The organism is Paenibacillus sp. NPDC058367 (assembly GCF_042723305.1).
Taxonomy (GTDB): Bacteria; Bacillota; Bacilli; order Paenibacillales; family Paenibacillaceae; genus Paenibacillus_AQ.
Window position 1 is genome coordinate 1 of the sequence record NZ_JBHXIZ010000012.1, and the last position, 57,671, is coordinate 57,671.

The window sequence follows — 57,671 nt, forward strand, 5'->3', positions numbered from 1 at the left end:
CTCTTTTTTTAACTTCTTTTTCGAGCTCGGCATGTGTGTTTCTCGGCCAGAAATAGAATATATCATGTATAGAGATTCATTGCAACACTTTTTTTCAAACAAATTAGTATTAAGCTATATATCCTCATAACGATACCAGAATCTTTACCTTCTGATCAACAGTAGCCAAGGAGAACCGCCGCTAGACAGCTCCCCTGTGCTCATTGTTGTATAAATACTATTCGTTTGTACGGTTACGCATATGCGGGAATAGCAGTACGTCACGAATAGATGCAGAATTGGTAAGCAACATGATCAAACGGTCTACACCGATTCCCAGTCCACCTGTAGGAGGCATACCATATTCCAAAGCACGGATAAAGTCATCGTCCATTTCATGAGCTTCGTCATTACCTTGCTCTTTCTCCTGGATTTGTGCTTCAAAGCGTTGACGCTGGTCGATCGGATCATTCAATTCACTAAATGCATTCGCATGTTCACGACCCACAATAAACAATTCAAAACGATCGGTGAAGCGTGGATCCTCATCGTTTTTCTTCGCCAGTGGTGAGATTTCAACCGGATGTCCCATTACAAAGGTAGGCTGAATCAGAGTTTCCTCTACAAATTGCTCGAAGAAAGCATTAAGGATATGACCGAAAGACATGTGCTTCTCTACAGGTACACGGTGCTCTTTTGCCAGAGCCTGTGCTTCCTCATCTGTCATATGAACACTGAAATCAACACCGGTTACTTCTTTAACGGCATCAACCATAGTTACACGACGCCATCCTGGTGACAGATCTACCGGCTTGCCTTGATAGTCGACCTGTTGAGTTCCTAATACCTCTTGGGCAATATGAGCGATCATATTCTCCGTAAGGTTCATGATGTCCTTGTAATCAGCATAAGCTTCATACAGCTCAATCATAGTAAACTCAGGATTGTGACGAGTCGAAATTCCTTCATTACGGTATACACGACCGATTTCGTATACTTTTTCCAGTCCACCAACAATAAGACGTTTCAAATGAAGCTCAATAGCAATACGCATATAAAGCTGCATTTCAAGCGTGTTGTGGTAAGTAATGAACGGACGCGCTGCAGCTCCACCGGCAATCGCATGAAGTGTAGGTGTCTCAACTTCAAGATAGCCAAGTGAATCCAAATAACGACGCATAGATTGAATGATTCTTGAACGAGCAATAAAGGTCTGTTGAACTTCCGGATTAATAATCAAATCAACATAGCGCTGACGGTAACGCAGCTCTACATCTTTAAGACCATGATATTTCTCAGGAAGCGGCAACAAGGACTTGGACAAGACTTCGAGATTATGCACTTTGATGGAGGTCTCGCCTGTTTTGGTTTTGAATACTGTTCCGCGAACGCCGATGATGTCTCCTAGATCGAGAACATTGAACGCTGCGTATTGCGTTTCAGGAATGCTGTCTTGACGAACATAAAGCTGAATTCTTCCACTGAGATCTTGGATGTGCGCAAAACTGGCTTTACCCATAACACGTTTTGCCATAATGCGACCCGCTATGCTGACTTCAACAGATAGCTCGTCCAATTCTTCTTTAGAAAGTCCATCATACTTCGATACTAGGTCGCCAGCGTTAGCTGTACGCTCATACTTTTTGCCGAAAGGATCGATACCAAGTCCTCTTAGCTCGTCCAATTTGGCACGGCGGATTTGCAAAAGCTCACTAAGTTCGTTCTCTGCATTCTCCACATTATTCATTTCCTCGGTCATGCTATTCATCCCCTTGCAGATATAAATCCCTTATATTTTGAAAAAAAGCTTCCCTAAGGAAGCTTTCCCAAACAATGTTCCCTTATCTGCCTGCATACAAGAAAACTACTTATACATTCGGCAGCACATCTATTTACAGACTATAAGATCTGTACACTACTTCATTCTGATATCGAGAATTTTATATTGAATAACGCCTGCAGGTGTATTAACGTCAACAATCGTGCCTATTTTCTTGCCGATGATGGCTTTGCCTACTGGACTTTCGTTGGAGATCTTATTATTCAGTGGATCGGACTCCGCTGTACCTACGATCGTGTATTCCATAGTGTCACCATATTCCAAATCTTCAACACTTACAGTAACACCGATACTTACCACATCAGTAACGATCTCGTCGCTATTAATGATGCGCGCGTTGCGAAGCATCTTCTCCAAGGTGATAACGCGTCCTTCGATAAAAGCCTGCTCATTCTTCGCGTCTTCATACTCCGAGTTCTCACTGATATCTCCGTAGCCAATCGCTACCTTAATCCGTTCAGCAACCTCGCGGCGTTTCACAGATTTGAGGAATTCCAGCTCATCTTCCAGACGCTTTAGCCCGTCCGGCGTAAGGATGACTTCTTTATCGCTCATCTCAACCGATTCTCCTGTCGTATACATTTATTGAAAACACCATACTATATGCTAATCTAGGAGGATAAGAACCCTCCCTGCTGCATTGCTCTTACTGTAACGGCGATTTTATACTGTGAAATTATATTGGAACCGCTACAAAATGTCAATGACACCACATATAAAGTGGGATGTGTTCAAAAAGCGTAAGGAAAACAACGTTTATACTGCGGAAGCAGACATTTCATTACCCTTATTCTCTTCTTCATGCTTTAGTTGAACGACAAAATCATTCAAAATCTTCACCATTCCATCACGTTCTGTCTCTAACATGAGCACATCCTTTACTCGTGCAGCAGACTTCAGTCCTTTTAAATACCAAGCCATATGCTTACGCATATCCCGAACGGCTACTGCTTCTCCCTTAAGTGCAACCAGCCGATCCATATGAAGAATGGCAACCTTAATCTTCTCATCCAATCCAGGTTCAGGCATCAGTTCCCCGGTGCTTAAATACTGAATCGTACGGTACAGCATCCATGGGTTACCTAGCGCACCACGCCCGATCATCACGCCATCACAACCGGTCTGATCAAGCATAGCTCGAGCATCTTCAGGTGTATTGACATCACCATTGCCGATAACCGGAATGGAGACCGCTTCTTTTGCCATCTTGATATAATTCCAATCTGCACGCCCCGTGTAGAGTTGCTCTCGTGTTCGTCCATGTACACTGACAGCCTTGCCACCGGCACGTTCTACTGCACGTGCATTATCTTCGACAAAAATATGCTCGCTATCCCAGCCAATCCGCATTTTCACGGTTACGGGTTTATCGACAACATCGACAACTGCAGAGACCATTTCATAGATTTTATCGGGATTCAAAAGCCAGCGGGCTCCCGCATCACATTTAGTTACTTTAGGCACTGGGCATCCCATATTGATATCGATAATATCAGCATTGGTTTCTTTATCAACCACTTTAGCTGCCTGCACCAGTGATTCTCTATCCCCGCCAAAAATCTGCAAACTAAGCGGTTTCTCCCGTTCATCCACGAACAACATTTCGCGAGTACGAGTATTTCCGTGAATAATAGCCTTGTCGCTCACCATTTCCGCACAGACTAAACCTGTTCCAAACTCTTTAGCGATTAGACGAAAGGCCGGATTGCACACCCCAGCCATAGGTGCCAGAACAACTTGATTTTTCATCTCAATGTCGCCAATCTTCAGCATTCGTATCACTTCCATTATTCCTATTTGAATTGCTTAAAAATTATGAGTCAGGGTTCACCAACTCTTCGGTTGTAACCCCTAGTACATTCGCAATTTTATCTAAAATTTGATCTTCCAAACGTCTATTGCCCCTCTCGACTGCGCCAAGCACAGCCAAGGAAATTCCAGTGAGATCCGCAAGTTCCTGTTGAGTATAGCCTTTTAGCTTGCGGAATGCCCTGACCCTCCGTCCCATACGCTTGTTGTCCACAACCGAATTCCTTCCTTCCCGTCTATGTCTTGAAGCGCTGCTGTAATCAACTTGCGGAGTCCGGAAGACTGTTCATTCTGTGGAACGATATCACTGAGCGGAAGCATTACAAATGCACGCTCAAACATGCGCGGATGCGGTAACGTTAAATGCGGAGTATCAAGTGCCTGGCCCTCTACCCACAATAAATCTAGATCTACCGTTCTCGGTCCATAGCGAATATCCCGGATACGACCCAGCTGCGTTTCGATCCCCAGCATTACTTCCAGCAAGGTCTCTGGCGCAAGCGTCGTGCGCAAAGCTGCTGCCATATTAAGAAACTGCGGCTGATCTAAATAACCTACTGGCTCTGTCTCGTAGACTTTGGAGCAGCGAACTACCGATATTTCATCATGATTATTCAGTCTGTTCAAAGCCTCTGACAGCGTGCCTTCACGGTCGCCCAAATTAGCCCCTAAAGCAATATAAGCCTCTGATTCTTCAGAGGTGGAATGTATATTCATGGACTTTGTTCTCACTTTCTAGTTCTGCGCAGCTCCACAGTCACTCCCTGAAAATGAATGTCGAATGGCGGATGCGGTTTAGTTACCTTTACCGTTACTGCATTGATAACAGTATAAGTGTCCAGTACGGAGGATGCAATATATTCTGCCAGAGCCTCAATTAACTTAAAGGACTTTATTTCGACAATGTTTTTGACCAGTTCATGCACTTCAGCATAGTTTACGGTTTGGTTCAAATCATCGTTCTGGCCCGCTCCCTGTAGATCAAGTTCCAGCTCCAAATCAATATAAAAACGTTGGCCCAGCTTACGCTCTTCTTCAAAAACACCATGATATCCGTAATATTCCATTCGATGCAGTGTCATTTTATCCATCTTTAAACCCGCCCTTTTTATAAAATATCTTTATTCACGCACCAATGGAGGTGCAGCATACAACATCGCATCACACATCTTGACCGTTCGTTTTATTAGGGACACATCATGCACTCGTACGATCTGGCAGCCCTGAGCAATACCAAAGGCTACTGTAGCTGCGGTACCTTCCACAACATCATCAGCGGGCAAATCAAGTACGGTCCGGATGAATTTTTTGCGTGAAGTCGCCAGTAACAGTGGATAGCCAAACTCAGTCAACCCGTCCAAAAGCATCATCGCCTGCAAATTTTCATTAAAATCCTTCGCAAAGCCGATCCCTGGATCCAAGATGATATTGGCTGACTTCACTCCTGCGGCTAAAGCAAGATCAATACTTTCCTTAAGGTCTGCCGACATATCCGCACCTAGATTCGTATAATCACGGTCCTGCCGGTTATGCATCAAAATAATGGGACAGTCTGCAGCTGCTGCCACTACCGCCATTTCCGGATCAGCCTTACAGCCCCATATATCATTAATGATATGGGCACCAGCAGCAATAGCTTGGCGTGCCACTTCAGCTTTGTACGTATCTATAGATAACGGAATATGCGGTGCCGCTCGATGAATACTCTCGATGACAGGCAATACACGAGCTAATTCCTCTTCAAGCCCCACTGGCTTATGACCAGGACGGGTAGATTCTCCACCAATATCTATAATATCAGCACCGTCTGCGGCCATTTGTAGCGCATGTTCTACTGCTTTGTCCGGATCATCCCAAAGTCCTCCATCTGAAAAAGAATCCGGGGTTACATTCAGGATGCCCATAATCAGCGTTCGATTTCCCAATTCCAAATCAGTATTTCCACAGCGGTATGTCCGCTTGAATATGGCTGGTCTCATTTCGTTATTCCCGTCCTTTCTCTATAGAATGAAATCAAATCCGAAGTCATTCTGCCGCAAAGACCATCGCCTACGGTAAATTTTTTATCTTTTTCCCAAAGCGTTGTGACCGGGACAATTTCTTGTACGGAATTAGTAAGAAATACTTCGTCGGCTATTTTTAACTGCTCCCAATGATATGCGCCCTCTTCTACCCTAATCCCAGCACTACGAGCCAGCTCCATTACCATTTCCCGGGTAATTCCCGGTAGAATCCCAGCTGAGATATCTGGAGTGTAGAGAATATTGTTTTTTATAAAAAAGATGTTGCTGACAATGCCCTCTGCTATGATCTCTTGTGCAGTCAACATCAGTCCTTCAGCACCATTCGCCGCAGAGGCATAGCCACTAAGCTCACGCTTGGCCAAAATATTATTCATATAATGCAGAGACTTGAATCGCACTGCTCCCTCCGGAGTGTTACGCCGTAAGGACAACAGTTGCAGGTCTTTGCCTTCGCTATATATCTTTTCGGATACTTTCGGCAGCGCTTTGATGTACAGCAAATGATTGGGTTCGCAATAGTCGCCCGCAGGTAATCCGAGAATATCCTCACCAGCCGTCACGGTATAGCGTATATAAGCTTCTTTTAATTCATTTTTGTCCATAACACGCTGGATCCACTCCTGCAGCTGTTCAACATCCTGCGCAAATGGAATACCAAGCTCCTTGCAGCCCTCTGCCATACGCTTCAAATGACGCTCCAGCAGAAAAGGCACTCCCCCATACGTCCGAAAGGTCTCGAACAATCCTATGCCGTATAAAAAACCGTGATCCAGGGCGGAAACCACGGCTTGTCTTGCATCTATGACACCATTGTTAAATCCTATATATTTCATGCCGTTTCTCCGGCTCTCCGTTTCAAGAAATTACGCAGCATCGTATGACCATGATCCGTAATAATCGATTCCGGATGGAATTGCACACCTTCGATAGGGTATTCTTTATGGCGCAGTGCCATAATCTCCCCTTCTTCGGTCTCCGCTGTAATCTCCAGACAATCCGGCAGACTCTCGCGCTCTACAATCAAAGAATGATATCTTGTTGCCGTAAAAGGAGACTCCAGACCTTCAAAAACCGACGTGCCCTTATGATGAATCGGGGATGTCTTTCCATGCATCAAACGCTCTGCACGAATAACATTTCCACCAAATGCTTGGCCTATCGCCTGATGACCAAGGCATACGCCGAAGATCGGAATAATACCTTTGAAATGATGTAACAATTCCAAACTGATCCCCGCTTCATTAGGTGTACATGGTCCTGGAGAAATTAAAATATGATCGGGAGCCATTTTTTCAATCTCTTCAATGGTAATTTCATCGTTGCGGTGTACTTTAACCTCTTCCCCAAGTTCACCCAAATACTGTACGAGGTTATACGTAAAGGAATCATAATTATCGATGACCAAGATCACAGTGTTTCTCCCCCTTCGGCGCCGCTGGTAGTTTGGGATTCCTGCTGTAACTCACTACAGAGTACTGCCTTCACTACCGCTTTGGCTTTATTATGGCATTCACGGTATTCACGGTAGGGATCAGAGTCGATCACGATGCCCGCACCTGTCTGAATATATCCGACTCCATCCTTTACAGCCAGTGTTCTAATAATAATATTTAATTCCATATTTCCGTTATAGTCAATAAAGCCCATGGATCCTGTATACGGCCCACGCCGAACCGGCTCCAGCTCTTCAATGATTTCCATTGTTCTTACTTTGGGCGCGCCTGTAATCGTTCCCCCTGGGAACAATGCTGCGATTACAGCATAAGCATCCTTATCCGGTGCGACCTGGCCCTCTACCTGCGAAACGAGATGCATCACATGAGAGTAGCGCTCCACCGTCATCAGCTCAGGCACGCTGACGGATCCATATGCAGCGACACGCCCGATGTCGTTGCGCTCCAGATCGACAAGCATAATATGCTCGGCGATCTCTTTTTCGCTCCCGCGAAGCTCCGCCTCCATGGCGGCATCCTCCGCGGGAGTCAGGCCTCGGCGCCGGGTGCCGGCGATTGGCCGTGCGCTCACTTTGTCCCCGTGCAGCTTGACGAGCAGCTCCGGTGAAGCGCTGGATAGCGCGAAGCCGGGCGACCGCAAGAGCCCCATGTACGGGGACGGATTGAGCTTGCGCAGCCATTCGTAAACATCCTCCGGCGAGGACTTCAGCTGCGCCTCCTGGCGCAGCGAGAGGTTCACTTGAAATACATCGCCTTGGCGGATGTATTCCTGAACGTCCAGCACGGCCTGCTGGAACTTCTCAGGCGAGAAGGCCGAGGTCATACCCGGCCACTCCCCTGAGGAATCTGTGAGGGCCTCAATGCTACCTTTGACCTCTTCGTTCAATCCCGAAGCAGCGGATACCAACTGCCACTGCTCTACCATTCGCCCAGCCTGTTCTATAGCACCGAGATAAAGGTTCTGCAAATCCTCCATCCCACATTCTGCTGGAACCGGGACATGAACAGCACAATAAAGCACATGCTCTTCGTGATCATAAATCCATACCTCATCCATCCTCATAAAGAGATAATCAGGAAAACCGGGATCATCTTGTGCGAGAGACGGTAAACGCTCCAATGAGCGAACCACATCGTACCCTATAAATCCAATACATCCACCGGTAAATGGAGGAATGCCCTGAACGTTTAGACTTGGCGAGGTGAAACCTGACATCCATTGCTGTAGCAGCTCTAGCGGCTGACCTAGCAGCGTTGTTGTCTCATGTGAACCCTCATCGGCTGTATGACCCAATGATTCGGGAGAAAGGCTAAACACCTCAGCGCCTTCTCCCTTGCCTTTTAATATTGATACAGGATTTAAACCTAAGTACGTATAGCGGCCACCCTTGCCACTCTCCAACACTACGGAGTATTCGGAAGCTAGTTCCCAGGCCTTCTTCCAGGATACGGGCAATTCCCCCGAGCACTTGGGTGATTTTATAATCAAGGGGAACATGCTCCAGTCTTCAGCTGCCCATTGTTCCCACTCATTCCATGTCGTTATGATTTCCAAAGCCATCCTCCTAAAAGTTTTATGAAGCAATTACATCATAGACATCACTTCGCAATAAAACTCGCTTCGTAAGCATTTGCTTAGTTTTATCTAGCAATCACTTATTATTAATCATCAGTAGTATATTGCCTGTCAGTATACTGTACTTAAGGCATTATTGAAAAGCCCCCAGCTATAGGAAATTAATATGGCTTTTGAGTCTTCGGTAAAAACCTTAACATTTTTCAAAAATATAAAATTAACACGTCTAGGGTGTAGTATATCCACAGAACCTTTTGCCCATATAATCAACGAAAAGAGTCTCCATCACCACCAGAAAAGTGGTATGAAGACTCTTATAAATTACGTTATTGCAAACAATTACGCTTCGAAATTATAAAGTGGTGTACTCAGGTAACGTTCACCATTACTTGGGATGATGACAACTACCTTCTTGCCAGGACCGAGGTCTTTAGCAACCTTAAGTGCTGCAAATACTGCTGCACCGGAAGAAATGCCAGACAAGACGCCTTCTTCTTTAGCTACACGGCGTGCAGTTTCGAATGCTTCATCGTTCTCAACATGGATGATCTCATCATAAATGTCCTGGTTCAGGATTTCAGGAATGAAGTTTGCTCCGATACCCTGAATTTTGTGAGGGCCTGGTTTGCCTCCTGCCAAGATTGGAGAAGCAGCAGGTTCCACAGCATAGATCTTCACGTCAGGATATTTGCTCTTCAGCACTTCACCTGCACCCGTGATCGTTCCACCTGTTCCGATACCTGCAATAAAAGCATCCAGTGGGCCTCCGATGGACTCAATAGCTTCAACGATTTCAGGTCCAGTGGTCTCACGGTGGATCTTCACGTTCGCTTTATTCTTGAATTGCTCCGATGGGAAATAGCTTGGGTTCTCTTTCAGAATTTCTTCCGCTTTCTTAACCGCACCATTCATGCCTTCCGATCCTGGAGTCAGAACCAATTCTGCTCCGTATGCACGAAGTAGATTACGGCGTTCCAAGCTCATGGTTTCCGGCATTACGATAACTGCCTTATAGCCTTTAGCCGCAGCCACAAGTGCCAAGCCAATACCAGTGTTACCACTGGTTGCTTCTACAATTGTACCTCCAGGTTTCAGTAGACCTTCACGTTCAGCTTCTTCAACGATGCTGATTGCGATACGGTCTTTTACGCTTGATCCCGGATTCTGATATTCCAATTTCAAATAAATATCTGCGGAGCCTTCCTGTGCCAGACGATTCAAACGAACGAGCGGAGTACCTCCGATCAATTCTGTTACGTTGTTAACGACTTTAGCCATGAGCAAAAACCTCCTTAGAATGATAAATGCGATATAAGAACGTAAATTGTGACTTTACTCTTCTGTATGTGTGTCCCTATTATGCAATAATAACTGCTATAAAGGGGTATAGATATTGGACCACCGTTAGTTATTTCCGACTAAAACGGTAGGTTTTACGTTAATATCATATTATCAATCTTGCAGGCTGTTGTCAATATTTATTGCCACATCATATTTCGTGCGCAAATCACTCTCCACTTGCTGTAGAGGGGGTGCTTGCTCCAACGCTAGCTCTTGACGTATCAGCGCCCGAATTTCCTTTTGATCAGGAATATTTTGTGTGTGAATACTCTCTAGTCGAATGATAGCGAAGTCGTCCTCCGCCTGAATCGGCCCCGCTATATCACCCTCATCCAAACTAGCAGCGGTCTTAAGCAGTCCCTCAGGCCAAAAAGGATCGTCTTCCTCTACTTTGCCCAAACGGCCTCCTTGCAGCCGACTCTCTGCATCAATGGAAACTTCCCTAGCTAAATCAGCAAAATTCTCGCCCTGCTCCAAGCGATCCATTACTTGCTCGCCTTCGTCATAAGATGAAACCTTAATCATGGAGAGTTCCAATTCCCTTTTGGGAGTGAAACGCTCCGTGTTTTGGTCTAAATAAGTATCGATATCAGCTTCCTTAATCGTAATACCATCAGTGGCTATTGCTTGTAAGGTCAGACGATAAGCCGTTTCTGCGAACACTTCCTGACGAGATAACCCCAGCTGAGACTGCATTTGTGCATAATACTGTTCTTCCGATCCGTATCCAACCATAGTTCGTGCAAGTTCTTGCTCAACCTCATCGTCGGTCACGGTAATCCCCAGAGCCTTTGCTTCCTTCTCCACAACAATATGATTGATCATTCCAACCAGCACTTCGTGGCCATGCTTTTTTTTGAGCTCATCCATCCACTGCTTATCTGTTATCGGTAATCCGCCTGCAGTCGCTGCATCCGGTGTTTCGTTTTCTGTTGTATCCCCTTTTAGAAGAGCCATGGCGCGTAAGCTCCAGAACAATAGGCCCCCGAGCATTAAAGTTGCAACAGCCAGAATAATAACCGTATTGCGAAGTGCACGTTCCTGTCTCGTCATCATCCCATGCCCTACGATTTCGCTTGTTCTAAAATGACCTGTAATTCGTCCTTATTAAAAACATAAGCCTCGTTGCAAAAATGACATACAACTTCAGCCTGCTCATCTTCTGCAATTAATCTCTCCAGTTCATCTTGCCCTAAGCTAACCAATGTCTGCTCTACCCGCTCACGCGAACATTGACAAGCAAAGTTAATATCCAGTTCATCCATAACTATGGCATCCGGCAAAAGAAAACGCAGCATTTCTTCTGGCTCTAGACCCTGATCAAGAAGTGTTGTCACGGAAGGCATAGCCCCTAGAGCTTTTTCGATCTCCGTAATCTCCGCATCCGTCAGTCCTGGAAGAAGCTGCACGATAAACCCTCCGGCTACAATCACTGACTCATCGGTATCCACTAATACACCTAAGCCAACTGCAGCTGGGGTTTGTTCAGAAACAGCGAAATAATAAGTGAAATCTTCCGCAAGTTCTCCGGAGATGATAGGAATACTACCTCGATAAGGTTCCTTCAAACCTAAATCCTTTATAATATCAATGAACCCTTCAGTTCCTACGGCTCCAGCAACATCCAATTTGCCCATACTATTGCTAGGTAAGTGAATGTGAGGATGGTGTACATAACCGCACACTTCTCCCAACGCATTGGACTCCGCAACGATTTGCCCGATCGGTCCATCCCCTTTGACCATGATACATAGCTTCTCTCTTCCTTTGAGCATAGCGCCCATCATGGCTGCAGCGGTAACTGTACGTCCAAGTGCGGCTGTAGCCGTTGGATACGTATCATGTCTGCGCCGCAATTCCTCGACCAATTCTGTTGTGCGGACAGCAAACGCTCTCACTTTACCATTCATAGCCGTTCCACGGATAAGTCGATCCTTCTTTTTTTCCATTGGGTGCATAGCCCTCCTATCTCTTCGCCCTTTAGGCTTCTTTATCTTTATTGGTTACGGTCATAAATAATTCGTAATCCTTCTAGTGTTAACATAGGATTTACTTCGTCGATACAATCCGTCTCCCCCGCAATTAGCGAGGCGAGGCCTCCAGTAGAAATAACCTTCAGTTCCGGAGCGTTCATCTCGATTTTGATACGCTTTACAATCCCCTCGACTTGGCCTGCATACCCAAAAATAATACCAGCCTGCATAGCGTGAACTGTATTACGTCCGATAACCTTTTTAGGCTTCTCCAACTCAATTCGTGGCAGTTTCGACGCCCGCTGGTATAAGGCCTCTGTAGAAATAACAAGACCCGGAACAATCGCTCCTCCAAGATAATTAGCCCCTGCATCGATACAGTCGAAGGTCGTAGCCGTACCAAAATCAACAACAACAAGCGGACATTTATATTGTTCAATCGCAGCCACAGCATTAACAATCCGGTCTGCGCCAATCTCACGCGGATTCTCATAGCGAAGATTAAGTCCCGTTTTTATCCCTGGTCCTACGAGTAACGGATCTTTGCCTATATACTTTATACACATATCCACGATAGTCTTAACCAGAGGTGGAACTACCGAGGATATAATTACACCTTCCACATCTTTGACAGAGATCCCTGACATCTGAAAAAGATTGTGTATCAGCACTCCATATTCGTCCACGGTGGATTGGCGCGCAGTACTTAGCCGAAAATGATGTAACAATTCGCGCTTTCTGTATACACCGAGAACAATATTGGTATTACCGACATCGACAGCAAGCATCATGATGAGGACCCTTCCTTCTTGGCATTAAGGTCTAGACTAATATCCAGACTGGAAAAGGAGTACGTAAGGCGTCCTACAGAAATCACATCCACACCTGTTTCTGCGATCCCACGAACCGTTTCTAACGATACATTGCCGGAGGCCTCTGTCTTGACATGTGGAGCTTTAGCTTTAATCCTAGCCACCGCTTGCTTCATCATCTCGTTAGACATATTATCAAGCATAATAATATCAGCACCTGCTGCCAGCGCCTCTTCGACTTGCTCTAAGTTCTCAGTCTCTACTTCAATGCTCATCGTATGTGGAATGTTCTTCCGCGCACGACCTACTGCCTGCCTAATACCACCTGCACCTTTGATATGATTGTCCTTGATCATAACCGCATCATATAGACCAAAACGATGATTAAAGCCTCCACCAACACGAACTGCATATTTTTCCAGCATACGATGTCCTGGTGTAGTCTTACGTGTATCTACTAGACGAGTCGGTAATCCATCGAGCACCTGTACGAAAGATGACGTACGTGATGCTACACCGGAAAGACGCTGCATCAAGTTGAGTGCAAGCCGTTCACCCGTAAGAATTGCATGTGTGCTTCCCTCTACCTCAATAATTACAGTCCCTTTTGTCACTGCTTGACCTTCTTCTACAAGGGCTGTAAAGCTAAGCGTAGGATCAACAATTTCAAAAACCAACTCTGCAATCGGGATACCACAAATTACGCCATCTTCTTTAGCATGAATAATCCCTTTAGATTCATGGCCAACAGGTATTGTCATTTGTGTTGTTACATCACCGGAACCAACATCTTCCCGCAGCCAAGCCTTAATGGATTGTACTAGTTCTTCATTGTAACCATTAAACATCATCGCTTAATTCCTCCACTATTCCCAGATCGCGAATTTGAAGCAGGTGCTTGCGCCACTGATCATCACTTCGCTGCGGGTAATCCTCACGGTAATGTGCCCCGCGACTCTCTTCCCGTGCTAGAGCAGACTCTGTCACGAGCAAACAGCAGGTCAGCATATTAGCGAACTCGTATTCCTCGCGTTTAGTCAATACGGATCCAAAGATGGGTAGCTGCCGTTTCAATTCTTCTATTCCCTTAGACAAGGTCTCTTCATTACGTCGTAATCCAGCATATCGAACCATTACCTTTTGTAGCTTCAAACGGCGTTCCACAATAGCTTGAGTTGGCGAATCAACACGCCCTTCGTTGCTACTAACTGATGTAACATCACGTCCAAGTGGAGATAATTGGCGAATCCGCTCAATAATACGATGTCCAAAAACAACTGCTTCCGATAATGAATTGCTTGCTAATCGATTAGCCCCATGTACGCCTGTGGAAGAAACCTCCCCGCAAGCAAACAATCGAGGAATCGTACTCTCCCCATTCAGATCGGTCTTAATGCCCCCCATCATATAATGCGCAGCTGGAGCCACTGGAATCCAATCACTTGTAATATCCAGTCCATAGCCCATACAGGTCTCATGTATTGTAGGGAAACGATGCTTCACCATTTCTGGGGATTCATGCGTAATATCCAAATAGACAAACGTTGACTTTGTAAGCTCCATTTCACTTACAATAGCCCGAGCTACAATATCTCGTGGGGCTAGCTCAAGCAACTCATGATATCGCTCCATGAACCGCTCTCCATTAATATTGCGCAATACTGCTCCTTCCCCACGAACTGCTTCGGAGATTAGGAATCTAGGAGCTCCAGGATAACTCAATGCTGTAGGATGAAATTGAATAAATTCCATATCTCGTATATGAGCCCCGGCACGATAAGCAATGGCTACCCCGTCGCCTGTAGCTACTTCAGGGTTGGTAGTGTATCTAAATAATTGTCCTGCACCGCCAGAGCACAAAATAGTCGCATCCCCTTGCAGGAATAACCGTCCGCCGCCGGGACGCTGCAACAATGCGCCTACACATTCTCCACCTTCAGTGATGAGATCAATGACATAATGATCATCCCACACCTCAATGTTCTCATGTTCAGCTACCTGTTCAGCCAAGGCACGAACAATCTCATAACCTGTAGCATCTCCATTAGCATGCAAAATACGACGGTGACTATGCGCTCCTTCCTGCGTCAAAGCCAGTACCCCATCTTCCTTATCAAAAAGAGTACCTAAACGAATTAGCTCATGAACTCTATCTGGTCCTTCATTAACAAGTGCATCGACAGCTGTGGATGAGCACAGACCTGCTCCCGCCATTAATGTATCCTGCCGGTGGTAAGCAGGGGAATCGTCCTCAGCGATTACAGCTGCGATCCCCCCCTGTGCATAGCGAGTATTACTCTCCATTACTGATTTCTTTGTGATCATAATGACACGCCGATCTTCACTAGCTTTAATAGCTGTGAACAATCCGGCAATCCCTGAACCGATAACAATACAATCTGTCTTTACTTTAGGAATATCCCGAAGATCAAAATCAACCAAATATTGTGGAATCATGACCGCGTTTCACCTGTTTCAACGAAAGAGTAGCGCATACTACCGGACTTGTAGCATGCGCTCTAGGGAAGTTCTGGCTTTGTCGGCGACAGCAGGCGGTACATAGATTTGTGGCTTCATCGTCTCCAGGCATTTCACCAGTTTTTTTAGATTGTTAACTTTCATATTAGGACAAACAAGAAATTTTGTAGCAAAATGGAATTCTTTATCCGGACTATCTTTACGAAGCTGATATCCTGTACCATCCTCAGTTCCAACGATAAATTGCTTACGGTCAGATTTCCGGCAATACTCGAGAATGGATGTAGTACTACCTACATAATCACCCATGGCCACTACTTCCGGACGACATTCTGGATGAACTACAAATTCTGCTTCTGGGTATTTCGCTCTCATTTCTACTACATCTTTAACAGTCAACATATCATGAGTGTTGCAATAGCCTTCCCAGATAATCAGTTTTTTGCCGGTCTGATCTTGTACGTATTGACCAAGATTCTTATCGGGTACCCAGATAATTTCTTCAGCATCGAGGGATTCGATTACTTTCACGGCATTGGCAGAGGTACAACAGATATCAGTTTCCGCTTTAATCTCTGCAGACGAGTTGATATAAGTCACCACTTTAGCATTTGGATGTTGCGCTTTAAGCTTACGCAAACCGTCTACATTGACCATATCAGCCATTGGGCAGCCTGCACGTTCATCAGGAATAAGGACGGTTTTGTTTGGAGCCAAAATTTTAGCACTTTCCCCCATGAAATGAACACCGCAGAATACAATAACCTCTGCATCAGTCTCTGCAGCCTTCTGAGCGAGTAAAAAAGAGTCTCCCCGGAAATCGGCAACCTCCTGAATTTCATCACGTTGATAATAATGAGCTAAAATGATTGCGTTTCTTTCCTTCTTAAGCTGTTCAAGACGTATACGAAGTTCTCGATTCTGTTCCTGCTTACGCTCAAGTGCCAGAGCTTCCACCGATTGTTCTCCCCCTTAAATCTTCGCGGCTTTACGCCGGTGCGATGTTATCAAATGGCATGAGCCATCATCCGAAAAAATGAATAAGCTGATGTTAATAGTAAGTAATATTAATCACTAATGTACACAACGTTCCAGCCCCTGTCAATGTGACTAGACAGGCTTCCAAGCATGAAATTACCTAAAAATTAAAATAAAAAATCCGGAGAGCAATTACGCTCTCCGGATTAATTTACATCTTATGAATAGTGATCCTGCTTAGGTAAGGCTAGTTCCGCCGCCTTTATTGTCATCATCAGATCCGTCATTACCCTCAGATTCAGGTTTGTTCGGGATTTCCTTTGATAGGTTCGGAGGCGTGGAATCAGTATCTTCAGACTTGCCTTGAATGCGGACACGCACATCACCGATATTATCAATGACAGGTTCGCCAACTTCAAGCGCAACGCCTTCGCCACCCTCAGCCTTACCATCTTCAGAAAGGAATCCTTGTTCAATCAGCTCTTTAATCTGATCAAGCTCAAGTGTTTCCTTCTCAAGTAACGTATTGGCAATCAGGTGCATTTCTTTAGAGTATTTGAGCAACAGTTCTTTACAACGTTCGTAGCTCGAAGTAATAAAGTTCTGCATTTCTTGATCAATCTCATAAGCGATGGAATCACTATAATTCTGTTCATGCCCAATATCACGACCCAAGAATACTTGGCCTTGAGACGAGCCGAACTGCATAGGTCCAAGCTTATCGCTCATACCGTACTCCATGATCATGGCACGCACGATGCGCGTAGCCTGTTGGAAGTCACTGTATGCGCCCGTACCGATCTCACCAATAAACAATTCTTCGGCAACACGTCCACCAAGTAATCCAGTAACCTTATCCAAAAGCTCCTGCTTGGTAACGATCATCCGATCTTCCTTCGGAAGCATAATAACATATCCGCCGGCACGTCCGCGTGGGATAATTGTAACTTTATGCACCATATCAGCATGCTCAAGGAAATAACCAGCTATAGTATGGCCTGCTTCATGGTAAGCAACAATGCGTTTCTCACGGTCACTGATAACCCGACTACGTTTCTCAGTACCCACGATAACACGGTCAATGGCTTCATCCACTTCAATCATGGAAATATCTTTGCGGTTACGACGTGCAGCTAGCAATGCTGCTTCATTTAGCAGATTCTCTAGATCAGCACCCGTGAATCCAGTTGTGCGTTTAGCGACAACATCCAGTCTTACATCTTTCGTAAGCGGCTTGTTACGAGCGTGAACCTTAAGTACAGCTTCACGGCCTTTTACGTCAGGGCGGTCAACCGTAATTTGACGGTCAAAACGTCCTGGACGAAGTAATGCAGGATCAAGTATATCAGCGCGGTTAGTTGCCGCAACAATAATAATGCCTTCGTTACCACCGAATCCATCCATCTCAACCAGCAATTGGTTAAGTGTTTGCTCGCGCTCGTCATGTCCGCCGCCGAGTCCGGCGCCGCGTTGACGACCCACAGCATCAATTTCATCAATGAAGATAATACATGGCGCGTTCTTCTTAGCGTTCTCGAACAAATCACGTACCCGAGAAGCACCGACACCCACGAACATTTCTACAAAATCGGAACCGGAAATACTAAAGAAAGGAACACCGGCTTCACCTGCTACTGCACGTGCAAGCAATGTTTTACCTGTTCCCGGAGGGCCTACAAGCAGTACGCCTTTAGGGATACGTGCACCGACAGCTGCAAATTTGCGCGGATCTTTCAGGAACTCAACGACTTCGACAAGCTCTTGCTTCTCTTCGTCCGCCCCTGCAACATCCTCGAAGCTGATTTTCTTCTTCTCTTCATTATATAACCGAGCCTTGCTCTTGCCGAAATTCATGACTTTACCGCCGCCACCTTGCGCCTGGTTAAACAGGAAGAAGAACAAGATGAACATAATGACTAGCGGGATAATAGAAGAAAGGAATGTCAGCCAAATGCTGGTACCTTCCATTTTCTTCTGAGTTAATTCAATCCCATTAACATCACTGGCTTGAATCAGTTCATTAATAGCAGCATCTGTTGGAGGAATATATGTGGAGAAGCTTTTCGATTTAGTATCGGCAGGCAACTCTCTATATTCGCCTGTAACTAAAAAGGCATTACCCTCAAACTGAACCGTCAAATCCTTCACATTGTTGCTCTTGATCTCCTGCCGTAACTCGTCGTATCTAGGGAAATCGGCGGCTTCATTTCCATTGCTCACAAACTGGACAATACCCACCACGACTAAAAATAAAATCAAATAAAAACCAGAATTCCGGATGAACCGATTCATCCCCTACCTCCTCTCGCAACACTCAAGTTATTGTACCATAGCCTCTTGGGACACCTCAAATAAAGGAAGCCAAGGGTGCCCGATCCGTATGATCAAGGCAATCAATAGTTCAATTGGAATAAATCTCAGGCTTCAGTACTCCAACATATGGGAGGTTCCGATACCGCTCGGCATAATCCAATCCGTAGCCTACTACAAATTCGTCTGGCAACACGAAGCCTGTATAGCTGGCTTCTAGATTAACCGTACGACCTGAGGGCTTATCAAACAAGGTAACCACATTGATAGAAGCAGCATTGCGGTTGCGGAGTAGCTCAATCAAATAGCTGAGCGTAAGGCCACTGTCAATAATATCTTCAACGATCAAGATATCGCGGCCTTCTACCGATACATCTAAATCCTTAATAATTTTGACAACACCAGAGGACTTGGTGGATGCTCCATAGCTAGATACTGCCATGAAATCCATCTCAACAGGTACTGTAATGGCTTTAACCAGATCTGCCATAAATATAAACGCGCCTTTTAGTACACAAATGACTAAAGGGGTACGTCCTGCGTATTCTTCGCTCAGTGTTCGACCGAGCTCCTTAATTTTCTGCTGAAGTTCCTCTTCGGTGATCAAGACTTCTTGAATATCATTTTGCAACTTGCGAAACCTCCTAAGTTATACTATGAAAGACTTACATCGACCATTACGTTTCTTCACGGTCATCCAGCTCTGCTAGAGACAATAGAAGTACCGAGGTCGTTTGCCGCCCTACTGCGGCATGCATCGAGCGTCTTACGCCCGGAATCCAGACAATATTGCCCAAACCATCACAAACGAGGGGGATCATTGAGCGTTCAGCAGCAGGTATTTTATCATCAATATAAATATCTTTTACCTTTTTGCTTCCGTTTAATCCCATGACTCTTATGGTATCTCCAGGCAATCGGGAACGAATCGTTAGTGGAAAGACCAGTTCATCACGGTCAAACCAAGCCGACATCTTCCCATAATCCTCCCCCTGTACAAAAAAGTTTTCTCTCTCCAGCACCGCCATCGACATCACCTTACCTATTTCCTCCAGCTTAAGCTCGGAATCCGGTAAAAACAGACGATATGTATAGCTTGCCTGTTGCTGCGCGGGCTTGGACGAGAACAAGATGATATCATATTGCCGCACACAAGTCAGGCCTCCACCTAAATCCAAACTCCAGGTGGTGGGATAGCTCTGCAGCGTTCCCCGACGTACAGATTCAATCTTGGAGAAATCAAGGGCAGATAGATCCGCCGACAGATAATTTAATATTAGTTTAATCAAACGCCGTTGTAAAGCGGAGGGTATGGCCGCAAATGAAGCTCTGTTAAAGGTATATTTCCCTTCCCCTTCCGAAACCAGCTCCTCAAAGCATTTTACCGCAGATGCATCCATATATTCATCCTCAGCTCCTGCAATTTCCGCAAGCTGCACAAGTGACTGTCTCACTCTGCCGTTATACCTTTCCAGAAAAGGAAGAACTTCCAATCGAACAGCATTCCGCTTGTATTTCGTCAGCAGATTAGTTGCATCCTCGGCATAGGTGAAACCTTCATTCTGACATAACCCAAGAAGAGCCGTTTTGTTAATACGTAGGAATGGACGAATGAGTTCCACCTTTTTTTCTGTTCTTTTCCACTTGATACCGGACAGCCCCGATAAACCGCTTCCTCGCAATAGACGCATAATCACCGTTTCTGCCTGATCATCCGCATGATGAGCCAGAGCAACGGAGCGCGCCCCATAACGGTGTGCGGTATCAATCAGGAATTCGTATCGCTTCTCGCGTGCTGTCCCCTCAGGGCCGAGTCCACTCTCTTTAGCCAAAGAGGGAATATCGAATTCTGCCAACTCAAAGGGCAGTCCCAATTGTTCAGCCATACCGCGTACTAGCTCTGCCTCTTCCTTAGACTCCGCTCTAAATCCGTGATTCACATGAGCGCATATTAAGGTAAGTGGCATAACGTTTAAAGCTATTTCATGCAAAACATGCAAAAGAGCCACAGAATCCGGGCCGCCGGAAACTGCGACTACAATGGTGTCATGGGGCGCCCACAGCTCGTGCTCGGCTGCTGACTCCAATACTGACTCCACCAGTCCATTCATTTGCTCCATATGCGGCCCCCCTTCTCTCTAACTATATGTATAAGTTCAAAACCGAAATACCCAATAAATTGTAAAGGCAAGCACAAACAAGGATAACCCAAAAGCATTTTTGAGCCAGCGAGGTGTGTCCATACTATCAGGACGCTTTCTACGCGAATTGTAAATATGGTTTCGCCAGAGCTCTGTAGCATCTGCGGAACCGGTGAAACCTCCTTTTAACGCCAAACAAATCCAAGAGGATAGTTTCTTGTCGGGTAGATTTCTAGCCAGCTTAAACAGCTCATCTACACTTCTTGTCTGCGGCAGCTGTAGCGCAGCTTTCTTGAGCCCCTCTTCATTCAAAAGACGAAGGCACAGTACAGCAAAAGCGAATAAATCATAACCCTCATCACTCGTGCGGCTGCCTGCATTCCAAAAGCCACGGTCATGCCATTCGGTAAACTGCTTCACACTGCGACCAATAGGACTTGTGCCCCCAAAGTCGATCAGCTCCACTTCGCCGTACTTTGATACCATGACGTTCTCCGGCTTCAAATCCCCGAACACAAAACCGCATTCATGCAGTGTGCGCAGCTTATCAAGCAGACCAAGCCCTACCAGGCCTAACCAGTCGGGACCGTTTTTCGATAAAAAGTGATGCAGAGGTTTGCCTTCAACATACCTCATTACATAGAAGGGGACATTATCCCCATTCGCAAAATCATCCGCTTCCAAAAAATAAGAAGACAATGGATTCTCACGACGAGCACGATGCTCATTCCGCTTTCGCCGTGATTGCAGCGAGGTTAGTACATTGATCTCCGATTGAAGTTCAAGTGTATCGTATCCGATTTTTAGCGCGTACCTTTCCCGTCTGCCTTCTCTTTGCACAAGATATACGGTTCCGTTCGCGCCCCTTCCCAGCATCCGCTCAACGACATAACGGTTACCCCGCCATTTGCCGTTAATTAAGGTACCAGTAGGATAGGACGGATTAGACGACATACCCACCAATCATCCCTTCTCTTTCGTCGTGGTCATCACTTAGTCGGCGTCCACGATGTTCATCCAGTGTATCATAACGATAATGTTCAAGCACCTTGAAAATAGCTGGACCCGTCGGTGTCGCGCCTCTCATGTGTAATTTAGAGAATAACGTACGAATACCTGACATGTCATGGGTCCAATCTAGATCAAGCTTGGCATCTTCGCTGCTGTTATTTCCAGGATAATGGAATACAGCAATCTCACTCTTACCTTCCCGTGCTTCCAAACTGAGCGCCAAATCGTGGATAGCATCTTCCACAGCACCCAGTTTAGGTTTCATACTAGCACTGGCATCGATAAGAAGTGCAATGCGCAGCGGTGTTGTTTCTGTCAGTTCATCTACAACTGTAACAACCTGTGAACGTTGAACAGGAGGTAACTGATCCAATGAGCCATCGCCTAGTATCTTTTTTACCTCTTTATTAACCGCCTGCTGGATCGTCTGAACCACGGTCTTGCGTGTCATCATCTGAATCGTCTGCGCCAGTTGTGGCGTTCCGACTATTCGGCTAAGGCCTCCCCCGGCCTTGGCAATGTCGGCAATCTCCCGGCTTCCGAGCTCGCCGATCGTACCATAATCAACTACACCAACCACATTTACGGTGATTCCCTCCTGCAGGGCATGCGCCGCTGCCAACACCGGACTTTCTCCTACATTCGAACAACCGTCAGTAATGAGCATAATTTGCTTCATAACCCTCAACTCCCCCTTTGTTTGAACCTCTGTTTCTAGCATATCCAGAAATGAGAGATTTCAAACGGTCGCTTTTGTTGGGGAAATTTGTGATCTGAACTAAGGGGATAGTGAATAGGGGAACTGCGAGAAATGTTTGGGCTTTCGATCGCTGTTATTATTTGATTTCTCTATTAAAACCGCCCTCTGCGGTTGAAATCAAATAATAAAGGCGAACGCTCCGCTTCTACAGCTCCAAACTTTCTCTCCGTTCCGTACCTTCACTAGTAAACAGTTTAGATCTAAAAAATTACGCGCCAAAGTCAGCGAAACTTTGAAACGTAAATAGTAGAGACCGGCGAGTTTCACATCACAGACTCGCCCCGACTTCCAAGCACGCACGACACTTCGCGTACTTAAACCTCCTATAGCAGCACGGCGCATTGCGCGCACTGCAAATATATAGGCAACACGACACTTCGTGCGTGCTTAAACACACAAGCAATACGGCCCTTCGCGCGTACCAAACATAAAACCTAAGCCTAAACCGAGAAAATTCCTAGCTCACCGTACGCGGACGCTCCATTCGGCCAACACCAGGCATATGCAGGCTGGACCATTCCGGATGGAAATGATCTACACGACTTACGACAATCGTCATGTCATCATGGATCTCATTGCCCTGATAACGAATTACCTTATCTAACAAGCTATCCGCCAAATCTTGAGGATCATCCCCCTCAAGCTCTTGGATCAACCGTTTCATCCATATCTCCTTATTAACGGCATATCCTGGCGCATCATAAATACCATCCGTCATCATAATCAAAATATCACCGGCCCGAAGCTGCATGCTAATCAGATCCACATCGATATCTTTAATGATTCCTATAGGCAGATTGCTAGAGGTTATTGGAATGACCTCACTACCCCTCCGGATAAAGCTCGGTGCAGAAGCAATCTTCATAAAAGTTGTCTGTGCGGAATACTGATCGATCAAAGCCATGTCAACGGTAGCGTAGAACTCGTCAGGAGAACGTAATAAGAGAATAGAGTTTACCGACTTTACAGCCAGCTTCTCATCCATACCGGATTGCAGTAGCTTTTCTAACATACCGAGGGCGGCACTACTCTCCATTCTCGCCCGCTCACCATTTCCCATTCCGTCGCTAATGGATACTGCAAAGGTGCCGTTTCCAAGCTCTACGGTACTGAAGCTATCGCCAGATAACATATCTCCTCCTTTAGAAACAACGGCCACTCCTGTGTTTATCTCAAAGGCTTTGGCTGAACCGAAGGTAACCATCGACAATCCTTCCCGAGGATGGACTGCCGTCTCGCTCATGACAGCAATATTCTCATCTAGTATGTCGGAAAGGAGCGGAGCGATCATTTTACGGCATTCATCAAAACCACGAGTATAGGCATGCACCACCTCTATTTCTACACGCCCAGGATCTAAACTTAGGATTTCGATACTATGAATAGACAGCCCTAATTTCTCCAATGTCTCACGGATTTGAGCTTCCTGACGATACATAGCCTGTCCCTCACGTTTTATTTCACGCGCCAGGTCCTCCATAACCTGTGACACGCCCGATAACTGCTCGGCAACAAATTGACGACTATCGTATATTTGTCTTTTCCATCGCATATCATGTTGGTAAAGATCATATTGTCCTTTCATGACTTCAAGTACTTCACCAGTTTTACCGCAAATCCGGCTCCATTCCGGAGGCAGCTGAGCTGCCGTAATATCAGGGCATTCCTCAACAGTAGTCATCATATCTGTCATGTATCTATACGTCTGATAGAATTTTGCATCCCAGCAGTGGGAACGCCGAATGCATCCTGCACAGGCCCCCTCTGTCACCGTACTCATGAAATCCTCCATCTCACGGTCTGACTTCCCTACTTCTCCGGCACGTGGAATCTGCCCAAAGCTGCTCGACAGCTGCTGGAATACCTGTGAGAATTGCGTCACCCGTTCTGCCGTTAAATCCCTGACCCTTCGCGCATATTCGTGTTGAGATCGGCTATGATCTGACGTGCCAGGAACATATTTAGCAATGGCAGATATCATCGCCTTAGGCGTTATAAGAAATAGCACTACCGCTACGCAGGTTTCCCATGTTGAGGCCATCATATCACCCGGACCCGTAAAATAGACGGAAAGGATCGTGGATCCTAGCAACATCCCGATAGATACTGCACCTTTTCGACCACCCTGCATCATTCCCGCTAGCATTCCAGAAAAAGCAAGCAGGCTCATCTGATAGATAGCACTAATATCCGCCAAACTGAGAATCAATCCGGTCACCACCCCAACAGCAGCCCCAAGAGGAGCCCCCCCTGCCATGGCGAAGAGTAGAATCAAATATCGTGACAATATATGCTCCAAAGACAAACCATTAAGGGTCCAGCCCACAAGGCCCGTCATTACTGAGGCAAGTAAGATAATAAGGCACAGAATCTCCTCGTTCCTAAGCGCTCTACTCTTTTGCTTATAGGTTAGTAAAGGCAGCGCTTGAATGAACACCAGTGTAAGCACAAAACCTAGTAAAGCATCTAGTGTTGTCATCATAAGCGGATACCAAGAAAGAGAAGGTCCAATAACAATCTGGAACAAACCAACCATAAACGAAGACACGAACACCATTAGTGGTGCATAGGATAAATCTATTCGTTCATAACTTTCCAAGCCTTTATAAACTAAAAAGAAAATAATCAGCTCAGCAGCAGTAACCAAAGCTCCAGGGAATGGAGTAAAGAGACTTCCAGCTATAATGGCTGCAGCTACAGGTAGAATAGAGTCGCGACGCATAAACACAATGACGGCAAAGTATGCGACAGCAAAAGGGGATAGTTCGTCCAGAATCATGGCTCTACCCAGCAGAAACCCCATGAAACTAAGCAATAGCATCCATTTCTTCGCTGCTATTAGCTGAATATACCGCTGTTTCTGACCCCAAGCTGTAATACGCGTGCGCAATGCTTGTCTCTGCTTCTTATCTTCACTTCCCACTCTTGTCCACTCTGGCAAATTTACCACGTTGCTTTTACTCATTCCCCTACACCACCCGTTTAAGAATTTATGGTACTCATTATATAACCGAGGAATTGAGAAAGTTTGTCAGAAATGGAGGGACACACACAAGAAATTTCCGACAAAAAAGCCTTCATTCATGATCTGTAAAAAAGCGGTTCTATCCCTTGCGGGACGGTAGGTTGATTGGTTTCAAGATTGTTTACAACGTAATTTCACGCGCTGACGCGGCGGTCTTTCGTCAGCGATTGCCCTAGAGTTATGTGAGAATGACATGGATGCTGTCGGCAATTTTATATGACATGACAAAAAAACCGCAAGGGCGAAATGCCCCTGCGGTTATTTATGATGTACAGGTATTGGATTACACGCGTTTAGCTCCACGGCCTCCGCGCTTTCCTTCTGTGTTCTTCTTAATCGAAGATATCCGTTCTTCGCTGTCTTTCAGGAATCGCGACATTTTATCCTCGAATGAAGGTTTACCGGCTGCAGGCTTAAATGGACGCCCACCCCGTTCACGATTGAATCCACCGCCGCCTCCACCACTGCCGCCGCCACCGCCGAAACGGTCTCCGCCGCTAGGACGTTCTGGTCTTGGAGCTCTAGGCGGACGTACTTCCGATGCTGGCTTGTCAACAGCCTGCTTAATGGAAAGTCCGATCTTGCCGTCCTTATCGACGTTGATCACCTTGACTGTTACTACATCACTAATCTTCAGATGATCGTTAACATCCTTGACATAATTATCGGCGATTTCCGAGATGTGAACGAGACCTGTGACACCTCCTGACAGATCCACAAATGCTCCGAAATGCGTGATGCCTGTCACTTTGCCTTCTAACTTGGTGCCCACTTCAATTGCCATAGAATAAAATGATCCTCCCTTAAAAATATACAGACGAATATTAAGGTCATCCTGTCTGCGGTGATTTGATTATACAGTAAAGAGCAAAGCAAGGCAACAGAGTAAAAGCCTCTTTTCGCCGCTATTATTGCTCTGATTGCTCTGTTCGAATAGGAGTTTCCCCTTGAGGATAGATATTGTACCATTTACGTGCTAATTGGCCAATATACTCGTCATCATTAAGTCTGGATAATTCATATTTTAATTGAGTTAAAGATGCCATGACATCCTCACTAGTCTCCTGTTTCTTTGCAAGTTCCTCACCCTTGTCCGCAATGACCGCACTTTGAGCGAAGTAAGTATAACCCGCCCAACCAAAAAATACTGCCACAAAGACAATCCACATAAATCTTCTTCTCTTCGCGCCTGCGGCCGAATTTTTGCTATGATTACTTTTCTCTTCCGCAGTAAATCTGTTCATGCAACGTACCCCCTAATTCAAGGTCAGCGTTTCCGCCATTTGGTAATCCATTCAGTGATCCTCACAATCCAGGCGCTATGTGTCAGCCGCGATAACTGTGGAGAGATCCACCTAACAGGTAATACCCAAATTGGTTTGGTCAGACGCAGCAGAAGCTTAAAGATGAACCGCAGAATACGACCTAGTAGCTTTAGCAGCCCTAAAATAAATCGCCAAAGCCAGAGAAGAGGTGTACCTATCAGGATCTCCACAAGTCTCCACAGCAACCTGCACATATACTGAACCGATTGAATTAACCTTAACACAAAACGCCGCACCGTAACACTGAAGATTAAAAAATAGATCCATACTCCTAGAAACAAACCTAGAAAGACATAAAACCGCAATTGTCCTTGATTTCCGGCATACAGCATACGAAAAACGAGCAAGGCGGCCCAAAGCCAATACAGTAGATCTAGCATGGCATTCAGCCATTTGGGAAAATTGAACTTCAGCGACAGCACCCGGTAGCTGTCATAGGCCAGTCCCATTGCCAGCCCGGCCATGATCATGTAGAACAGCGTCACCCACTGGACTGCAGGATTCATTTAAATAGCTTACCGAGCAGACCTTTATTTTTGCCCTGCGATCCGGGATCGAGATAAATCAGGGAATGTACATTGCCCTCTAAGGACAACATTCCGTTCTCCAGACTTAAATTTTTGATATGTAAATGATTCCCGCGAATGGTGAGATGGCCGAGTTCTGTACGAAGCAAAAATTCCTCGCTGTCGAAGCTCTCCACATTTTGCACGCCCGTCAACTCCAGCTGCTTCCGACTGCGCATGTGCAGATCATGCTGTTTGTTTACCTTTCCTGGCTCGATCATAGCATGTACCCCTCCTTCTTACCTCTAATCTATGGCAGAGGCAGAAGTTATAGAACATCCCGTCCCACTAAAAATAATAGAAACAAAAAGAAAAAGAAGGCACAACTCTACAAAATGTAAAGTTATGCCTTCTTCTATTACTCTTACCAGTCCAGTCCGCTGCTTTTGGCAACAGGCTCTTCCCGAACTAGAGTATACATACCAGCGGCCTCGTCCTTGCGAGTCGTTTCGACCAGCTTTTCTACTTTGACCGTTACAAGCTTTTGTCCAAATTGTACAGTAATCTCGTCACCGATCTTAACTGCACTACTAGGTTTAGATTCCCGCCCGTTAATCAGTACCCGGCCTTGTTCGGACACATCCTTGGCCACTGTACGGCGCTTAATTAAACGGGACACTTTCAGGAATTTGTCAAGACGCATTAGTTAACGGCTTCTTTAAGCTTGTTACCAGCTTTGAAAGCCGGTACAGTCGATTCTGGAATTTCAATCGTTGTGCCCGTTTGCGGGTTGCGACCAGTGCGTCCTGCACGTTTGCGAGTTTCAAAAGTTCCGAAACCGATCAGTTGGACTTTATCACCTTTTGCCAAAGCTTCTGTAATCTCACCCAAGAATCCGTTCAATACTGCTTCTACATCTTTTTTTGCCAATCCGTTTTTCTCGGAAATGTTGTTTACCAAATCTGTCTTGTTCATAATTTAAAGTTCCTCCTAGGATACGAAAAAATAAATGAAACGAGAATCACCACCATAATATGGGGCGAATCGCATTTCGTCTTTATGTTATTCTTGATGTCACCTTAAAATCCTGCCACGATTCGTCGTTTTTTTAAAAAAGAAGCAGTTATTTCTCAGAAATCGTCGCAGAATCTATTCTATAGCACTATTAAACTACTGGCCACATTCTAAATCAGAAAATAAAAGCTACATCCACAGCATTGCCCCATTTTTGAGTCCATATACCGTAAAGGGGCTGTGAATTACTAGACTTTTCGCTCCTCAGCCTTAGCCTCTTGCCACAGTTCTTCCATCTCTTCCAAACTACTATCCTTTACGCTCGTTCCCTTGCGCTGCAAGCTTTGCTCAATATATTGAAACCGGCGCACAAATTTGCGGTTAGTCCGGGTTAATGCCTCTTCCGGATCTGCACCGATAAAACGAGCGACATTCGTAACTGCAAACAACAAATCCCCAAGTTCCAGAATTTGATCATCTGTCGCCGCATCGGTGTCAATCGCCTCCTGCAGCTCATCGATCTCCTCACGAATCTTGGCTATGCAATCCGTAGCGTTGTCCCAGTCAAAGCCCACCTTGGATGCTTTTTTCTGAAGCTTGTATGCCTTCATAAGAGCAGGCAGGTCACGCGGAACACCACTAAGAACGGATAATTCCTCTGGCTTCACACCTTTACGCCGCTTCTCTTCTGCCTTCATGCCCTCCCAGTTCTTCAGCGCTTCTTCGGCATCATTCGCATTGGTATCCCCAAATACGTGAGGGTGACGGAAGATAAGCTTATCATTCAGCCCTTCAATGACGTCATACACGTTAAACGTGCCAAGCTCCTCCTCCATTTGAGAGTGAAGCATAATTTGCAGCAAAAGGTCGCCCAGCTCCTCTTTCATATGATCAGGGTCATCCTCATCAATCGTTTCAAGGACTTCATAGGTTTCTTCGATTAAATTTTTGCGCAGGGATTCATGTGTCTGCTCCCGATCCCATGGACAACCTTCCGGGCTTCGAAGAATATCGACAATCTCATGCAGACGGGCAAAGGTACGATTTCTTAGATTCTCGTCACGATTGGCAGGTACATAAACTAACGACAGGTTGCCATAACCGTCGAGTCGATCCAGTTCGTACAGTGGGACTCTTACAATACTTTCTTCGTTCTCGACACCGAGTGCATGCCCCACAACAACTTCATATTCAGGCGGGTACAGCTCCATCAAACATAATTTTGTCTCCGAGGCTGTAAAGCTATCGTACACCTGACCAATCAGAGTATGTAGTTCAGGCTGAAGCTGAGCACTGCGAATGCCTGAAGCATCTAGTAACTGAAACCCTTCAATGGGGTCAAACCCCAGTCGAACAAACGCCTCGTCGAGAAAGCTCTCCCCACCCAATATTTGCAGTTCAATGCCTTCCTCAGGACACCGCTCGCGCAGCTGCGAAACCGCTGATTCCGCAACCATAGGATGACCCGGAACCGCGTAAACAATATCTGTACCGTCTGCTGCTGCTTGTGCCTCTTCAATCAGTTTTGAAGTAATCGCTGCATACACCTCTGGAAACGAGGATAAAGATTCATACAATCCATCAAAGGACTGTGAAGTTATTTCAAGCTCGGAGAGGGCAGCCATGACTGGATGCTCTTTTGTGCGGACATAGACAACGGATGCTGCCTTCAGCTTCTTTATAATTCCTAGCGTCAATCGATCAGGGTTGCCTGAACCCAGACCGACGACCGTTAATGTTGCACTCATGTCTGTTCCTCCTCTTAAGCGGCTGTCTCAGCAGACCGCATTTTTATATTGTGATGTAAACGTTGATTAAGGGAATAAGCGCAGCTTCTTCAGCTTGTCCGCCAGGGACGGGCCGAAGCCTGGAAGCTGGCGAAGCTCGCTCTCGCTAAGGAGCCGAAGGACTATAGCCCCTACGGCAAAGACAGCGCAGCCTGCGAGCACCCCGAGCAGGCTCTGCGCCAAGCTGGCAGTGCGCCCGCCGCCGATGCCAGCGGCCGTAGCCGCAGCGTCCACGCCCCAGCTGGTGGCTGCAGCGGCAAGAGCCAGGCCCGCTGTGAGCAGCGCGGGCCGTGCCAGGGCATCTGCGAGGCGAAGCCGCAGATGGCCCTGGCGATACAGCAGCAGCACGTTGAGCGCTGCTGCGAACGAATGCGCGGCCACGCCAGCGATGGCTGCGCCGGTAATGCCCTGCTGCGGAACCAGCAGCAGGTTCAGGGCCGCCTTGAGCAGCGCGGCGGCCAAAAGGTGCAGGGCCGGGGCGCGCACGTAGCCGAGGCCCTGCAGGAGTGCAGCCGAGATGATGCTGACCGTACCGCCAACAGCGGTTAAGGCCAGCCAAGTCATAGTGCTGCTGCCGGCGGTGTCGCCATAAAGAGCCATATTAATCGGCTCAGCAAGCACTGCAAGGCCCGCTGACGCTGCCAGCCCTAGCAGCCAGAACCAACGCAGCGACAAGCTGCAACGGTTCTCGATCAGCTTCATATCTCCCTTATACTTCGCCTCTGCTAAGGCTGGTATGAACACAACAGACAAAGAAGTGGCAATCATCGTTACAATCTGCACTAGTGGCAAACCACGATTGTATACACCAAACTGTGTCATTGCCTCCACTTCGCTTCCTACAGAGGATAGCAAGCGAGGTACAGTGAATACATCTACAAGACCGATAAGAGGCATTGCCAGCGCACCAAGCATCACGGGAATTCCATAAGCCAGCAAGGCCCCTGCTTTAACGCCCATAATCCGTTGATTCGAACGCCCCTCATTATCTGCATTGGGCAGCTTTAAACCCTGACTTTCGACAGAAGCGGCAGCATCTAAAGGGGACCCTTGTCTTAATACCCGCCGATGACGTCGCAAAAATAGCAGCATAATCACAAGCCCTGCTGCCCCTCCCCCGGCTGAACCAAGCAATGCGCCAGCAGCAATGCTCTCAGCTCCTGCACCCAGTGAGGTCAGATATAAGAGCAGTACAATCATTACTGTAACACGTACAGACTGCTCTACAATTTGTGACACAGCCGTCGGAACCATATTATGAAGACCCTGAAAGTAACCCCGAAGAGCTGACATGATTGGAACAACCGCAAGTCCCCACGCACTTGCCCGCAAAGCGGGCATCACATGCGAGTTGCCGACCCACCCAGCTATAATCGGCGCACCTGCATAGGTGATTGCTCCGATAACCAAACCGCTTATGGCTGTTATAACCGCAGATAACCGCAGAATCCGCCGACCCTCGTCATCCCGCCTTCCTGCAGAGGCTTCAGCGACAAATTTGGATATGGCCGCTGGCAGACCCAGCATCGCTACCGTCAACAACATCGTGTACAAAGGATAAACCGTGTTGTATATACCAAATACCGCATCTCCGCCTAGATTTTGCAGCGGGATTTTTTGGAGTGTACCTATAAGCTTTGAAATAATCGCTGCTGCACTTAGAATAAATGCCCCTTGCAGCAATCGTGATGTTTGTGAGTTCGATTTCATAAAGTACCTGCTTCTACAACTTTAATGGGATGAATTTCTATATTATAACGTATGTATACCCACAAGTAGAAACGGTTTTGTAAGAACGACAAAACCCCGTTTGCCCTTTGTATATCTTACCAAAAGGAAAGCGGGGTCTACATTACGGTTATTGCTCCATTTGCTTGCCAAGGAATGCGGCGGCGGTTTCGGACATTTTCACTTCCATTGACGACATTTTCGCTGAATCATCCTTACTTACCATCACTACACAACCAATAGGATCTCCACCGGAAATGATCGGTGAGGCTACATATGAGGACACCAAATCCGGATGATCTTTAGCGATTTCATAACTGCCTTCGTTGGTTTCCAGTACAGTCTTACGACTATCCATGACCTTCTCCAAAAGAATTCCTACTTGTTTTTCCAAATAGTCTTTCTTGGAGCCACCAGCCAGTGCAATAAAGGTATCACGATCAGCAATCATCGTAATATGCCCAGTACCCTCGAACAAGGACTCCGCGTACTCTTTTGCAAAGTCACCAAGCTCGCCAATCGGGGAATATTTCTTGAGTATGACTTCACCGTCCCGATCGACGAAAATTTCCAGTGGGTCGCCTTCTCTAATCCGTAGAGTACGTCTAATTTCTTTGGGAATAACCACTCGTCCGAGATCATCAATACGCCGAACAATTCCAGTAGCTTTCATTTCACATGTGCCCCGCTTTCTTAAGAAGTATGGTCTTACTACTGTCCATTATGGGAAAGGATAATCCCAGTGATTTATCGTAATATCTGACCATAGTATTCATCTCTTCCCAGATCCTTATACATAAGCTGACATGTATTAATATCTGCATCAAGATAAAGGCCGTTCTGAAGATGTTTCTTCGAAATAAAAAGCCATCTTCACATTAAGTGAGGATGGCTTTTCTAAGGTAAGCTTGTCCATTTTTACCGATGTTTATTCAGCAGCTTTTGTAGCACTTGGGGATGCGCTTGGCGCTGTAGTGGCTTCTGTTCCGCTATTTTTTGTTCCGGATTCATCTGCGGCAGCAGAGCTCTTCGGCAGATTGATGCTCTCAATAATGCCTTCCAGATCTTTCTCCATGAACGCTTCTAGGTTCTTGGACACAATGGAGCTCTTAATGCCTTCTTTTTGTTCATCCGTTAACTGATCAAAGGTTTTGTCGGTACGGGACTCCACTTTGATAATGTGGTAACCATAAGAAGTCTCTACAGGATCACTAATGGTATTCAAAGGCAAGGTTTGAGCAGCCTTCTTAAACTCGTCTACATACGTTCCTACAGCTTTATCTTTATATTCTCCGCCTGTTTCCTTAGAGCTTGTATCGTCAGTGTATTCCTTAGCGATTGCTGCAAAATCAGCTCCGCCGTCCAGCTTTGCCTTAACTTCCTTCGCGATTTTCAGTGCTTCTTCGCTAGTGCGCTCTTTGTTGTTAGCATCTGTCAGACCGATTAGCACATGGCGCAAAGTCGCTACCGTAAAGTCACCTTTTGTAGCTTCAAATTCTTTGACAACCTGATCATCTGTCACTTTAAGCAGCATATCCTGATAAACCGTCAGCACACGCTCCATATAACTATGGATATCGCCCTCTGTAACGTCTGCGTCTTTAAGTGTTTTCTTATAAGTGTCGCCCAGAGCTTTCTTCAAGTCAGCGATTTGGCTATCAGCCTCTTTCTTCGCCTGCTTCTTCGCTTCATCCGTTGCTTTGGAAGCCAAATATTCAAAGCCTACTTCCTGCTTCAAAATAGACTCCTTAAACGCCTCAATCTCTAAATATTGCGCTTGCTGCGGGGAGAGGAATTTCATGATTTTTTGATCCATCGCAAATTCCTTCTCTGTGATTGTTCCACCTTTATAAGTCGCAACTGCCTTGCTATCATCAGCACTACTACCGCATGCTGCTAGCATAGAAAAGGAAACCGCTGCTACCAATGAAACGAGCAGTACTTTCCATGATTTTTTTTTATTTAACGACATTGTGTAGTTCTCCCTTCGATTTAAAAGACTGTTTAGCTTCCTTAAGAAACTGTTCAAGCAAGTCAAGCAGCTGTTTATCACTTAAGTCTTTCGACTTTACTCGGATACTGGCTTTAGCATCTCTATCGAATTGTACACGTCTTTCGAAGCTATTTCCAACTTTGGCGAGTTTGGCCGTATCCAGAGCGCCAAGACTTCCCTCATAGAAATTCAGGGTAACATCATCACCACGTCTGATCATGGAATCAATGCCATACATTTTTCCATACACTTTTAGACGAGCCACAGTTAATAGATTAACAACTGCTTCAGGCAGTTCTCCGAACCGATCCAAGAGCTCATCCTCAAGCTCAGAAGCATCATCGAAGGATGTTACTGCCGCAACCTTTTTGTAGATTTCAATTTTCTGGATACTGTCGTAAATATACTCGGACGGCAGATATGCGTCAATCGACAAATCAATGACGGTATTGCCCTCTTTGAGCGAGGTATCTTCCTCTCCAAGCACAGTAACCTTACGCTTGCGGATCTCCTCCGCCAGCATTTGTGAGTATAGATCAAATCCCACGGATGCAATAAAGCCATGCTGTTCTGCACCAAGTAAGTTACCGGCACCACGAATAGATAAATCCCGCATCGCTATTTTGAAACCAGAACCCAGTTCCGTAAATTCCTTGATAGATTGCAGCCGCTTCTCTGCCACTTCAGTCAGAACCTTGTCCCGCTGATAGGTAAAATAGGCGTACGCAATCCGGTTGGACCGGCCTACACGTCCACGTAATTGATAGAGCTGAGACAAGCCCATCTTATCGGCATCATGCACAATAAGTGTATTTACGTTAGGAATATCTACACCCGTCTCAATAATACTTGTGCTGACCAGCACATCGTATTCTCCATCAAGAAAATCAAGGATCGTCTTCTCCAGCTCCGCTTCCGACATTTGGCCATGTCCAATGCCTACCCTAGCCTCAGGAACAAGCATAGAAATTTGAGCGGCCATTTCTTGAATGCCCTGCACACGATTATAGAGATAGTAGACTTGACCGCCACGAGCCAATTCACGCTCTACAGCTTCCCGCGTAAGCGTCTGACTATGCTCAACAACATAAGTCTGGACGGGGAAACGGTTCTCCGGCGGCGTCTCAATGACAGACAAATCACGCACTCCCAGCATCGACATATGCAATGTACGAGGAATTGGAGTTGCTGTCAGGGTAAGAACATCTACATTCGTTTTTAACTTCTTCAGCTTCTCTTTATGAGTCACGCCAAATCGCTGTTCCTCATCCACGATCAATAAACCTAAGTCCTTAAATACAAGGTCCTGAGACAACAAACGGTGGGTACCAATAACCACGTCAACCGTTCCTGCCCGAACGCCTTTAATCGTCTCATTCTGCTCCTTACGGCTGCGGAAACGACTTAGGACTTGAATATTTAGCGGATAATTTGCGAAGCGTTCCCGAAAGGTCTCATAATGCTGCTGAGCTAGAATCGTTGTCGGTACCAGCACAGCCACCTGTTTACCTTCAATCGCTGATTTAAAGGCTGCTCGTATAGCTACCTCCGTCTTACCATATCCAACGTCTCCACAAAGGAGCCGATCCATTGGACGATTCTGTTCCATATCCTTCTTAATCTCTTCAATCGCTCGAAGCTGATCCCGAGTCTCCTCGTAAGGGAACATTTCTTCAAATTCACGCTGTTCCTGTGTGTCCTTCTCAAAACCATACCCTGCTGCACTTTGGCGTTCAGCGTACAGTTTGATTAGATCATCAGCAATATCCTGAACGGAAGAGCGAACCTTATTGGTCACCCGCGTCCATTCATTACCGCCTAATTTATATACTTTCGGCTCTTTATCTTCTGAACCGACATATTTCTGAATCAAGTCAATTTGCTCAATTGGAACCGAGAGCTTATCGCCACCCGCATATAAAATATGCATATAGTCGCGATGAATACCGCTGACCTCCAGCGTACCGATCCCCATATACTTACCGATACCATGGTTCTGGTGAACAACATAATCACCAATTTTCAGCTCAGTATAACTCTTGATCCGTTCAGCATTATCTATCCCTTTGGAGATCTTCCGTGCCTTCCGCTGCTTCTGAGAGAACATCTCTCCTTCAGTGATAACGGCTAAATGAATAGAAGGCAGCTCAAAGCCTGAACCCAGGTTTCCTTGTACGATCGTTGGCTCATCAATGCCGTAGTCATAAAGGACTCTGCGCACACGTTCAATCCGTTCTTCACTGCTCGCAAGCATCATTACCTTTACACCAGACTTCTGCCAACGCTCCATTTCCGATTTAAGCACATTCATCTGACCATGGAAATCCTGCATCCCACGACTAATAAACCCAAGAATGTTCTGTGGTTGAATGTGTGGGACCTGGCGCAAAAAGATCGACATAAACAGGCTTTGGAACGGACGTTTGTACATCACAACATCTGTCTCGACAGAGAGATCCAGATCCGGCAATGTTTTGCCGTTTTGCATCAGATGGAGGTTCCATTCCGATTCATCTCTTTCGAGCTGTTTCGCCGTTTCAAGCAGTCTTGTCGGCTCATCGAGAATAAGAATCGTATCCTGGGCCATGTAATCAAATAAATGAGAGCGTTCAGGGTATAAAAGACTGATATATTTATAGATTTCAGGAAAATAGGTTCCTTCGCGCAGCATTTCTAGCTCGCGTCCAATTTCTTCTTTTAGACGCAACTTAGCCTGCCGATCCGCCATTTTCTCAAGCTGTCGTTCCAGCATAACAGATGCTTCAGCAGAAGCAGATTCCTGGCGAAACCTGCTCGCTATAATCTCTTTAGCCGGTGTAATCTTCACACTTCGTACTTTATCAATAGAACGCTGATCGACTGGATCAAAAGTTCTGATCGAATCAACCTCATCATCAAATAACTCAACACGATATGCCAAAGGAGAAGTCATTGGATAAAAATCAATAATTCCACCTCTTACACTCAGTTCACCGCGATTCTCAACCCGCTCTACTCTTTCATAACCCATTTCGATCATGGACATCAAGAATTCATCCAGAGCAAGCGTTCCATCCTGAGAAACCGTAACCTGTGCCTCTGCCATAACCTCTGGTGCAGGGAGCAGTCTGCGCACTCCCGAGTAGGGAACCACAACAATACCACGGAAGCCCTGAGCACATTTGGTCAGTACATCAATACGCTGGGCTAATGTCTCTGGACTTGAGACAGCCGCTTCCGCAGCCACAAGTTCATTAGCAGGATAGAGCAGAACTCGTTCCGGGGAAAGCGCTTCCTGTAAATCATCGGCCATTTTCTGAGCCGAAAACATATTATGAGTCACTACAAGCAAGGGACGAGCTGTCTCTTCATGCAGTGCTGCAAGCATGATCTGTCTAGCTGAACCTGTAAGCCCCGATATGAGCTGTTCTTTCATACCTGCAGCTACACCCTGGGTGATAGACTGGAAATCGGGATCCTTGGAAAAAGCTTCTATAATACCTTGTAACAACAGGCGCACCTCTCTTACTAAACAGGCTAACGGGAGCCAAAGCCACCGTCACCTATTATGATTGGAATCGAAAAGAAGCCTCAGCTGTAACGCCAAGGCTTGCGGATGACGATAGAGACAGGCGCTATCACCTACTGAAGCGGACTCGTCAGCAGGCTAAGCTCCGGATTATGCTCTAAAGCCTCCTTGCAATAGTCGCAAGTCACCTTTACCGTGATCTCACCTTCTGAATTATACGCTATTATATCTCTGCGCTCCGCAGGGGTCAAGGAATGAAGGCCCAACTGCATTTCTGTAACATCACTTCTATTAATGCTGCCTAGAGATGTCTTGCAGTGCCTACATACATAGTTTATTGCCATCTATATGCCTCCTGAAGGTACTATATACCTTCAGTATGTCCGGGGAGCATCATCTTTAGCCTCATAACCAACAGAGTTTACAGATCAACCATTGAATTTAGCCATCGTCTGTTCGAATGAATTCTGTAAGCTGAACTCCAGTGCATCACAAGTATTAAGGATCATCTGCTTCAGAGGATCGCCTTCCTTTTTAGGAAATGAAGAGAGAACATAATCCACTATTGCAAAACCCGGTTCAGGGCGAGAAATACCCATGCGTACCCGATTAAAGCTTTGTGTACCTACATGCTGAATGATCGATTTAATTCCGTTATGCCCACCAGCACTACCTTGATAACGCAAGCGAATTTTTCCGATTTCGGTATCTAGATCATCGTAGACGACGATCATATCTTCTAGTTTAACTTTGTAATAATCCATATAAGCGCGAACGGCCTCACCGGACAAATTCATAAAGGTCATCGGTTTAATCAATACGGTTTTGATTCCCCCGATAACCCCTTCACCGATCACGGATTTACATTTGCTTTGGTTGAAGGAAATCCCGTTCTGAGCCGCAAGCTCATCCAATGCCATAAAACCAACATTATGCCTTGTTTTCGCATATTGTGTTCCCGGATTTCCCAATCCGACAATCCATTTCATTATCGAACCTTTCCTTTCCATCGGGCTCTCCGGCAAGAGAAGTCCGTTTTTGGTACAATAGATCTTATCTACATATCTCTGTGCAACCAGAGCGAAATTATACTCCGAAGACAGGTGATAACCTATGCTACATCAAAGTGGAATCTTAACACATCAGCGCGATTTTCAGTACCATATCCAATATGCTGTGCCTGTGGAAATATACAGAGGCGACGTGCACATTGACATTGGTGTATTGACAGCAGTGGACGAAGGATTCGTGGAGCTGCAAGGGACACTCTATAACCGCAGCATATTCACCTTCGTCTCCCGCGCCGGGTATTGAAGCCAGCGCTTCTACCTGCATCACGCCGATAAGGGTTACATCTCCGAGAGCGGAGGTGTAACCCTTTTGTACAATATAAGAATGTATAAGTTTCACGCTATACATTATTCTTATATTTCTCGCATAAACGCTTACCGTCCTTTTGGGACGCCGAAGGCGTTTTTGCTTGCTATTATTGATTATATTTATTCAATTTCAAACAATTTACTAATCGACAACTCTTCATGAACGCGGATAATTGCCTCACCCATAAGTGGAGCCACGGACAACACTTTGAGTTTAGAAGTTGGGTTCGCGCTGCGAATTGGAATCGTATCTGTCACGATAATCTCTTTAATTGGAGAATTCTCCAGACGTTCATGTGCAGGACCAGACAATACTGGGTGTGTACAGCAAGCGTATACTTCCTTCACGCCGCCTTCCATCAAAGCATTAGCACCAAGTACAATGGTTCCAGCAGTATCGATAATATCATCGATCAGAATGGCTGTTTTACCTTCAATATTACCGATAATGTTCATGACTTCGCTGACATTCGGTTCTGGACGACGCTTGTCTATAATTGCAAGCGGAGCGTTCAGGAAATCAGCAAGCTTTCTTGCACGTACTACACCGCCGTGATCTGGCGATACGACAACTGGGTTCTCGATTTGTTTGGAACGGAAATACTGAGCCAGGATAGGAACTCCCAGCAAGTGATCCACTGGAATATCAAAGAATCCCTGAATCTGCATAGCATGGAGGTCCATCGTAATTACACGGTGGGCGCCGGCTTTTTCAATCAAATTTGCTACCAGCTTGGCTGTAATAGGGTCACGGGAACGAGCTTTCCGATCTTGACGAGCGTAACCATAGTAAGGGATAACCACATTGATGCTTTTTGCGGAGGCGCGTTTGAGTGCATCCACCATAACTAAAAGCTCCATTAGGTTGTCATTAACCGGGCCGCAGGTGGATTGAACAATATACACATGACAACCCCGAACGCTCTCTGACAGCTTGACCTGAATTTCTCCATCGCTAAAACTTGTAGTATGCGATTCACCCATCGGAATTCCGATGTAATCAGCGATTTGACTAGCAAGCTTTGGGTTGGAGTTACAGGTGAAAATCTTTAATTTGGAATCACAATAAGTCATAAAATTTAAACCCTCCGTGACGGAATTTAGCTTTCCAAAGGCGCCGGCGCGGAAATTCAAGTCCGTCCGGCGCTTCTTAGCAACGCTTTACGATGGACTCGAGTGGTCTTTCTTCGCTTTTGCACGGGAACGGATCTTCTCTGCATATCCCGGTTTATTCTCCTGCCGTACTCTGGCAACAGCCAGATCATTCTCTGAAACGGAACGCGTAATTGTCGAACCAGCTACAACAAAAGCCCCCTTGCCCACAGAAACCGGTGCAATAAGGTTAACGTTACTGCCGATAAAGGCATCGTCTTCAATTGTTGTCGTAAATTTATTATACCCGTCGTAGTTAACAGTAATCGCACCGCAACCGACGTTTACATTCTTACCCACAGATGCGTCGCCAATATAGCTAAGATGCGACACCTTAGAACCGTCACCAATCGTAGCATTCTTGATCTCGACGAAATCTCCAACCTTCACTTCTTCTCCAAGTATAGAACCTGGACGCAAATAGGCAAAAGGCCCAACGGTAGTCCGTGCGCCAACTTGTGCTTGATTCAATACGGACTGCTTAATCGTCGCGTCGTCCATGATCTGACAATCTTCGATTTCACTTGCCGGTCCGATCACACAGTTCTCACCGATTACAGTTTTACCCTTCAAGATGGTTCCTGGATAGATCGTTGTATCCGACCCAATGACTACATCTGCTCCGATATATGTGGAGGCAGGATCGATTATGGTTACGCCACCCAGCATATGTTTGCGGTTGATACGTTGACGCATAATACCTTCCGCATCAGATAAAGCTAAACGGTCATTAACACCAATAGACTCGTTAGCATCCTCAGTCTGGAATGCTAAAACAAGATCACCTTGCTCACGCAAAATACTGATAACATCTGTCAAATAATATTCCTGTTGATTATTGCTGTTAGTAACCTTCTCTAAAGCCGAAAATAACTTGATGTTATCAAAGCAATAAATTCCTGTGTTGATTTCATGAATAGCTGCCTGTTCGGCATTACAATCTTTCTGTTCTACGATCTTCATTAAGCCGCCATCTTCACTACGTATAATCCGTCCTAATCCAGATGGATCATCCATTACTGCGGTTAATACAGTCGCTGCCGCCTGACGCTCCTCATGCAGAGCCATCAATCCTATCAGCGTCTCCGATGTAATAAGCGGAGTGTCACCATAAGCAACAATCGTCGTTCCTTCTTCACCACCGAGCAAATCCTTAGCTTGTTTGACAGCGTGACCAGTACCGAGCTGAGTTTCCTGCAGCACGTATTCCGCACTTTGCCCTACATAGGCCTTAACCTTCTCTGCGCCATGCCCAACAACAACAACGGTGCGCTGGCATCCGGTCGCTTCTACTGTATCAAGCACGTGCCCTACCATTGGCTTACCGCAAACGGGGTGCAGCACCTTATATAATTTAGATTTCATTCGCTTGCCTTGACCTGCGGCAAGAACTACAGCCATTCTTTTCAAGAATGCCAACCTCCTACTCTTGAACTCACTACTGAATATATCTCATTCCGGGCAAAAAGAAAAGAGAACCATGAAGTCATGGTTCTCTTTTCTATAAACCCCATGTTAGAAAAGCATTTATCGCTGCCTTTCGAAGATGTCGTCAAATCCTTCACTAGCGCTAGCTTTTCTTGCAAGATCAAGCTGCTTAAGTCATGAAGTATATTCGGTATGATCTTATCAAAAACGGCGGATCCTACGCCACCCAAAAGGTAGCCGTCTTCCGAGGCAGCCTAAGCTCCCTCTTCAATAACTTCTTCTTCTTCTTCAGTAGCGGCGCGATCGTACTCGGCCAGAACCGCGGATTGAATCTTCTCGCGTGTTCCCGAAGAGATCGGGTGAGCGATATCGCGGAATTCGCCATCCGGTGTACGCTTGCTGGGCATTGCAACAAACATCCCGTTATTACCATCGATGACGCGAATGTCATGAACAACAAACTCGTTATCGATTGTAATGGATGCGATTGCTTTCATTCTCCCCTCAGAGTTAACGCGGCGGAGTCTGACATCCGTAATTTGCATGTGTGTGTTCACCACCTTTTTCCATCAGAGACTTGGTGTATAATTCCACACAGCAAAGCGAATTCCTTCTTTTTGATTCCATAAAATACCTAAAAAAGAAATATATTTTTTAGGATCTGTTGTTTTCGACACGCATCGGGTGATTTTCTTAATATCCCTTACGTTTTCGACAATTTCCACGCTTTTTGAAAACAAAGAAACGTCAATCTATCAAGAGGAAAAGTAGTTACCCGGATGCGCGGAAATCCGCCGCTCTTTCGAGTCTACCTCGCTTAGTTTCACTAAAGAAACATAGTCATGCAACAGACGCTCTTCCGTCTCTACTGCACCTGATTCGACCAACACACCCACTCCAGCAACTTCGGCATTGAACTCACCGAGTAAATCAACCATCCCTCGAACGGTCCCGCCTGCCTTCATAAAGTCATCTACAATGAGTACCCGTGATTTCTCCTTGAGTGCTCGTCTAGAAAGAGACATGGTATGTATGCTCTTATGTGATCCAGATACATAATTAATGCTTACTGCTGAGCCTTCTGTAACCTGATGATCACGTCGTACCAGCACCACTGGCAAGCCGAGCTGTGCTGCCGTTGCATAGGCTAGCGGAATCCCTTTAGTTTCTACTGTCATCACCACATCGATTTCCGATCCATAAAAGGCCGTTGCGATGATCTTCCCAGCTTGCTCCATCAAAGATGGCAGTCCAAGCAGGTCCGACATATACAAATAACCACCAGGCAATATCCGATCTGTCTGTTCCAGCTGCACACATAAACGTTTAACAAAAGAGAGCGCCATTTCTTTAGGCATCACAGGAATATAACGTACTCCACCTGCTGCACCGGCTAAGGTCTGAAGCTCTCCAATGCCCTCACCTTCAAATACTTCTTTTATGATTGCCAAATCTTCACTGATGGAGGACTTAGCCGCTCCATACCGATCGGCAAATATAGACAGCGGCAGTAGGTCATGTGGCCGCTCAAGTAAAAACTGAGTCATGTCTACCAAACGTTGGCTTCTTTTTAATTTCTTCACGGAATGCTCCTCGCCAAAACCGAATATTTTATGAAAAATATATCACTTTTGTACGGGTTTACACAAGAGAAGCATACTAATTGAGTGATCTCACTGCATAGACTTCCTTGCAGAACCCTCGCAGTCCATTATAAATTCTTGCTACTTTAGACTGCTTGGACACTAAACCGAACACTGTAGGACCGCTGCCGGACATTAACACTCCGTCTGCTCCGAGCTTAACCATCGCCTCTTTGAGCTGCTGGACCTCTGGATGTAGCTTTAGGGTAACATCCTCAAGCACATTGCCCAGATGATTACACACGCCCCCAAAATCTCCAGCTTCGATCGCGTCCTGCATCTTTCGAGCCGAAGGATGAACAGCTATATTATTGCTCCGCACACGTCCGTATACTTCCGCAGTCGATACATTGATAGGTGGCTTAGCCAATACTACCCAGCATTGCGGAGGATTCTTAATCGGCGTCAGCTTCTCGCCACGACCTGTTGCCAAGGCAGTGCCACCTGTAACGCAGAAAGGCACATCTGAGCCAAGCTCAGCGCCAAGCTCCTGCAGCTCCTGCGCAGGTATACCTAGGCGCCACAGTCGGTTCAGACCACGTAGGGTAGCCGCTGCATCACTGCTGCCGCCAGCCAGGCCAGCTGCCACCGGTATTCTTTTATCCAGATGGATATGTACACCACTCTTCACGTTATAACGCTCTTTAATAAGCCTAGCCGCTTGAAAGGCCAGGTTCTTCTCATCTAGGGGAATATAACCCGCTTGACTTGATATTATAATAGTATCCCTTGGCAGCTCAGACAGCTCTAAACGGTCTGCTAGATCTACCATGGTCATAATCATTTCCACCTCATGAAAACCGTCAGCACGCTTGTGCAGCACATCCAGCATCAAATTAATTTTAGCTGGTGCCTTCTCATACATTTTCAAGGCGTTCACCCACCTTCAGCTTTTCCCGTAAAAACAACTTAACATATTATATGAAAAACTTCTAATGAAGTCCAATAATAAAAGGGTGTCGCCAGTTAGACGCACCCTTTTTCGTTAAATAATTGTTCACACGCTAAAGATTAAGATTTCCGGGCAGCCTCTTCAGCGAGCTGAATCGCTCTTTTCACCATATTACCTGCATCCTTCGCCCGTATTCCTCCCCAGCCTTCACGTTCCACAGTTTCGTAAAAACCAAGCTCCTTGGCTAACTCTGTCTTTAGTTCTTCCGACATCATGCCTCGTTTTCTGCGGCTCATTACGGAATTCCTCCCTTATGAAAGAAAATGATAAACCGATTGCTCAATTAGTATGCTTGCTTAGAACAAGGATCATTCACTGAATATTCACGCAAAAAAAAGAAACAGTCGTCCTTTATGAAGGACAACCGTTTCTGATACAAATAAAAAACAGCCTCCAAAGGAAGCTGCCCGTGAAACATTAAGCTTTAATATACATAATCCGCATCTGCCCATCGTCTTCACATACTGTGATTTCCACAGATTCAGTAAGGATATCGGCATAGCTATAGGAGACTCGCTTGAATGTTTGCTGCTCCTGATCCAGTTTGACAATAAATACAGAAGGGTACGTTTCTTCCAGGACACCGGTGCGTTCTACGGTTTTACGACGACCTCCGTTTGCACGCAACGTGATCTTATGACCGACGTGAGCTTCGAGACTGCGTTTGATTTCCAACAGCGCGTTATTAGCCATTGCCTGACGACCACCTCTTTTCTTGTCCATTATACAACTTCCCCAGGTGTTTGTCAAAGCAAATAAATAATTATAGATGATGAATATTTGGTTGTCAACGGAATTTTTTTGCGGGGAATCAGAGGCGAACTAATAGCCTTGTTATCTGTAATAGGTTTACCACAAAGCAAGAAAAATAACATTGTCGATCTTTAAAGATAACTACCATTTCACACAAGCATAATCGCCTTTGGCGTCGTCCCTACAAGGACGGTTAGCGTTTATGCGGGAAATATAAGGATAATGTATAGCGTGAAACTTATACTTTCTTATATAAAAAAAGGGTTAAGCTCATCGCTCACCCTTTCTTCGCGTTACTCTATTCGGCCACTCCAAATTACATATTAGCTTTGAAAATAGACCAGTACCTGTCGATTAAATTGCGGAAGGTGTCACTTTTAGTGCTGACAGGTTCTGCAGACGCGGCATCCCAATACGGAAGCTGCCACGGGTCTCAATACCGCCGATTCCCTGATTACCACTAATGGTGTTGTTCAAAACCTCACTCAGATTCACCGTATCCCTAATGGGCGTGAACGACGATTTTGCCGCTACATAAACTGGGTCTAGGGCATGGATCAATATCCGTCCAGGAGAACTGGCGAAATTCGCCCCTGCCCCCAGCAGTGCTTCAAAATGTGACTGACAAGCACCTGCAACAATCGTCAACGCATCAAAATTTCGCTCATAATCCCTAGCTACCCTAATAGCAGCTACGAAGTTTTGCGAATTTTTATAGCTGCTCAGACTGTGAAGATCGTAAGTATGCTGTTGCTTCAGCACCCCGTCATGACCGGTAATCACCACAATATCTGGACGCACGCGGGGCAGCAGCCGGTATAAAGTGTCAGCCATTGCGGACTCATGAACATGATGGCCTTCAGCAGGGATCCGCAATTGCTCGTATAAGCTAAGGCTCTTATTCAAATACGCTGGATCGCCATCCAGATGCAGTACTTTTCCCGGCACTTCAAAATAAGCAGCTTCCTTGGGCGATGGAGCCCATGCTCCTTCTGATAGAGCGCTCCCGCTCCTCTGACTTTGCTCCTGTCGGTCTTTCCGCAGCTGTGTCAGTGATTCATTCGCTTTAATCTGTGCCTGCTGTCCTCGTTCCGTAATTCGGGTAGGAGGCACTTGAACCAAGTCATTCAGAGGAGAATCCGCCAACAGACGGAAATCTGTGCCTTTAATGACGGCTCTGTCCTGCACAATATGATCTACACGAAAAGTCAAATCTCCGCCATAAGATTTACGAACGACCAAGTCTCCTAAATTCATTACAACCACCACCTCTACCCCATCGTATGGGCAAAGGCCTCAGTTGGTTCATAACTAGCTATGTTTTTAGCTTATTCAATTCCAGCAGCCAACAGAACACCGCTTAATCGGGCGTATTCTTCTAGACTTAACGTTTCTCCACGACGTGTTGGTTCAATACCAGCTTCTGCGAGTAAAGCCTCCAGACGCTCACGTCCCTCTTCAGGGAAGTAACGAGCCTTGAGATTGTTAGCAATCGTCTTGCGACGCTGTGTGAAAGAAGCTTGGACGACCTCAAAGAAGTGCTTCTCACTCTCAACTTCTACCGGTGGACGCTCTCTTACCTTTAGACGGATTACAGCGGACTCCACATTAGGTTGAGGAATGAACACCGTACGCGGCACAATGCAGACGAGCTCAGGCTCGCTGTAGTACTGCACGGCAATGCTAAGACTCCCGTATTCCTTTCCTCCCGGAGAAGCGGCCATACGCTCCGCAACCTCTTTCTGAATCATTACAACAATGTTATCAAGCGGAAGCTTCTCTTCGAGCAGCTTCATCAGAATCGGAGTAGTTACATAATACGGCAGATTGGCAACTACGCTTACCTTGTTCACGGATGCAAAATCTTCTTTGAACAGCTCCTGCAGATTTACATTCAGAACATCATCATTACGAACCTTAACATGCGGATAAGGGGAAAGTACGTCCCTTAAAATAGGAATCAGCCTACGGTCGATCTCCACAGCGGTCACTGCACCAGCGGTTAGCGCCAAACGCTCCGTCAGGGCACCAATCCCAGGACCGATTTCCAATGCCCCTGATTCGCTATCTAGCCCAGCAGCGTCAACAATCTTGTCCAATATATTTTGATCAATCAAAAAATTCTGTCCTAAGCTCTTCTTGAACTTGAATCCATAACGTTGAATAATTTCTTTCGTCCGTTTTGGAGTCGAAATTTCCTCTCTACCACTCATGAAGTAATGCCCCCCTGATCAATTTGGGCGAGAGCTCCGGCAAATTCCTCCCGCGTAATTCCAAACATCGCCAGCCGCTTGTACAGCTGCTTGCCATTACAATATCCGATTCCAAGCAAATTACCAAGTGCCATACGTCTTTCAGCTGCCCGAGGGTGTACAAGCATTCCAGCGGCCATTAAATCATCAAGTCCAATTAAAGCAGGTGCACCTTCAAAAGAGGTATGTACATTCCGCAGCGCATGACGAATCGCCTCTGGTGAAGCGTTCTCCACACCGATATCTCCCTTGCGGGTTGCGTCCTTCTCAGGAATGAAGGCATGCTTACAGCCCGGCACCTTTGCGGACACAATCTTACGAATTCGTTCACCCGCATGATCCGGGTCAGTAAGGATAATCACTCCTCTACGCTCCATAGCAAGCGCGATCTTCGCAATTACGGTCCGGTCTACAGCCGAGCCCCCTGTTTCGATCGTATCTGCTTCTACAGCGCGTTTAACAGCGACGGTATCACTCTTACCTTCAACGACAATTAATTCCTTAATCATATCTCTTGACTCCTTCCAAAAAAAGCAAAAAAGAAGAGGTTTCGCTCCTCTTCTTTTGGTTAAAGAATGTATAAGTGATGAGCGGTTGCTCTGCGATCAACGAAATGATCATCTGGCGTTCCTTAACGGTTATCATCACTATAGCTTATCAAAGAATAATTTGCAAAAGCTTCAGCCTAGTTTAACTCCGGCTTCACAGGTCCAATCACATAAACGGTACGTGATTTACGACCGAAATTACGCACATGGCTCAGTGAATCGTAATAGACATCTACTTTATTGCCTTTAATGGCACCGCCAGTATCTTCTGCTCGGCGGAATCCAAGCCCCTCGATATATACCCACCAGCCAATAGGAATTACATTCGGGTCTACCGCAATTGTACGACCTTCCGTTACGCGTGTTCCGGAAGCAGTTTTGTTACCAATACCTGGCTCTTCTGATGAATAAGCTGTCATGGAGACGTTCTTAATCATCTTCTTGTACTCAAAGTCTACGCCAGCCTTGCTTGTGACATTATTAGTCTTAGCGCTAACCTTAGCCGTTTTTGAAGTGGTGTTTGATTTGGAAGTTGTTGTAGTCTTAGCTACAGCCGGCTTAGGAAGTGCTTTGGTACCAACGGCAATAATCTTATCTTTCGTTACCGTTTGTACTTCCTTACCAATCATGCGCATAGAGGCCAGTTCTCCGTCTTGGTAGATCTTCTCAATATGCTGAATCATGACGCCTGGTTTGCCTGCCTGTGCCACTCTAACTGTTCCCACAGTAAGGGAGGGGTCTGCTGTCTTGATGACTCTGAAGGGTAAGTTAGTTGTTCGCTGTACGGTCTGTTTGTTGATGCGAACAATCTTAACCTCCATGTTTGCAGAAATGGTGGTGTCTAACGAAGGGAAAATCTTATCATGACCTTCTAGGGTAATGCCCATTTTCTCAATTGCTTTACCAATTGTGTCCTCGGTCGTATATAACGTTTTTGTTGCTCCATCCGCAGTAAGACTAATTTTCTGCGCACGATTGATAACGACACGGTCACCGTCTTTTATTTCATCACTCAGACCTAAAGATAGTTCATCATGCGGCTGCAGCGAAATTTGCTCTTTCTCCAACACATCACCAAGAAGCGCTTCCCGCGTTTCAAGCGTCTGTGTTTGCCCGTCTATTACTAAAAATAATTGTTTGTTACTTTGACCGTGTACGTACAGCAGAATAAGTAGCGCGATAGCGACTGAAATCACGCCTGCAAGTAAAAGTACGCGAGTATTTACTTGCTCCCACCGTAATGCGAAAGACCTGCTGGATGACTGCGAATCATGGGATACTTCTGGTTGGAATACGCCCATTCTCTCCATCCTCCTTACATAGCCCCGTCGTCAATTGTATATCATGAGGACTGAATTCCTTTGACGAAACTATTTGAGATTGTCACAGGACACGCACGTAATAACTTAGCGTCTCCTGCTCATGGATCGCCTGCTCGGCACAGCTACTCCCACCCCTGTTATATAACAGTATGTGGGCAACATTCTATTTATTCAAAAATAAAAAAGCCTAAAAAGAGTTCAACTGAGGACTCTTTCGTGGCTTCTCCAATATCAGAATAGAGAATGCTTGTGCACGAGGTTGCCTCTCTTACTTGCGCTTACGGGGTTAGCTGTCGGGTTCGGACGAAAGAGAGACGCCCTATTTCAGGTCACCCGCTCATGGCGGTTGCCCTTAAATTCACCCCAAAGACCACGTGAAGAAATCAAATACTGTCCTACGGCACGTCTAAACCGTATTTAAAATACAGGCATGCGGTAGGTCAATATTGGTTCCCCCGTTCTCCATACGGAGACTCAGCGAGACGATCCATGAATCAATGGCTGTCACTATAACACAGCTCACATCACTGAAAAGATGATATCCTGTTTTGATGCATGTTGTAAAGGACGATTCAACCACGTTTACGCAAAAATATGGTTAAAATATTGTAATATTCAGCCGTTTTTATATTAAAAAAGTTTAATATATCGGCCATTCTCTATTTTTCACCTGTTTTGCTCCCGTTTTCACTCAATCCCAAATCGTTCCAGTGCGTTCGCATACGTTATTTTAGCCAATTCTTCCCATGTTAACCCTTTAATTTCAGCTGCTGCCTCTGCTACAAGCTTCACATGAGCGCTCTCATTTCGCTTCCCGCGGAAGGGGTGTGGAGTCAAATATGGAGCATCGGTTTCGATCAATAATCGGTCTAGTGGTGTCTGCGCAAGCACTTCTTTTGGCACTCTTGCATTTTTGAACGTAATGGGTCCTCCAAAGGATAAATGAAAACCAAGATTCAAGCACATTTTAGCTGTTTCCCAGCTTCCTGAGAACGAGTGCATCACGCCTCCAACCTCATTTGCTTTTTCCTCCCGTAAAATCCGTACAACATCCTCATGTGCATCACGATCATGAATACAAATCGGCATATTTAATTCACGGGCTAGTCCAATTTGCTTGCGAAAAACTTCATGTTGCACATCCTTGGGAGAAGTATCCCAGTAATAATCCAGTCCGATTTCACCAATAGCCACTACTTTTTTATGACTGCATAGAGAAGCGATCCAATCGAGATCTCCTTCTTTCATATCAATCGCATCCTGAGGATGCCAACCCACTGCCGCATAAATATAATCATAAGATTCCGCCAGCTTCATCGTTGAGGGAATCGTCTCCCGATTAAATCCGATATTAATCATCTTGCTAACTCCTGCTTCTACAGCACGAGCGATAACTTCTTCGCGATCCTCGTCGAATTGAGGTGCATCCAGATGCGTATGTGTGTCAAACAGAAACATTTTAACCCTCACTCCTTGTTCTTTTTTAGATATATAACAATATAAGTTTCACGCTATCCGTGATATCTTATTTTTCTACTCTTCTTGTCAAAAATCCCATATTTTCTTGTATTATTTTGCAAAAATCTCTGCAATAGAAGCAGGCAATCGCGTAAGCGCATTTCTTAACTTATCCTGAGGAAAATAAAGATGATATCTTCCACGGTGAATGCCGCTAATAGAACGCACAATATCCGACACCTCTGAAATTTCCCGCAGATGATCATGCCGATCAAGCAGCAGAATTTGTTTATTGTCAAAAGCTTCTCCCGGACGGAACACATCATAGGGCAGATCTGTCGGAAAATCAATCTCCAAATCATATTCTGGGTGAAGTCCCGCTGCCGCAAAACTGCTGCGAATTTCAGTAATCATTTCTGTATCGAGATTCTCCACCTCAACATATTTATAAAGTTTACGATGAATAAAACGGGTACACAAGTCGCTTAGTAGCTCATCTTTCTCAAGCGTCCACTGCATAAAAGCCGTCTGTACCAGTGCTTCATCCAGCATTAAATACTGCTTCACTGTCACCTCACCACGGAACAAATCCTCCAGTGGATTAATCATGAAACTAAAATTGTACCCCTCTTGGAAAAGCTCCTTGGCTCTACGAAAAATTTGTCGCAAAATAATCTCTGAGCTGCGTGTCACCGGATGAAAATAGACTTGCCAGTACATTTGATAACGCGACATTAAATAATCTTCAATGGCATGCATTCCCGATTCTTTTACAACAATTCGACCATTATAAGGACGCAGCATTCTTAAAATCCGATCAATGTCGATCGTTCCATAGTTTACACCTGTATAGTACGCATCACGCAGCAAATAATCCATGCGATCAGCATCTAGCGGACTCGAAACCAGATTTACAACAATTTCATGCTCATAAGTTTTAGCGATTACAGAGGCTACTTTACGAGGAAAATCCTCCTCCACATCACGCAAGATCTCAGTAATCTCTGTGTCCTCCAGAATAATTCGACAAGTCCAATCCTCATGATTCATTTCAAAAGCTTCTTCTATAGAATGGGAAAATGGACCGTGTCCCAGATCATGCAGCAAGGCCGCACACAAGGTGAGCAGACTTTCTTCAGGAATCCAATCCTTATACCCGCTTCGTTCAAATTGCGAAATAATTCTACGTGTAATTTCGTACACCCCTAGGGAATGAGAAAACCGACTATGCTCTGCGCCATGAAAAGTAAGATACGAGGTACCCAGCTGGCGAATACGACGTAAACGCTGAAATTCCTTTGTATTTATTAGTCGCCAAATAATAGTATCCTGCACATGGATATAATTGTGAACCGGATCTTTGAAAACCTTTTCTTCTGTGAGCGGCTGCTTCATGAGATCAACTCCTTTATTAAATTTAGTATGATTTTAACCAATATAAGTATATAATAAATAATTATGTCGTACTTTGTCGAATAGTGACGTTTTTAGTCTTGGTAAATCGACAAAGTTTATTTTTTCACTTTTTTTAGAATTCGTGATTGTTATAGGGAATTCAAAGTTTTCGTGAAAAAGCACTTATTCAACAGATGAAAAAAGGTTGACTGTTTTGGGAATCGTTGGTATTATAAATATCATAAAACAGTGAACAATGTCGAATAATGACGTTTTTGGAACATTGAGAGGAGTAACGATTGTTATGATGAAATCAACAGGAATTGTAAGAAAAGTAGACGAACTTGGACGGGTAGTTATTCCCATTGAATTGCGCCGTACTCTTGGCATTGGTGAAAAAGACGCACTTGAAATTTACGTTGATGGTGAGCGCATTATGCTTAAGAAATATGAGCCTGCCTGCATTTTCTGCGGCAACGCTGAGAACGTAACTTACTTCAAAGGAAAAATAGTTTGTCATGAATGCATTTCTACTATCCCTACCCCTGTGACAAACTAAAATAAATAGTATATAATAGAACTAATCAAATTGTTAATTCTAACCTTTTCATATCTCCTTGACCTCCCGTGACCGCGGGAGGTATTTTTTTTCTGCAATCACCTGTGTTTCCTGCCCAAAAGGTGTCTACAAGGATTAACTCCCCTCATGACACCTAATAATGATGGGGAATGCGGTGAGAGCATGAAGCAAATCGAGTTTTTACCATGATCTGGTCTATCTTGGGCTTCCTTTTGGGAACCACCTTCAGGCTAGAATCTCGTCAGCTTCGTAATACCCCTCCGCACCTTGTTAGCCTCTTAGAATTAGAATCCGTCAATAATACTTACTGCTGCTCCGTTTTATCCAGAAGTGCGTTATAAATATCCCGCTTTGACACACCACGATCAGAGGCTGCTTTTTTCATAGCTTCTTTACGCGGCATATCTGCTGCTTCGTAATGAGCAACATGTTCTTCAATATTTAACTGGCGCCACCAAGCCGATTCCGCCATTTCAGCATCTTCCTTGCTCTCGCCTTCAACGACGATAACATACTCACCAAGCGGTGGATGTTCAGCGAGCCAATCCGTACATTCCTCGATCGTCCCACGTAGAAACTCCTCATATCTCTTCGTCAGTTCACGAGCAAGCACAATTCGCCGATTGCCAAATGCTTCATGGAGATGAGCCAGTGTCTTCACCACGCGATGTGGAGATTCGTAGAACAGTATAGTCCCTTGCGCCGAACGAAGTGGACTTAATACCGCACGGATATCTTTACGTTCTCGAGGTAAGAAGCCGATAAAAGTGAAAGTAGTCGTAGGCAGACCAGAGGCAATTAATGCTGACAAAGCTGCGTTAGCTCCGGGTATAGGAATTACTGGTATACCATGACTTATGGCAAGGGCTACAAGGTCTGCACCAGGGTCGGAAATGGCTGGTAAACCGGCATCGCTGACGAGTGCCAAATTTTTTCCTTCTATTATATAGCGGATAAGTTCAGGTCCACTGGCAGCCTTATTATGCTCATGATAACTGAACAGCATAGAGGGTGTAATTTCAAAATGGCTCAACAATTTCCGAGTTTGTCTTGTATCCTCAGCTGCAATAATATCGCATTCCTGCAAAGTGCGGACAGCACGATAAGTCATATCCTCTAAATTACCGATGGGTGTTGCCACCAAAAAAAGTGAACCGGTTGATTCCTGCTTATGTGTATTGTTATTGTTCTGAAAACTGCTTTGGCATGATATCGTCATGATTTACCCTCTTTAGCACCATAGTAGATGTCCATAATTTCTGGACAGTATTGATTGTCCTCATTATATACAATGAGTGGTGGATGTAAACGAACCTCCGGCTTACCATCACGTATCGCTTCAATTAATACCATATTAGCTTCCAGATGCGCACGTGGATGTACAAAGCGAATAATCTTAGGCTCGAGCCTATATTTTCTCATAAGACTAATAATATCGACCAATCTTTGTGGCTTGTGAACCATACTTACCTTTCCACCGGTGCGAACCAGTCTCACACAGGCTTGAATGACCTCCTCCAGCGTACACCCGATTTCATGACGAGCCATAGCCTGATGAGTGTTCAGCTTGAGGTCACTGCCGTTAAGCGGCATATAAGGAGGATTGACTGTTATTGCATCATATACGCCATGTCCTGCTACTTTATATAACTCACGTAAATCGCCTTCATGGATCACAACCTGATCCTGTAGCCCATTTAGAGCCACGCTACGCCGAGCCATATCCGCTAAACGGGGCTGAATTTCAATCCCTTCTATAGAAGCTTTAGTTCGGGTCGTCATCAAAATAGGAATTACACCATTCCCAGTACAAAGATCCAGGACTCTCCCACGAGGCGGAACGCTGGCGAAACGGGCAAGCAGTACAGCATCCATAGAAAAGCTAAATACTTCGTCACTTTGAATAATGCGCAAGTCATGCGTTAATAAATCATCCACCCGCTCCGTCGGCAACAAAGGAACAGATATATCATTAAAAGAATTTGTCATGTAGTAATCTCCTAAATGTTTTGTTGAGCTAAAATTCAAAAAAAACCGTAGGATCAATCTCCTACGGCTGGATATCCTCATTTATTAAGAAAAGAAAGACAGAACAGACAATCACCTTCCGTACGTAAATGTCCAAAATAAACATTACAGATGTGAAAGCCTTCATGGTAAAGCCGGGCCAAGTTGTCATAACCTTCCCCGACAACCTCTTCTGTTCCCTCTCCGGCAGCTAAAAGAGCTTCCGCCTCCGCAGAATCTACGGTAGGATCCAAAGGTGCATCCCGCTTTAAAATTTTGCGAAGCTGTTCATTCTCCAGAGTTAACCTCTGATTAGCTTCCATCAGTTCTTTTACCGTCTGTTTCCATTCTCCAAGATTGGCGCGCATCGTTTCCATCTGTGCTTCCATATCCTGCATGTGTGCAAATATATTTTTCTTCTCCAAGTTTCCACCCCGAAAGTAACCTTATAATGGTTTACTTGACGACAACATCATCCATTGGAAGTTCCTTAACTTTGCCCACTTCAAACAACTGTACATGAACCGTACGGCTTCCGGCATTAAGTCCTACTACTTTGCCATCACCCAATGAGGTCACGACAATCTTGCCGACCGCTGGCATTTCTTCCTTTACACTCTCATAATTGTCATGCTCAAATTTCAAACAACACATCAGACGTCCACAAAGTCCTGAAATCTTCGTCGGATTAAGTGACAGGTTCTGATCCTTCGCCATTTTAATGGATACGGGTTCAAAATCCCCTAACCAAGATGAACAACAAAGCACTCGCCCACAAGGTCCAAGTCCACCTAGCATTTTAGCCTCATCACGCACCCCAATTTGCCGTAGCTCAATGCGGGTCCGGAAGATACTTGCTAGATCTTTAACCAATTCTCTAAAGTCGACCCGTCCTTCGGCCGTAAAGTAAAATATAATCTTATTACGGTCAAAAGTAAACTCTACATCGACGAGCTTCATTTTGAGACCGTGGTCGCGTATTTTATTTAAACAGGTGGTAAAAGCCTCTTTAGCGGCCCCTTTGTTCTCTTCAACTACGCGTGCGTCGGTTTCTCCGGCAATACGCATCACTTTTTTGAGGGGCAAAACTACGTCGGATTCTTCCACCTCTTTTTTGCCTACGACAACTTTACCGTATTCAACCCCACGTGCTGTCTCCACAATAACATGTTGATCCCGTTCAATCGGAAAATCAAGTGGATCGAAATAATATATTTTACCCGCTTTTTTAAAACGGACACCTACTACGCTGTACAAAAATTAACCCCCTTGTTTGCCGGTAAAAGGAATCTATGGGCATGTCCGCTCCCTGATGATCCATGCTTCCTTCCTCGTCTGTTAAAACGATATTTCCAGGTAAAGCGACATCCGGAGGATATATCATAACTAATCCTTTAACTTTCCAGTCGGATTAAAAACTGCTCCAGACACAATTGGGCATTGGCATTGGATCGCAGCTTCTTAGTGCTCTCTGCAGCAAATCCCATATAAGCCACCCATTGTTCCGCACTCCGCTCACGGGCATGCCTGGAAATAAAGTCTAACTGATCTATGAAAACGATACTCTCATGCTTACGATACAGGAAGTAAAGCATATCTTTAAACCACAGATGGAACATGCTGAAGAAGATATCCAAATGTTCAGCGAGTCCGGTCTTGAACAGCTTCTGCCCAGCAGTTGCTACAGCGGAGCTGCCCTTGCCTAAGGACTCCTTAGCTAATTGTAACATTACATTTCTCATTTCTGCAAACCAATTCTGTTCCAAAAGTTTCCTGCAACCATCAAGTCCTGAACTAAGTGATACTGCACATCGAGCTAAGGGTATGGGAACGCCCTCACTTGCCAGAGCTTGGAGCATAATATCCGGGTTTAACGGACTAAATGGAATCCGCTGAGTCCGCGACTGAATGGTTGGCAATAAGGAACGGCTATTATCAGAAATTAAGATTCCAACAGCCGGAGCTGGTGGTTCCTCCAGAAATTTCAGCAGACTATTGGCAGCTTGTACCGTCATTTTGTCTGCTCCATCTATAATATAAACTTTCGGATTCACACCCTCTGACCGATAGGAAAAGACGCGCTGCAGCTCACGGATTTGATCTATTTTAATACTTGCTCCATCTGGCTGCAGCAGTGACAAATCAGGGTGGTTTCCATGTTCTACTTTGCGGCACTCCAGGCATTCCCCACAGGCATCGTCCTTGCTCTGGGTACAAAATATAGCTTGGGCAAACATCAGCGCCGTTTTCATTTGTCCACTGCCTGCCGGCCCTGTAAATAAATAAGCATGACTCACAGCTTCTTTGCGCAAGGCGTTTTGGAGTAGCCGCTTGGCGTTCTCCTGGCCTACTATATCATGAAAAGGCATAATTTCCTCCCAAAACTTTCAAACATAAACGCCTTTATCGTCCTTATAAGGACGATAAGTGTTTAATCGAGAAATATAAGGCTAAAGTATAGTGTAAAGCATATACTTTCTTATATTTTAAAAAGAAAGGTTGATTAACAACCCACGGATTTCTCCAACGCGTCCTAACAGATCGATCCGGCCTTGCTCACTATTCAGCAAATCATCTGCCATTGATAGCAAAGCCGAATCAATTTCCTCAAGCAGCTTGTAACGCTTGCCACGTCCACGTCGATCCCATCCGCGTGTTTCCTTCAGAATGACGCCTCTTCGAGCCGTTTCCTCCAGAAATCTTTTGATCATCATCCGGTAGATGGTAAGCTCACGAATCGTCATAGACTTAGATAAACGATCGCCTTGAGACTGTATTTCTTTGATCTGGCGATTCAGTTCATCTTTGGTTTTCTGCTCACTTTGCTGCTGAAAAACATCAGAGAACGTTTTTTGCTGAACGGGTTTGTTAGCCCCTTCTGCATTTGGCATCTCACTCTTCAAGGGCCTATACCCCGGATTGATCTTCAAAGGTTATCTACCGCCCTTTTTATAAATGGCTTGCTAATCTATATTATACTTAATAATGTTCAAAACGATCTACAGGAAGTACGAATACAGTAGCTCCACCGACTTGTACCTCAACAGGAAGCGGCAAATACGAATCCGTTGTTCCACTCATCGGTGTTACAGGAGTGACTAGCTGTTCACGCACTTTACAGCTGTTACGGATCACGGTCAATACGGATTCAATCTGACTGTCTTCTACCCCGATCATAAATGTCGTATTCCCTGCCCGTAGAAATCCACCTGTACTTGCAAGTTTAGTAGCACGGAAATTGGCTTTGACTAGCTCACTGGACAACCGGTTACTGTCTTTATCCTGGATAATTGCAATGATCAACTTCATCTTCGCATTCCCTCCCAATATTTTTATGGTGTATTACTACTTAGAGTTACTCGTAGTAACCCTTACTTCATAAGCACACGCCTAGTTATATGTTACTTCTCTTAGTATATTAGACAAAACA

General features: G+C 45.5%; 58 protein-coding genes and 1 riboswitch. Of the genes, 2 read left to right on the forward strand and 56 right to left on the reverse strand.

Going from position 1 to position 57,671, the window contains the following annotated elements; all coding sequences use genetic code 11:
- Positions 1-217: 217 nt before the first annotated feature.
- The 36 genes from lysS to pth form a co-directional block, all read right to left on the reverse strand.
- Positions 218-1,738, reverse strand: a complete 1,521-nt coding sequence (gene lysS / locus ACFWMP_RS30675; protein ID WP_179085871.1) for a lysine--tRNA ligase — start codon at positions 1,736-1,738, stop codon at positions 218-220.
- A gap of 156 nt (positions 1,739-1,894) precedes the next feature.
- Positions 1,895-2,374 (reverse strand): transcription elongation factor GreA, encoded by a 480-nt coding sequence (gene greA / locus ACFWMP_RS30680; RefSeq protein WP_042183910.1) that lies wholly within the window; start codon positions 2,372-2,374, stop codon positions 1,895-1,897.
- Positions 2,375-2,575: 201 nt separating this feature from the next.
- Positions 2,576-3,592 carry a tRNA dihydrouridine synthase DusB gene (dusB, locus tag ACFWMP_RS30685; protein ID WP_042183908.1) on the reverse strand — a complete coding sequence of 339 codons (1,017 nt, stop codon included), beginning with the start codon at positions 3,590-3,592 and terminating at the stop codon, positions 2,576-2,578.
- Between the two features lie 40 nt (positions 3,593-3,632).
- Entirely contained in the window at positions 3,633-3,842 is a 210-nt protein-coding gene (locus tag ACFWMP_RS30690) for a helix-turn-helix domain-containing protein (protein ID WP_076286863.1), read from the reverse strand.
- Entirely contained in the window at positions 3,794-4,345 is a 552-nt protein-coding gene (folK, locus tag ACFWMP_RS30695) for a 2-amino-4-hydroxy-6-hydroxymethyldihydropteridine diphosphokinase (RefSeq protein ID WP_042183906.1), read from the reverse strand. Before folK ends, ACFWMP_RS30690 begins: the two co-directional genes overlap by 49 nt.
- Before the next feature lie 11 nt (positions 4,346-4,356).
- Entirely contained in the window at positions 4,357-4,719 is a 363-nt protein-coding gene (gene folB, locus ACFWMP_RS30700; RefSeq protein ID WP_042183904.1) for a dihydroneopterin aldolase, read from the reverse strand.
- Between the two features lie 30 nt (positions 4,720-4,749).
- Entirely contained in the window at positions 4,750-5,607 is an 858-nt protein-coding gene (gene folP, locus ACFWMP_RS30705; protein ID WP_379426091.1) for a dihydropteroate synthase, read from the reverse strand.
- Positions 5,604-6,485, reverse strand: a complete 882-nt coding sequence (locus tag ACFWMP_RS30710) for an aminotransferase class IV (RefSeq protein ID WP_379426093.1) — start codon at positions 6,483-6,485, stop codon at positions 5,604-5,606. The genes folP and ACFWMP_RS30710 overlap by 4 nt, the downstream gene beginning before the upstream one ends.
- Positions 6,482-7,063, reverse strand: a complete 582-nt coding sequence (gene pabA, locus ACFWMP_RS30715; protein ID WP_042123170.1) for an aminodeoxychorismate/anthranilate synthase component II — start codon at positions 7,061-7,063, stop codon at positions 6,482-6,484. Before pabA ends, ACFWMP_RS30710 begins: the two co-directional genes overlap by 4 nt.
- Positions 7,060-8,667: an anthranilate synthase component I family protein gene (locus tag ACFWMP_RS30720; protein WP_379426096.1), complete on the reverse strand. Its 1,608-nt coding sequence runs from the start codon at positions 8,665-8,667 to the stop codon at positions 7,060-7,062. The genes pabA and ACFWMP_RS30720 overlap by 4 nt, the downstream gene beginning before the upstream one ends.
- Positions 8,668-9,021: 354 nt before the next feature.
- Positions 9,022-9,960 (reverse strand): cysteine synthase A, encoded by a 939-nt coding sequence (gene cysK / locus ACFWMP_RS30725; RefSeq protein ID WP_042123166.1) that lies wholly within the window; start codon positions 9,958-9,960, stop codon positions 9,022-9,024.
- A gap of 174 nt (positions 9,961-10,134) precedes the next feature.
- Entirely contained in the window at positions 10,135-11,079 is a 945-nt protein-coding gene (locus ACFWMP_RS30730) for a peptidylprolyl isomerase (protein ID WP_379426099.1), read from the reverse strand.
- Between the two features lie 8 nt (positions 11,080-11,087).
- Positions 11,088-11,972 (reverse strand): Hsp33 family molecular chaperone HslO, encoded by an 885-nt coding sequence (hslO, locus tag ACFWMP_RS30735; protein WP_379426101.1) that lies wholly within the window; start codon positions 11,970-11,972, stop codon positions 11,088-11,090.
- Positions 11,973-12,019: 47 nt separating this feature from the next.
- A complete protein-coding gene (locus ACFWMP_RS30740; RefSeq protein WP_042183892.1) occupies positions 12,020-12,787 on the reverse strand; it encodes a type III pantothenate kinase in 768 nt (255 codons plus the stop codon).
- The gene (nadC, locus tag ACFWMP_RS30745; RefSeq protein ID WP_042183890.1) at positions 12,784-13,659 is read right to left on the reverse strand and encodes a carboxylating nicotinate-nucleotide diphosphorylase; all 876 of its coding nucleotides are present in this window, start codon (positions 13,657-13,659) and stop codon (positions 12,784-12,786) included. The genes ACFWMP_RS30740 and nadC overlap by 4 nt, the downstream gene beginning before the upstream one ends.
- Entirely contained in the window at positions 13,649-15,265 is a 1,617-nt protein-coding gene (gene nadB / locus ACFWMP_RS30750) for an L-aspartate oxidase (RefSeq protein ID WP_076286871.1), read from the reverse strand. The genes nadC and nadB overlap by 11 nt, the downstream gene beginning before the upstream one ends.
- 39 nt (positions 15,266-15,304) lie before the next feature.
- Positions 15,305-16,243 (reverse strand): quinolinate synthase NadA, encoded by a 939-nt coding sequence (nadA, locus tag ACFWMP_RS30755; protein WP_042183878.1) that lies wholly within the window; start codon positions 16,241-16,243, stop codon positions 15,305-15,307.
- Positions 16,244-16,501: 258 nt separating this feature from the next.
- Complete coding sequence (ftsH, locus tag ACFWMP_RS30760; RefSeq protein WP_042183872.1) at positions 16,502-18,556, reverse strand: ATP-dependent zinc metalloprotease FtsH; 2,055 nt, start codon at positions 18,554-18,556, stop codon at positions 16,502-16,504.
- Positions 18,557-18,665: 109 nt separating this feature from the next.
- Positions 18,666-19,205 (reverse strand): hypoxanthine phosphoribosyltransferase, encoded by a 540-nt coding sequence (hpt, locus tag ACFWMP_RS30765; protein ID WP_042183870.1) that lies wholly within the window; start codon positions 19,203-19,205, stop codon positions 18,666-18,668.
- 46 nt (positions 19,206-19,251) lie between these two features.
- On the reverse strand, positions 19,252-20,694 hold the full coding sequence (gene tilS / locus ACFWMP_RS30770) for a tRNA lysidine(34) synthetase TilS (protein WP_379426106.1): 1,443 nt from the start codon (positions 20,692-20,694) through the stop codon (positions 19,252-19,254).
- A 36-nt stretch (positions 20,695-20,730) separates the two neighbouring features.
- Positions 20,731-21,669, reverse strand: coding sequence for a serine/threonine protein kinase (locus tag ACFWMP_RS30775; RefSeq protein WP_188114442.1), 939 nt, complete (start codon positions 21,667-21,669; stop codon positions 20,731-20,733).
- Positions 21,659-22,405: a vWA domain-containing protein gene (locus tag ACFWMP_RS30780; RefSeq protein ID WP_379426108.1), complete on the reverse strand. Its 747-nt coding sequence runs from the start codon at positions 22,403-22,405 to the stop codon at positions 21,659-21,661. The genes ACFWMP_RS30775 and ACFWMP_RS30780 overlap by 11 nt, the downstream gene beginning before the upstream one ends.
- Positions 22,406-22,943: 538 nt before the next feature.
- Positions 22,944-25,451, reverse strand: coding sequence for a stage II sporulation protein E (gene spoIIE, locus ACFWMP_RS30785; protein ID WP_379426110.1), 2,508 nt, complete (start codon positions 25,449-25,451; stop codon positions 22,944-22,946).
- Between the two features lie 343 nt (positions 25,452-25,794).
- A complete protein-coding gene (locus ACFWMP_RS30790) occupies positions 25,795-26,295 on the reverse strand; it encodes a S1 domain-containing RNA-binding protein (RefSeq protein ID WP_036678766.1) in 501 nt (166 codons plus the stop codon).
- A 124-nt stretch (positions 26,296-26,419) separates the two neighbouring features.
- Positions 26,420-26,755 (reverse strand): FtsB family cell division protein, encoded by a 336-nt coding sequence (locus tag ACFWMP_RS30795; protein WP_042183861.1) that lies wholly within the window; start codon positions 26,753-26,755, stop codon positions 26,420-26,422.
- 23 nt (positions 26,756-26,778) lie between these two features.
- The gene (gene yabQ / locus ACFWMP_RS30800) at positions 26,779-27,342 is read right to left on the reverse strand and encodes a spore cortex biosynthesis protein YabQ (RefSeq protein ID WP_042183859.1); all 564 of its coding nucleotides are present in this window, start codon (positions 27,340-27,342) and stop codon (positions 26,779-26,781) included.
- Positions 27,339-27,623: a sporulation protein YabP gene (gene yabP / locus ACFWMP_RS30805; protein WP_042123140.1), complete on the reverse strand. Its 285-nt coding sequence runs from the start codon at positions 27,621-27,623 to the stop codon at positions 27,339-27,341. Before yabP ends, yabQ begins: the two co-directional genes overlap by 4 nt.
- A 143-nt stretch (positions 27,624-27,766) precedes the next feature.
- A complete protein-coding gene (locus ACFWMP_RS30810; protein WP_042183857.1) occupies positions 27,767-28,045 on the reverse strand; it encodes an RNA-binding S4 domain-containing protein in 279 nt (92 codons plus the stop codon).
- The gene (locus ACFWMP_RS30815; RefSeq protein WP_036678778.1) at positions 28,045-28,317 is read right to left on the reverse strand and encodes an HU family DNA-binding protein; all 273 of its coding nucleotides are present in this window, start codon (positions 28,315-28,317) and stop codon (positions 28,045-28,047) included. The genes ACFWMP_RS30810 and ACFWMP_RS30815 overlap by 1 nt, the downstream gene beginning before the upstream one ends.
- Before the next feature lie 287 nt (positions 28,318-28,604).
- Positions 28,605-30,104, reverse strand: a complete 1,500-nt coding sequence (gene yabN, locus ACFWMP_RS30820; protein ID WP_042183855.1) for a bifunctional methyltransferase/pyrophosphohydrolase YabN — start codon at positions 30,102-30,104, stop codon at positions 28,605-28,607.
- Between the two features lie 66 nt (positions 30,105-30,170).
- Complete coding sequence (locus ACFWMP_RS30825) at positions 30,171-31,853, reverse strand: putative polysaccharide biosynthesis protein (protein WP_042183853.1); 1,683 nt, start codon at positions 31,851-31,853, stop codon at positions 30,171-30,173.
- A 148-nt stretch (positions 31,854-32,001) separates the two neighbouring features.
- A complete protein-coding gene (gene spoVT, locus ACFWMP_RS30830; RefSeq protein WP_339244191.1) occupies positions 32,002-32,544 on the reverse strand; it encodes a stage V sporulation protein T in 543 nt (180 codons plus the stop codon).
- 255 nt (positions 32,545-32,799) lie between these two features.
- Positions 32,800-33,843 carry a peptidylprolyl isomerase gene (locus tag ACFWMP_RS30835; RefSeq protein WP_042183851.1) on the reverse strand — a complete coding sequence of 348 codons (1,044 nt, stop codon included), beginning with the start codon at positions 33,841-33,843 and terminating at the stop codon, positions 32,800-32,802.
- Positions 33,830-37,354 carry a transcription-repair coupling factor gene (mfd, locus tag ACFWMP_RS30840; RefSeq protein ID WP_042123128.1) on the reverse strand — a complete coding sequence of 1,175 codons (3,525 nt, stop codon included), beginning with the start codon at positions 37,352-37,354 and terminating at the stop codon, positions 33,830-33,832. The genes ACFWMP_RS30835 and mfd overlap by 14 nt, the downstream gene beginning before the upstream one ends.
- A 131-nt stretch (positions 37,355-37,485) precedes the next feature.
- Positions 37,486-37,716 (reverse strand): anti-sigma-F factor Fin, encoded by a 231-nt coding sequence (fin, locus tag ACFWMP_RS30845; RefSeq protein ID WP_042123127.1) that lies wholly within the window; start codon positions 37,714-37,716, stop codon positions 37,486-37,488.
- Positions 37,717-37,800: 84 nt separating this feature from the next.
- The gene (pth, locus tag ACFWMP_RS30850; protein ID WP_339244188.1) at positions 37,801-38,361 is read right to left on the reverse strand and encodes an aminoacyl-tRNA hydrolase; all 561 of its coding nucleotides are present in this window, start codon (positions 38,359-38,361) and stop codon (positions 37,801-37,803) included.
- A gap of 124 nt (positions 38,362-38,485) precedes the next feature.
- Here pth and ACFWMP_RS30855 point away from each other — a divergent pair, with 124 nt between their 5' ends.
- Positions 38,486-38,686: a hypothetical protein gene (locus tag ACFWMP_RS30855; RefSeq protein ID WP_042183847.1), complete on the forward strand. Its 201-nt coding sequence runs from the start codon at positions 38,486-38,488 to the stop codon at positions 38,684-38,686.
- Between the two features lie 185 nt (positions 38,687-38,871).
- Here ACFWMP_RS30855 and ACFWMP_RS30860 read toward each other — a convergent pair whose 3' ends face one another.
- The 13 genes from ACFWMP_RS30860 to ACFWMP_RS30920 form a co-directional block, all read right to left on the reverse strand.
- Positions 38,872-39,825, reverse strand: coding sequence for a ribose-phosphate diphosphokinase (locus ACFWMP_RS30860; RefSeq protein WP_036678796.1), 954 nt, complete (start codon positions 39,823-39,825; stop codon positions 38,872-38,874).
- A gap of 87 nt (positions 39,826-39,912) precedes the next feature.
- The gene (glmU, locus tag ACFWMP_RS30865; RefSeq protein WP_042183845.1) at positions 39,913-41,313 is read right to left on the reverse strand and encodes a bifunctional UDP-N-acetylglucosamine diphosphorylase/glucosamine-1-phosphate N-acetyltransferase GlmU; all 1,401 of its coding nucleotides are present in this window, start codon (positions 41,311-41,313) and stop codon (positions 39,913-39,915) included.
- Positions 41,314-41,585: 272 nt separating this feature from the next.
- The gene (gene spoVG / locus ACFWMP_RS30870) at positions 41,586-41,876 is read right to left on the reverse strand and encodes a septation regulator SpoVG (protein ID WP_042123119.1); all 291 of its coding nucleotides are present in this window, start codon (positions 41,874-41,876) and stop codon (positions 41,586-41,588) included.
- A 210-nt stretch (positions 41,877-42,086) separates the two neighbouring features.
- Positions 42,087-42,914, reverse strand: coding sequence for a pur operon repressor (gene purR / locus ACFWMP_RS30875; protein WP_042183840.1), 828 nt, complete (start codon positions 42,912-42,914; stop codon positions 42,087-42,089).
- Positions 42,915-42,990: 76 nt separating this feature from the next.
- Positions 42,991-43,845 (reverse strand): 4-(cytidine 5'-diphospho)-2-C-methyl-D-erythritol kinase, encoded by an 855-nt coding sequence (gene ispE / locus ACFWMP_RS30880; RefSeq protein ID WP_042183839.1) that lies wholly within the window; start codon positions 43,843-43,845, stop codon positions 42,991-42,993.
- Positions 43,846-43,985: 140 nt separating this feature from the next.
- On the reverse strand, positions 43,986-44,162 hold the full coding sequence (locus ACFWMP_RS30885) for a small, acid-soluble spore protein, alpha/beta type (RefSeq protein WP_042183837.1): 177 nt from the start codon (positions 44,160-44,162) through the stop codon (positions 43,986-43,988).
- Between the two features lie 181 nt (positions 44,163-44,343).
- Complete coding sequence (gene veg, locus ACFWMP_RS30890) at positions 44,344-44,619, reverse strand: biofilm formation stimulator Veg (protein WP_019914493.1); 276 nt, start codon at positions 44,617-44,619, stop codon at positions 44,344-44,346.
- 414 nt (positions 44,620-45,033) lie between these two features.
- On the reverse strand, positions 45,034-45,936 hold the full coding sequence (yabG, locus tag ACFWMP_RS30895) for a sporulation peptidase YabG (RefSeq protein WP_042183835.1): 903 nt from the start codon (positions 45,934-45,936) through the stop codon (positions 45,034-45,036).
- A 71-nt stretch (positions 45,937-46,007) separates the two neighbouring features.
- Positions 46,008-46,892, reverse strand: a complete 885-nt coding sequence (gene rsmA / locus ACFWMP_RS30900; protein ID WP_042183833.1) for a 16S rRNA (adenine(1518)-N(6)/adenine(1519)-N(6))-dimethyltransferase RsmA — start codon at positions 46,890-46,892, stop codon at positions 46,008-46,010.
- Positions 46,889-47,440, reverse strand: coding sequence for a ribonuclease M5 (gene rnmV, locus ACFWMP_RS30905; RefSeq protein ID WP_042183831.1), 552 nt, complete (start codon positions 47,438-47,440; stop codon positions 46,889-46,891). The genes rsmA and rnmV overlap by 4 nt, the downstream gene beginning before the upstream one ends.
- Before the next feature lie 176 nt (positions 47,441-47,616).
- Positions 47,617-48,780 carry a resuscitation-promoting factor gene (locus ACFWMP_RS30910; protein WP_042183829.1) on the reverse strand — a complete coding sequence of 388 codons (1,164 nt, stop codon included), beginning with the start codon at positions 48,778-48,780 and terminating at the stop codon, positions 47,617-47,619.
- Positions 48,781-49,061: 281 nt separating this feature from the next.
- Positions 49,062-49,291: riboswitch (cyclic di-AMP (ydaO/yuaA leader) on the reverse strand.
- A 197-nt stretch (positions 49,292-49,488) separates the two neighbouring features.
- Complete coding sequence (locus tag ACFWMP_RS30915; protein WP_042183828.1) at positions 49,489-50,259, reverse strand: TatD family hydrolase; 771 nt, start codon at positions 50,257-50,259, stop codon at positions 49,489-49,491.
- Positions 50,260-50,370: 111 nt separating this feature from the next.
- Complete coding sequence (locus ACFWMP_RS30920; RefSeq protein ID WP_339244181.1) at positions 50,371-51,654, reverse strand: HD domain-containing protein; 1,284 nt, start codon at positions 51,652-51,654, stop codon at positions 50,371-50,373.
- Between the two features lie 304 nt (positions 51,655-51,958).
- On the opposite strand from ACFWMP_RS30920, the gene ACFWMP_RS30925 reads away from it, so the two are divergent.
- On the forward strand, positions 51,959-52,213 hold the full coding sequence (locus tag ACFWMP_RS30925; RefSeq protein ID WP_042123095.1) for an AbrB/MazE/SpoVT family DNA-binding domain-containing protein: 255 nt from the start codon (positions 51,959-51,961) through the stop codon (positions 52,211-52,213).
- A gap of 325 nt (positions 52,214-52,538) precedes the next feature.
- Here ACFWMP_RS30925 and rsmI read toward each other — a convergent pair whose 3' ends face one another.
- From rsmI to ACFWMP_RS30960, 7 genes are all read right to left on the reverse strand, one after another.
- Positions 52,539-53,453: a 16S rRNA (cytidine(1402)-2'-O)-methyltransferase gene (rsmI, locus tag ACFWMP_RS30930; protein WP_042183824.1), complete on the reverse strand. Its 915-nt coding sequence runs from the start codon at positions 53,451-53,453 to the stop codon at positions 52,539-52,541.
- Positions 53,450-54,223, reverse strand: a complete 774-nt coding sequence (locus ACFWMP_RS30935) for a tRNA1(Val) (adenine(37)-N6)-methyltransferase (RefSeq protein ID WP_042183822.1) — start codon at positions 54,221-54,223, stop codon at positions 53,450-53,452. The genes rsmI and ACFWMP_RS30935 overlap by 4 nt, the downstream gene beginning before the upstream one ends.
- Positions 54,224-54,300: 77 nt before the next feature.
- The gene (yabA, locus tag ACFWMP_RS30940; RefSeq protein ID WP_042123089.1) at positions 54,301-54,666 is read right to left on the reverse strand and encodes a DNA replication initiation control protein YabA; all 366 of its coding nucleotides are present in this window, start codon (positions 54,664-54,666) and stop codon (positions 54,301-54,303) included.
- 31 nt (positions 54,667-54,697) lie between these two features.
- Positions 54,698-55,498 (reverse strand): PSP1 domain-containing protein, encoded by an 801-nt coding sequence (locus ACFWMP_RS30945; protein ID WP_076286882.1) that lies wholly within the window; start codon positions 55,496-55,498, stop codon positions 54,698-54,700.
- Between the two features lie 137 nt (positions 55,499-55,635).
- On the reverse strand, positions 55,636-56,610 hold the full coding sequence (gene holB, locus ACFWMP_RS30950) for a DNA polymerase III subunit delta' (RefSeq protein WP_042123085.1): 975 nt from the start codon (positions 56,608-56,610) through the stop codon (positions 55,636-55,638).
- A 117-nt stretch (positions 56,611-56,727) separates the two neighbouring features.
- Positions 56,728-57,171 (reverse strand): YaaR family protein, encoded by a 444-nt coding sequence (locus ACFWMP_RS30955; protein WP_042183820.1) that lies wholly within the window; start codon positions 57,169-57,171, stop codon positions 56,728-56,730.
- A gap of 49 nt (positions 57,172-57,220) precedes the next feature.
- Positions 57,221-57,550, reverse strand: coding sequence for a cyclic-di-AMP receptor (locus tag ACFWMP_RS30960; protein ID WP_042183817.1), 330 nt, complete (start codon positions 57,548-57,550; stop codon positions 57,221-57,223).
- Positions 57,551-57,671 lie beyond the last annotated feature (121 nt).

What these genes read in the sequence shown, in the direction of transcription:
- ACFWMP_RS30910 (WP_042183829.1), bottom strand. Translation starts at nt 48,780, where the DNA reads ATGGGCGTATTCCAACCAGAAGTATCCCATGATTCGCAGTCATCCAGC.
- yabQ (WP_042183859.1), bottom strand. Translation starts at nt 27,342, where the DNA reads ATGAATCCTGCAGTCCAGTGGGTGACGCTGTTCTACATGATCATGGCC.
- ACFWMP_RS30925 (WP_042123095.1), top strand. Translation starts at nt 51,959, where the DNA reads ATGATGAAATCAACAGGAATTGTAAGAAAAGTAGACGAACTTGGACGG.
- ACFWMP_RS30825 (WP_042183853.1), bottom strand. Translation starts at nt 31,853, where the DNA reads ATGAAATCGAACTCACAAACATCACGATTGCTGCAAGGGGCATTTATT.
- veg (WP_019914493.1), bottom strand. Translation starts at nt 44,619, where the DNA reads ATGGCTAATAACGCGCTGTTGGAAATCAAACGCAGTCTCGAAGCTCAC.
- ACFWMP_RS30780 (WP_379426108.1), bottom strand. Translation starts at nt 22,405, where the DNA reads ATGAAGCAAATTATGCTCATTACTGACGGTTGTTCGAATGTAGGAGAA.
- ACFWMP_RS30860 (WP_036678796.1), bottom strand. Translation starts at nt 39,825, where the DNA reads ATGACTTATTGTGATTCCAAATTAAAGATTTTCACCTGTAACTCCAAC.
- tilS (WP_379426106.1), bottom strand. Translation starts at nt 20,694, where the DNA reads ATGGAGCAAATGAATGGACTGGTGGAGTCAGTATTGGAGTCAGCAGCC.
- ACFWMP_RS30835 (WP_042183851.1), bottom strand. Translation starts at nt 33,843, where the DNA reads ATGTCGTTAAATAAAAAAAAATCATGGAAAGTACTGCTCGTTTCATTG.
- ACFWMP_RS30885 (WP_042183837.1), bottom strand. Translation starts at nt 44,162, where the DNA reads ATGAGCCGCAGAAAACGAGGCATGATGTCGGAAGAACTAAAGACAGAG.
- ACFWMP_RS30775 (WP_188114442.1), bottom strand. Translation starts at nt 21,669, where the DNA reads ATGTCGTCTAATCCGTCCTATCCTACTGGTACCTTAATTAACGGCAAA.
- folP (WP_379426091.1), bottom strand. Translation starts at nt 5,607, where the DNA reads ATGAGACCAGCCATATTCAAGCGGACATACCGCTGTGGAAATACTGAT.
- ACFWMP_RS30855 (WP_042183847.1), top strand. Translation starts at nt 38,486, where the DNA reads ATGCTACATCAAAGTGGAATCTTAACACATCAGCGCGATTTTCAGTAC.
- cysK (WP_042123166.1), bottom strand. Translation starts at nt 9,960, where the DNA reads ATGGCTAAAGTCGTTAACAACGTAACAGAATTGATCGGAGGTACTCCG.
- yabG (WP_042183835.1), bottom strand. Translation starts at nt 45,936, where the DNA reads ATGAATTTAGGAGACTTGGTCGTTCGTAAATCTTATGGCGGAGATTTG.
- nadB (WP_076286871.1), bottom strand. Translation starts at nt 15,265, where the DNA reads ATGATTCCACAATATTTGGTTGATTTTGATCTTCGGGATATTCCTAAA.
- fin (WP_042123127.1), bottom strand. Translation starts at nt 37,716, where the DNA reads ATGGCAATAAACTATGTATGTAGGCACTGCAAGACATCTCTAGGCAGC.
- holB (WP_042123085.1), bottom strand. Translation starts at nt 56,610, where the DNA reads ATGCCTTTTCATGATATAGTAGGCCAGGAGAACGCCAAGCGGCTACTC.
- ACFWMP_RS30720 (WP_379426096.1), bottom strand. Translation starts at nt 8,667, where the DNA reads ATGGCTTTGGAAATCATAACGACATGGAATGAGTGGGAACAATGGGCA.
- pth (WP_339244188.1), bottom strand. Translation starts at nt 38,361, where the DNA reads ATGAAATGGATTGTCGGATTGGGAAATCCGGGAACACAATATGCGAAA.
- ACFWMP_RS30740 (WP_042183892.1), bottom strand. Translation starts at nt 12,787, where the DNA reads ATGATGCTTGCTGTCGATGTCGGTAATACCAATATTGTTCTCGGTGTA.
- yabN (WP_042183855.1), bottom strand. Translation starts at nt 30,104, where the DNA reads ATGAGTGCAACATTAACGGTCGTCGGTCTGGGTTCAGGCAACCCTGAT.
- rnmV (WP_042183831.1), bottom strand. Translation starts at nt 47,440, where the DNA reads ATGATTAAGGAATTAATTGTCGTTGAAGGTAAGAGTGATACCGTCGCT.
- ACFWMP_RS30710 (WP_379426093.1), bottom strand. Translation starts at nt 6,485, where the DNA reads ATGAAATATATAGGATTTAACAATGGTGTCATAGATGCAAGACAAGCC.
- ACFWMP_RS30960 (WP_042183817.1), bottom strand. Translation starts at nt 57,550, where the DNA reads ATGAAGTTGATCATTGCAATTATCCAGGATAAAGACAGTAACCGGTTG.
- dusB (WP_042183908.1), bottom strand. Translation starts at nt 3,592, where the DNA reads ATGCTGAAGATTGGCGACATTGAGATGAAAAATCAAGTTGTTCTGGCA.
- rsmA (WP_042183833.1), bottom strand. Translation starts at nt 46,892, where the DNA reads ATGAGTGGTAGAGAGGAAATTTCGACTCCAAAACGGACGAAAGAAATT.
- rsmI (WP_042183824.1), bottom strand. Translation starts at nt 53,453, where the DNA reads ATGACGATATCATGCCAAAGCAGTTTTCAGAACAATAACAATACACAT.
- lysS (WP_179085871.1), bottom strand. Translation starts at nt 1,738, where the DNA reads ATGACCGAGGAAATGAATAATGTGGAGAATGCAGAGAACGAACTTAGT.
- ACFWMP_RS30790 (WP_036678766.1), bottom strand. Translation starts at nt 26,295, where the DNA reads ATGGCAATTGAAGTGGGCACCAAGTTAGAAGGCAAAGTGACAGGCATC.
- ftsH (WP_042183872.1), bottom strand. Translation starts at nt 18,556, where the DNA reads ATGAATCGGTTCATCCGGAATTCTGGTTTTTATTTGATTTTATTTTTA.
- ACFWMP_RS30730 (WP_379426099.1), bottom strand. Translation starts at nt 11,079, where the DNA reads ATGATGACGAGACAGGAACGTGCACTTCGCAATACGGTTATTATTCTG.
- spoVT (WP_339244191.1), bottom strand. Translation starts at nt 32,544, where the DNA reads ATGAAAGCTACTGGAATTGTTCGGCGTATTGATGATCTCGGACGAGTG.
- greA (WP_042183910.1), bottom strand. Translation starts at nt 2,374, where the DNA reads ATGAGCGATAAAGAAGTCATCCTTACGCCGGACGGGCTAAAGCGTCTG.
- spoIIE (WP_379426110.1), bottom strand. Translation starts at nt 25,451, where the DNA reads ATGAGTAAAAGCAACGTGGTAAATTTGCCAGAGTGGACAAGAGTGGGA.
- ACFWMP_RS30815 (WP_036678778.1), bottom strand. Translation starts at nt 28,317, where the DNA reads ATGAACAAGACAGATTTGGTAAACAACATTTCCGAGAAAAACGGATTG.
- folK (WP_042183906.1), bottom strand. Translation starts at nt 4,345, where the DNA reads ATGAATATACATTCCACCTCTGAAGAATCAGAGGCTTATATTGCTTTA.
- ACFWMP_RS30915 (WP_042183828.1), bottom strand. Translation starts at nt 50,259, where the DNA reads ATGTTTCTGTTTGACACACATACGCATCTGGATGCACCTCAATTCGAC.
- ACFWMP_RS30810 (WP_042183857.1), bottom strand. Translation starts at nt 28,045, where the DNA reads ATGCGTCTTGACAAATTCCTGAAAGTGTCCCGTTTAATTAAGCGCCGT.
- ACFWMP_RS30935 (WP_042183822.1), bottom strand. Translation starts at nt 54,223, where the DNA reads ATGACAAATTCTTTTAATGATATATCTGTTCCTTTGTTGCCGACGGAG.
- folB (WP_042183904.1), bottom strand. Translation starts at nt 4,719, where the DNA reads ATGGATAAAATGACACTGCATCGAATGGAATATTACGGATATCATGGT.
- hslO (WP_379426101.1), bottom strand. Translation starts at nt 11,972, where the DNA reads ATGGAAAAAAAGAAGGATCGACTTATCCGTGGAACGGCTATGAATGGT.
- ACFWMP_RS30920 (WP_339244181.1), bottom strand. Translation starts at nt 51,654, where the DNA reads ATGAAGCAGCCGCTCACAGAAGAAAAGGTTTTCAAAGATCCGGTTCAC.
- spoVG (WP_042123119.1), bottom strand. Translation starts at nt 41,876, where the DNA reads ATGCAAATTACGGATGTCAGACTCCGCCGCGTTAACTCTGAGGGGAGA.
- ACFWMP_RS30795 (WP_042183861.1), bottom strand. Translation starts at nt 26,755, where the DNA reads ATGAACAGATTTACTGCGGAAGAGAAAAGTAATCATAGCAAAAATTCG.
- yabP (WP_042123140.1), bottom strand. Translation starts at nt 27,623, where the DNA reads ATGATCGAGCCAGGAAAGGTAAACAAACAGCATGATCTGCACATGCGC.
- nadC (WP_042183890.1), bottom strand. Translation starts at nt 13,659, where the DNA reads ATGATGTTTAATGGTTACAATGAAGAACTAGTACAATCCATTAAGGCT.